Annotated in this window: 51 protein-coding genes, 3 tRNA genes, 2 pseudogenes and 1 riboswitch (1 of these 57 cut by a window edge); of the genes and pseudogenes, 19 read left to right on the top strand and 37 right to left on the bottom strand. The window is 72.6% G+C overall.

All coding sequences use genetic code 11. The features are described 5' to 3' along the window. The 7 genes from IE265_RS22650 to IE265_RS22620 all read right to left on the bottom strand — a co-directional run. Nucleotides 1-771 carry the 5' portion of an MFS transporter gene (locus IE265_RS22650; RefSeq protein ID WP_190037485.1) on the bottom strand. The gene continues 672 nt to the left of window position 1, outside the view, so only the first 771 of its 1443 coding nucleotides appear in the window; it begins with the start codon at nucleotides 769-771; its stop codon lies beyond the left edge, outside the window. A gap of 93 nt (nucleotides 772-864) precedes the next feature. Next, nucleotides 865-1434 (bottom strand): TetR/AcrR family transcriptional regulator, encoded by a 570-nt coding sequence (locus IE265_RS22645; protein ID WP_190037484.1) that lies wholly within the window; start codon nucleotides 1432-1434, stop codon nucleotides 865-867. 191 nt (nucleotides 1435-1625) lie between these two features. Continuing rightward, complete coding sequence (locus IE265_RS22640) at nucleotides 1626-2054, bottom strand: MaoC family dehydratase (RefSeq protein ID WP_190037483.1); 429 nt, start codon at nucleotides 2052-2054, stop codon at nucleotides 1626-1628. Between the two features lie 2 nt (nucleotides 2055-2056). Beyond that, nucleotides 2057-2509: a MaoC family dehydratase N-terminal domain-containing protein gene (locus IE265_RS22635; protein WP_190037482.1), complete on the bottom strand. Its 453-nt coding sequence runs from the start codon at nucleotides 2507-2509 to the stop codon at nucleotides 2057-2059. Between the two features lie 169 nt (nucleotides 2510-2678). After that, nucleotides 2679-2843: a 50S ribosomal protein L33 gene (gene rpmG, locus IE265_RS22630; protein ID WP_003948671.1), complete on the bottom strand. Its 165-nt coding sequence runs from the start codon at nucleotides 2841-2843 to the stop codon at nucleotides 2679-2681. An 88-nt stretch (nucleotides 2844-2931) separates the two neighbouring features. After that, nucleotides 2932-3004: transfer RNA gene (locus IE265_RS22625), tRNA-Met, on the bottom strand. 46 nt (nucleotides 3005-3050) lie between these two features. Then, nucleotides 3051-3123: transfer RNA gene (locus tag IE265_RS22620), tRNA-Thr, on the bottom strand. A gap of 238 nt (nucleotides 3124-3361) precedes the next feature. Between IE265_RS22620 and IE265_RS22615 the strand changes: the two genes are divergently transcribed. Continuing rightward, complete coding sequence (locus tag IE265_RS22615) at nucleotides 3362-4645, top strand: amidohydrolase family protein (protein WP_190037481.1); 1284 nt, start codon at nucleotides 3362-3364, stop codon at nucleotides 4643-4645. A 168-nt stretch (nucleotides 4646-4813) separates the two neighbouring features. Here the strand turns inward: IE265_RS22615 and IE265_RS22610 are convergent, their stop codons facing one another. Beyond that, complete coding sequence (locus tag IE265_RS22610; protein ID WP_229916401.1) at nucleotides 4814-5956, bottom strand: hypothetical protein; 1143 nt, start codon at nucleotides 5954-5956, stop codon at nucleotides 4814-4816. A gap of 69 nt (nucleotides 5957-6025) precedes the next feature. Here IE265_RS22610 and IE265_RS22605 point away from each other — a divergent pair, with 69 nt between their 5' ends. Next, complete coding sequence (locus tag IE265_RS22605; RefSeq protein WP_190037480.1) at nucleotides 6026-6682, top strand: NAD(P)H-binding protein; 657 nt, start codon at nucleotides 6026-6028, stop codon at nucleotides 6680-6682. Between the two features lie 37 nt (nucleotides 6683-6719). Here IE265_RS22605 and IE265_RS22600 read toward each other — a convergent pair whose 3' ends face one another. Next, on the bottom strand, nucleotides 6720-6932 hold the full coding sequence (locus IE265_RS22600) for a hypothetical protein (RefSeq protein WP_190037479.1): 213 nt from the start codon (nucleotides 6930-6932) through the stop codon (nucleotides 6720-6722). 24 nt (nucleotides 6933-6956) lie between these two features. Between IE265_RS22600 and IE265_RS39125 the strand changes: the two are divergent. Next, nucleotides 6957-7316 (top strand): annotated as a pseudogene (locus IE265_RS39125) (helix-turn-helix domain-containing protein); the annotation flags it as partial. A gap of 273 nt (nucleotides 7317-7589) precedes the next feature. After that, complete coding sequence (locus IE265_RS22595; protein WP_308434800.1) at nucleotides 7590-8672, top strand: transcriptional regulator; 1083 nt, start codon at nucleotides 7590-7592, stop codon at nucleotides 8670-8672. Between the two features lie 259 nt (nucleotides 8673-8931). Here the strand turns inward: IE265_RS22595 and IE265_RS22590 are convergent. After that, nucleotides 8932-9063, bottom strand: a tRNA-Cys gene (locus tag IE265_RS22590). Nucleotides 9064-9178: 115 nt separating this feature from the next. Here IE265_RS22590 and IE265_RS22585 point away from each other — a divergent pair. After that, nucleotides 9179-9667, top strand: a complete 489-nt coding sequence (locus IE265_RS22585; RefSeq protein ID WP_190037477.1) for a YajQ family cyclic di-GMP-binding protein — start codon at nucleotides 9179-9181, stop codon at nucleotides 9665-9667. A gap of 104 nt (nucleotides 9668-9771) precedes the next feature. On the opposite strand, the pseudogene IE265_RS22580 reads toward IE265_RS22585, so the two are convergent. The 15 genes and pseudogenes from IE265_RS22580 to IE265_RS22510 form a co-directional block, all read right to left on the bottom strand. Next, a pseudogene (locus IE265_RS22580) lies at nucleotides 9772-10035 on the bottom strand (GlsB/YeaQ/YmgE family stress response membrane protein); the annotation flags it as partial. 141 nt (nucleotides 10036-10176) lie between these two features. Then, nucleotides 10177-10743, bottom strand: coding sequence for an SMI1/KNR4 family protein (locus tag IE265_RS22575; RefSeq protein WP_190037476.1), 567 nt, complete (start codon nucleotides 10741-10743; stop codon nucleotides 10177-10179). A gap of 52 nt (nucleotides 10744-10795) precedes the next feature. Beyond that, on the bottom strand, nucleotides 10796-11464 hold the full coding sequence (locus IE265_RS22570) for a barstar family protein (protein WP_190037594.1): 669 nt from the start codon (nucleotides 11462-11464) through the stop codon (nucleotides 10796-10798). Beyond that, complete coding sequence (locus tag IE265_RS22565) at nucleotides 11458-11856, bottom strand: YccF domain-containing protein (RefSeq protein ID WP_190037475.1); 399 nt, start codon at nucleotides 11854-11856, stop codon at nucleotides 11458-11460. The genes IE265_RS22570 and IE265_RS22565 overlap by 7 nt, the downstream gene beginning before the upstream one ends. After that, nucleotides 11853-12716, bottom strand: a complete 864-nt coding sequence (gene htpX, locus IE265_RS22560) for a zinc metalloprotease HtpX (protein ID WP_190037474.1) — start codon at nucleotides 12714-12716, stop codon at nucleotides 11853-11855. Before htpX ends, IE265_RS22565 begins: the two co-directional genes overlap by 4 nt. Nucleotides 12717-12995: 279 nt before the next feature. Next, nucleotides 12996-14495 carry an NADH-quinone oxidoreductase subunit N gene (locus tag IE265_RS22555; RefSeq protein ID WP_190037473.1) on the bottom strand — a complete coding sequence of 500 codons (1500 nt, stop codon included), beginning with the start codon at nucleotides 14493-14495 and terminating at the stop codon, nucleotides 12996-12998. Continuing rightward, on the bottom strand, nucleotides 14492-16078 hold the full coding sequence (locus IE265_RS22550) for a complex I subunit 4 family protein (RefSeq protein ID WP_190037472.1): 1587 nt from the start codon (nucleotides 16076-16078) through the stop codon (nucleotides 14492-14494). The genes IE265_RS22555 and IE265_RS22550 overlap by 4 nt, the downstream gene beginning before the upstream one ends. Before the next feature lie 6 nt (nucleotides 16079-16084). Continuing rightward, on the bottom strand, nucleotides 16085-18079 hold the full coding sequence (locus IE265_RS22545) for an NADH-quinone oxidoreductase subunit 5 family protein (protein WP_190037471.1): 1995 nt from the start codon (nucleotides 18077-18079) through the stop codon (nucleotides 16085-16087). Beyond that, nucleotides 18076-18462, bottom strand: a complete 387-nt coding sequence (gene nuoK, locus IE265_RS22540) for an NADH-quinone oxidoreductase subunit NuoK (RefSeq protein WP_190037470.1) — start codon at nucleotides 18460-18462, stop codon at nucleotides 18076-18078. The genes IE265_RS22545 and nuoK overlap by 4 nt, the downstream gene beginning before the upstream one ends. Then, a complete protein-coding gene (locus IE265_RS22535) occupies nucleotides 18462-19271 on the bottom strand; it encodes an NADH-quinone oxidoreductase subunit J family protein (RefSeq protein WP_190037469.1) in 810 nt (269 codons plus the stop codon). Before IE265_RS22535 ends, nuoK begins: the two co-directional genes overlap by 1 nt. Further along, complete coding sequence (locus IE265_RS22530) at nucleotides 19268-20065, bottom strand: NuoI/complex I 23 kDa subunit family protein (RefSeq protein ID WP_190037468.1); 798 nt, start codon at nucleotides 20063-20065, stop codon at nucleotides 19268-19270. Before IE265_RS22530 ends, IE265_RS22535 begins: the two co-directional genes overlap by 4 nt. A gap of 2 nt (nucleotides 20066-20067) precedes the next feature. Further along, the gene (locus IE265_RS22525) at nucleotides 20068-21036 is read right to left on the bottom strand and encodes a complex I subunit 1/NuoH family protein (protein ID WP_190037467.1); all 969 of its coding nucleotides are present in this window, start codon (nucleotides 21034-21036) and stop codon (nucleotides 20068-20070) included. Then, nucleotides 21033-22838, bottom strand: coding sequence for an NADH-quinone oxidoreductase subunit C (locus IE265_RS22520; RefSeq protein WP_190037466.1), 1806 nt, complete (start codon nucleotides 22836-22838; stop codon nucleotides 21033-21035). The genes IE265_RS22525 and IE265_RS22520 overlap by 4 nt, the downstream gene beginning before the upstream one ends. Continuing rightward, nucleotides 22835-23467: an NADH-quinone oxidoreductase subunit B gene (locus IE265_RS38990; RefSeq protein WP_190037465.1), complete on the bottom strand. Its 633-nt coding sequence runs from the start codon at nucleotides 23465-23467 to the stop codon at nucleotides 22835-22837. The genes IE265_RS22520 and IE265_RS38990 overlap by 4 nt, the downstream gene beginning before the upstream one ends. After that, nucleotides 23458-23883 (bottom strand): NADH-quinone oxidoreductase subunit A, encoded by a 426-nt coding sequence (locus tag IE265_RS22510; RefSeq protein ID WP_190037582.1) that lies wholly within the window; start codon nucleotides 23881-23883, stop codon nucleotides 23458-23460. The genes IE265_RS38990 and IE265_RS22510 overlap by 10 nt, the downstream gene beginning before the upstream one ends. A gap of 335 nt (nucleotides 23884-24218) precedes the next feature. On the opposite strand from IE265_RS22510, the gene IE265_RS22505 reads away from it, so the two are divergent. From IE265_RS22505 to IE265_RS22485, 5 genes are all read left to right on the top strand, one after another. Then, nucleotides 24219-25403 (top strand): sensor histidine kinase, encoded by a 1185-nt coding sequence (locus IE265_RS22505; RefSeq protein WP_190037464.1) that lies wholly within the window; start codon nucleotides 24219-24221, stop codon nucleotides 25401-25403. A 222-nt stretch (nucleotides 25404-25625) separates the two neighbouring features. Next, nucleotides 25626-26981: a sensor histidine kinase gene (locus tag IE265_RS22500; protein WP_190037463.1), complete on the top strand. Its 1356-nt coding sequence runs from the start codon at nucleotides 25626-25628 to the stop codon at nucleotides 26979-26981. Nucleotides 26982-27367: 386 nt separating this feature from the next. After that, nucleotides 27368-28027 carry a response regulator transcription factor gene (locus IE265_RS22495; protein ID WP_308434798.1) on the top strand — a complete coding sequence of 220 codons (660 nt, stop codon included), beginning with the start codon at nucleotides 27368-27370 and terminating at the stop codon, nucleotides 28025-28027. A 249-nt stretch (nucleotides 28028-28276) separates the two neighbouring features. Further along, a complete protein-coding gene (locus IE265_RS22490; RefSeq protein ID WP_190037461.1) occupies nucleotides 28277-30208 on the top strand; it encodes a 2-oxoacid:acceptor oxidoreductase subunit alpha in 1932 nt (643 codons plus the stop codon). Then, on the top strand, nucleotides 30201-31280 hold the full coding sequence (locus IE265_RS22485) for a 2-oxoacid:ferredoxin oxidoreductase subunit beta (protein ID WP_190037460.1): 1080 nt from the start codon (nucleotides 30201-30203) through the stop codon (nucleotides 31278-31280). Before IE265_RS22490 ends, IE265_RS22485 begins: the two co-directional genes overlap by 8 nt. 80 nt (nucleotides 31281-31360) lie before the next feature. On the opposite strand, the gene IE265_RS22480 is transcribed toward IE265_RS22485, so the two are convergent. The 3 genes from IE265_RS22480 to IE265_RS22470 form a co-directional block, all read right to left on the bottom strand. Continuing rightward, nucleotides 31361-31600, bottom strand: a complete 240-nt coding sequence (locus IE265_RS22480; RefSeq protein ID WP_190037581.1) for a hypothetical protein — start codon at nucleotides 31598-31600, stop codon at nucleotides 31361-31363. A 113-nt stretch (nucleotides 31601-31713) separates the two neighbouring features. Continuing rightward, nucleotides 31714-32262, bottom strand: coding sequence for a DUF6082 family protein (locus tag IE265_RS22475; RefSeq protein WP_190037459.1), 549 nt, complete (start codon nucleotides 32260-32262; stop codon nucleotides 31714-31716). Nucleotides 32263-32500: 238 nt separating this feature from the next. Further along, complete coding sequence (locus IE265_RS22470) at nucleotides 32501-32902, bottom strand: winged helix-turn-helix transcriptional regulator (protein WP_190037458.1); 402 nt, start codon at nucleotides 32900-32902, stop codon at nucleotides 32501-32503. A gap of 112 nt (nucleotides 32903-33014) precedes the next feature. On the opposite strand from IE265_RS22470, the gene IE265_RS22465 reads away from it, so the two are divergent. Together IE265_RS22465 and rarD are read left to right on the top strand one after the other, a co-directional pair. Then, on the top strand, nucleotides 33015-33869 hold the full coding sequence (locus IE265_RS22465) for an NAD(P)H-binding protein (protein ID WP_190037457.1): 855 nt from the start codon (nucleotides 33015-33017) through the stop codon (nucleotides 33867-33869). Between the two features lie 172 nt (nucleotides 33870-34041). Beyond that, the gene (gene rarD / locus IE265_RS22460; protein ID WP_190037456.1) at nucleotides 34042-35229 is read left to right on the top strand and encodes an EamA family transporter RarD; all 1188 of its coding nucleotides are present in this window, start codon (nucleotides 34042-34044) and stop codon (nucleotides 35227-35229) included. On the opposite strand, the gene IE265_RS22455 is transcribed toward rarD, so the two are convergent. Continuing rightward, nucleotides 35230-36447 carry a 4-hydroxybenzoate 3-monooxygenase gene (locus tag IE265_RS22455; protein ID WP_190037455.1) on the bottom strand — a complete coding sequence of 406 codons (1218 nt, stop codon included), beginning with the start codon at nucleotides 36445-36447 and terminating at the stop codon, nucleotides 35230-35232. A gap of 20 nt (nucleotides 36448-36467) precedes the next feature. Beyond that, nucleotides 36468-38024, bottom strand: a complete 1557-nt coding sequence (locus IE265_RS22450; protein WP_190037454.1) for an MFS transporter — start codon at nucleotides 38022-38024, stop codon at nucleotides 36468-36470. A gap of 143 nt (nucleotides 38025-38167) precedes the next feature. On the opposite strand from IE265_RS22450, the gene IE265_RS22445 reads away from it, so the two are divergent. After that, nucleotides 38168-38620: a winged helix-turn-helix transcriptional regulator gene (locus IE265_RS22445; RefSeq protein ID WP_190037453.1), complete on the top strand. Its 453-nt coding sequence runs from the start codon at nucleotides 38168-38170 to the stop codon at nucleotides 38618-38620. 133 nt (nucleotides 38621-38753) lie between these two features. Here IE265_RS22445 and IE265_RS22440 read toward each other — a convergent pair whose 3' ends face one another. Then, nucleotides 38754-39389, bottom strand: a complete 636-nt coding sequence (locus tag IE265_RS22440; RefSeq protein ID WP_190037452.1) for a CGNR zinc finger domain-containing protein — start codon at nucleotides 39387-39389, stop codon at nucleotides 38754-38756. Between IE265_RS22440 and IE265_RS22435 the strand changes: the two genes are divergently transcribed. From IE265_RS22435 to IE265_RS22425, 3 genes are all read left to right on the top strand, one after another. After that, entirely contained in the window at nucleotides 39388-39864 is a 477-nt protein-coding gene (locus IE265_RS22435; protein ID WP_190037451.1) for a VOC family protein, read from the top strand. The two genes, IE265_RS22440 and IE265_RS22435, sit on opposite strands and share 2 nt — an antisense overlap. 266 nt (nucleotides 39865-40130) lie before the next feature. After that, nucleotides 40131-41072: a M28 family metallopeptidase gene (locus IE265_RS22430; RefSeq protein ID WP_190037450.1), complete on the top strand. Its 942-nt coding sequence runs from the start codon at nucleotides 40131-40133 to the stop codon at nucleotides 41070-41072. A gap of 249 nt (nucleotides 41073-41321) precedes the next feature. Next, nucleotides 41322-41903 (top strand): flavodoxin family protein, encoded by a 582-nt coding sequence (locus tag IE265_RS22425; protein WP_190037580.1) that lies wholly within the window; start codon nucleotides 41322-41324, stop codon nucleotides 41901-41903. Between the two features lie 84 nt (nucleotides 41904-41987). Here IE265_RS22425 and IE265_RS22420 read toward each other — a convergent pair whose 3' ends face one another. From IE265_RS22420 to IE265_RS22405, 4 genes are all read right to left on the bottom strand, one after another. Then, nucleotides 41988-42902 carry an ABC transporter permease gene (locus tag IE265_RS22420; RefSeq protein WP_190037449.1) on the bottom strand — a complete coding sequence of 305 codons (915 nt, stop codon included), beginning with the start codon at nucleotides 42900-42902 and terminating at the stop codon, nucleotides 41988-41990. Next, nucleotides 42889-43932 (bottom strand): ABC transporter ATP-binding protein, encoded by a 1044-nt coding sequence (locus tag IE265_RS22415; protein WP_373302998.1) that lies wholly within the window; start codon nucleotides 43930-43932, stop codon nucleotides 42889-42891. The genes IE265_RS22420 and IE265_RS22415 overlap by 14 nt, the downstream gene beginning before the upstream one ends. A 148-nt stretch (nucleotides 43933-44080) precedes the next feature. Continuing rightward, entirely contained in the window at nucleotides 44081-45322 is a 1242-nt protein-coding gene (locus tag IE265_RS22410; protein ID WP_190037448.1) for a LolA family protein, read from the bottom strand. A 663-nt stretch (nucleotides 45323-45985) separates the two neighbouring features. Beyond that, nucleotides 45986-46996: a polyprenyl synthetase family protein gene (locus IE265_RS22405; protein ID WP_190037578.1), complete on the bottom strand. Its 1011-nt coding sequence runs from the start codon at nucleotides 46994-46996 to the stop codon at nucleotides 45986-45988. 504 nt (nucleotides 46997-47500) lie between these two features. Here IE265_RS22405 and IE265_RS22400 point away from each other — a divergent pair. Together IE265_RS22400 and IE265_RS22395 are read left to right on the top strand one after the other, a co-directional pair. Further along, entirely contained in the window at nucleotides 47501-49687 is a 2187-nt protein-coding gene (locus IE265_RS22400) for a CocE/NonD family hydrolase (RefSeq protein WP_190037447.1), read from the top strand. A gap of 657 nt (nucleotides 49688-50344) precedes the next feature. Next, nucleotides 50345-50501: riboswitch (cyclic di-AMP (ydaO/yuaA leader) on the top strand. 3 nt (nucleotides 50502-50504) lie between these two features. Beyond that, nucleotides 50505-51218: a LysM peptidoglycan-binding domain-containing protein gene (locus IE265_RS22395; protein WP_190037446.1), complete on the top strand. Its 714-nt coding sequence runs from the start codon at nucleotides 50505-50507 to the stop codon at nucleotides 51216-51218. Here IE265_RS22395 and IE265_RS22390 read toward each other — a convergent pair. Then, nucleotides 51212-52024 carry an HAD family hydrolase gene (locus IE265_RS22390; RefSeq protein ID WP_190037445.1) on the bottom strand — a complete coding sequence of 271 codons (813 nt, stop codon included), beginning with the start codon at nucleotides 52022-52024 and terminating at the stop codon, nucleotides 51212-51214. The two genes, IE265_RS22395 and IE265_RS22390, sit on opposite strands and share 7 nt — an antisense overlap. 445 nt (nucleotides 52025-52469) lie before the next feature. Between IE265_RS22390 and fahA the strand changes: the two genes are divergently transcribed. Next, nucleotides 52470-53684, top strand: a complete 1215-nt coding sequence (fahA, locus tag IE265_RS22385) for a fumarylacetoacetase (protein WP_190037444.1) — start codon at nucleotides 52470-52472, stop codon at nucleotides 53682-53684. A 68-nt stretch (nucleotides 53685-53752) separates the two neighbouring features. On the opposite strand, the gene recQ is transcribed toward fahA, so the two are convergent. Beyond that, nucleotides 53753-55954 (bottom strand): DNA helicase RecQ, encoded by a 2202-nt coding sequence (gene recQ / locus IE265_RS22380; RefSeq protein ID WP_190037443.1) that lies wholly within the window; start codon nucleotides 55952-55954, stop codon nucleotides 53753-53755. Nucleotides 55955-56104: the final 150 nt, after the last annotated feature.

Here is a 56104-nt window from a genome sequence, read left to right as displayed (position 1 = left end):
CGGCAGCATCGGGTTCCTCGCGCGGACGCCGTGGACCACGAAGCCGGTCAGCAGGGCCGTTCCGGCGAACAGGCCGAGCAGCACCACCCCGTCGGTCCAGCCGACGACGGGGGCGCGGACCAGTCCGTACACGATTCCGAAGAGTCCCCCGCTGGCGAGCAGCGTGCCGCGGATGTCGAGCGGGGCACCGGAGCCGAAGGACTCGGCCAGGCGCAGCCGGGCGAGCGGCAGCAGGGCGAGCCCCAGCGGCACGTTCAGCCAGAAGATCCACTGCCAGGAGATGTGCTCGGTGAGGCTGCCGCCGATGAGCGGCCCCGAGGCGACCGCGAGACCGTTGACCGCCCCCCAGATCCCGTACGCCATTCCGCGCTTGGCGACCGGCACGGCGGCCGTGAGCAGGGTCAGCGTGAGCGGCATCATGACGGCCGCGCCGACGCCCTGCACCGCGCGGGCGGCGATCAGCGAGTCGATGCCCGGGGCCAGCGCCGCCGCGGCGGACGCGCCGGTGAAGACGGCGATTCCCGCGAGGAAGAGCCGGCGGCGGCCGAACCGGTCGCCCAGGGCCGCGCCGAACATCAGCAGCACGGCGAAGGTGAGCGTGTAGGCGCTCACGGTCCACTCAAGGTCGTCCAGTCCTCCGCCGAAGTCCTCGCGGATCGAGGGCAGGGCCGTGGTGACGACGAGGTTGTCGAGCGCCGCCATGAATCCGGCGACACTCGTGATCACAAGGGCCCAGACGGCCCCTCCACGACGTGCTGTCTGCTGTGACATCGCTCCCCCAGCGGTTGATCGCCATGTTTTATTAGTTATTGCTGACTAACTTTCCTGGACATGGAAGGGCACAGCCCCCCGGCCGCCCCCACCTCAGTGTTCGAGCCGGCCCTTGAGCCGCGCCGACGGGTAGAGCCCTTCCCAGACCCGGTGCTCGGGCGGGAACCCCATGGCCACCAGGCAGTTGATGAGCATCCCGTACGCCATGAAGGTCGTGGTCTCGTCCATGTCGGCCCCGAGGGGCAGATGGACGGTGTCCCACAGGCGCATCCAGCCGGCGCGCACCGCCTCGCCGAGCTCGTGGTCGCCCGCCTGCTCGGCGGCCGCCACCGCGACGTACATCTGCATCTGCATGAGCAGCTGCTCCGGCTCCTCGGCGATGACCCTGGTGTACGCGTCCGCCATGGCGTGCAGCGCCTCCTCGCCCTCCAGGCCCTCGGACGCCTCGGCGAAGACGCGCCGCGAGTTCTCCAGGCAGCGCTCGGCCGCCGCGAGGAAGATCGCCTTCTTGCCCGGGAAGAGCCGGAAGAGGTACGGCTGCGAGACACCCACCCGCTTGGCGATCGCCTCGGTCGAGGTGCCGTAGTAGCCACCTCGCGCGAACTCGCTCATCGCCGCGCGGACGACGCTCTCGCGCCTTTCCTCTGCGCTCATCCTGACCATGCCAGTAAGTTAGTACTCAATCACTAACTAAGTCAAGCGGGAACCGCATCCCGATCCGCGGGAGCGTGGGACGGACACCGTCCGGCGTACGCCCCACGCCGAACCGATACGCGCAGGGGGTGTCCGCCGTGGCGGACACCCCCTGCTCACGTGCCGGGCGAGGCCGCCGGGCCGGTGGTGGGACCCGGCCGTCAGGCCAGTCGCACGACCGCCCGGGACATGCCCAGGACCTTCTGCCCGCTGCTCGTCGCGACCAGGTCGACGCGCACGGTGCTGTCGTCGAGCTTGGCCGCGACCTTGCCGCTGACCTCGATCGTCGCGCCCTGCTCGTCGTTGGGCACCACCACGGGCCGGGTGAAGCGGACGCCGTACTCCACGACCGCGCCCGGGTCGCCGGCCCAGTCGGTGACGACCCGGATCGCCTCGGCCATGGTGAACATGCCGTGCGCGATGACGTCCGGCAGGCCCACCTCCTTGGCGAACTTCTCGTTCCAGTGGATCGGGTTGAAGTCCCCGGAGGCGCCCGCGTACTGGACGAGCGCGGCACGGGTCGCACGGAAGGACGCGGCGGGCAGCTCTGTGCCGACCTCGACGTCGTCGTAGGCGATCTTGGCGGTCATCGTCAGCCCTCCTCGGCCGCGCGGGCGACGAGCTTGGTCCAGGCGGTGACGACGTGCTCGCCCGCCTCGTCGTGGACCTCGCCGCGGATGTCCAGGATGTCGTTGCCCGCGAGCGACTTGATCGCCTCGATGGTGGAGGTGACCGTGAGCCGGTCCCCCGCGCGCACCGGGCGGCGGTAGGAGAACTTCTGGTCGCCGTGCACCACGCGGCTGTAGTCCAGACCCAGCTGGGGGTCCTGGACGACCTGTCCCGCCGCCTTGAACGTGATCGAGAAGACGAAGGTCGGCGGGGCGATCACGTCCGGGTGGCCGAGGGCCTTGGCGGCCTCCGGGTCCGTGTACGCGGGATTGGCGTCCCCCACCGCTTCCGAGAACTCGCGGATCTTCTCCCGGCCGACCTCGTACGGGTCGGTGGGCGGGTAGGACCGCCCCACGAAGGACTGGTCGAGCGCCATGGGCTCGGCACCTCCTGGTTGTCTCCGCTGGAGTCGTTGTCTCCGCCGGACCGATTGTCGTCGCCCGGGCACGTACGCCCGGTGGTCGTCGCCCCTCCGCACCGGACGGTCCGGGGAACGACACGAGGCCGCCCCCACTATGGGGGACGGCCTCGTGTACGAGCCTGATTTATCGCGTTTCGCGGTGCGCGGTGTGCGCGTTGCAACGCGGGCAGTGCTTCTTCATCTCCAGTCGGTCCGGGTTGTTACGCCGGTTCTTCTTGGTGATGTAGTTCCGCTCCTTGCACTCCACGCAGGCCAGCGTGATCTTCGGGCGGACGTCGGTGGCAGCCACAGGAGTGCTCCTTGACGAACGGATAGGACTATTAACGCATGAAAGAGTAGCCGATCGAAGGACCGACCCCGCAATCGGCTACTGTCAGTAGCGGTGACCGGACTTGAACCGGTGACACAGCGATTATGAGCCGCTTGCTCTACCGACTGAGCTACACCGCTGTGATGCGATCGGTCCCCGCCTTACGACGGGAACCTCTCACACCAGAGCCCCAATACGGAATCGAACCGTAGACCTTCTCCTTACCATGGAGACGCTCTACCGACTGAGCTATTGGGGCGAGCGATGAAGACATTACACGCTCGGCCGCCGATCGCCCAAATCCGTTTCGCGGCACCTGCCCGGGCCCGTTCCGGGGCCCTCCCGGAGCGCCCCACGAGCCCCTCGCGCACGGCTGACCACACCAGTACGACTATTCCGCTCCTCCTCGATGCGCGCCGATCACCGCCCTAGGCTCGACTCACGCTGCGTGATCTTGTGTCCCCCCGCCGCAGCCGCCGCCGAGCCTCAGGAGTGCGATGCCCGACAGCCAGCCGCAGCCGCCCCACTCCTCGTCGTCCTCGTCGTCCTCGTCGTCCTCGGGGACGCCCGGCCGCGGCAACGCCTCCGATCTGCTGCTCTGCGGCGCGCGGCTCACCGACGGCAGGACCGTCGACGTACGGCTGAGCGGCGGGTACATCGAGGCGGTCGGGACGGCCGGCAGTCTGACCGCGCCCACCGCGCGCGTCGACCTGGCGGGCTATCTGCTCGTACCGGCCCCCGCGGAGCCGCACGCGCACGCCGACACGGCCCTGTCCGCCGACGGCGACGGCCCGGTCTCGTACGAGGAGCAGGAGGTCCAGCGCCGCGCGACGGAGGCCGCGCTGCTCCAACTCGGGCACGGGGCCACCGCCTTGCGCGCACAGGTGCGCGTGGGCGACGTGCAGGGGCTGGCCTCCATGTCGGCGGCGCTCCAGGCTCGGCGCGCGCTGCGGGGGTTGGCCGAACTGTCCGTGGTGGCGATGCCCCGGGTCCTGACCGGACTCGCGGGCGCCGACGGCCTGTCCATGCTGCGCGACGCCGTGAAGATGGGCGCCTCCGTCATCGGCGGCTGCCCGGACCTGGACCCCGATCCGACGGGGTACGTGGAGGCCGTACTGGAAGTCGCCTCGGAGCACGGCTGTCCCGTCGACCTGCACACGGACGGCGAGGACCCCGCGCGGCTCGCGCGGCTGGCCGCGATGGCGGGCGGTCTGCGGCCGGGGGTGACGCTCGGCCCGTGCGGAGGACTCGGACGGCTGCCCTCGGAGGTGGCCACGCGCACGGCGGACCAACTCGCCGCGGCCGGGGTGGGCGTGGTGTGCCTGCCCCAGGGCGGATGTTCGGGCGTGGACCGGCGGGGCACGGCCCCGGTACGGCTCCTGCGGGCGGCCGGGGTGCGCGTGGCCGCCGGGAGCGGCGCCCTGCGGGACGTCTCCAACCCCGTGGGGCGCGGGGACCCGTTGGAGGCCGCGTATCTGCTCGCCTCGCGGTACGGGCTGCGCGCCGAGGACGCGTACGACGCCGTGAGCGCGTCGGCGCGGGCCGTGCTGGGTCTGCCCGAGGTGCGCATGGAGGCGGGCTTCCCCGCGGAACTGCTCGCGGTGCGCGGCGACCGGCTGGAGGGCGTGCTGTCCCTGGCGTACAGCCGGATCGTGGTGCACCGGGGGCGGGTGGTGGCGCGGACCAGCGCGGTGCGGGAGTACTGCAACACCGCGACCTCCGCGGCGTTGGACCTGCCGAGGCAGGGGCGGCAGGGGCGGGCGGCCGGAGAGCCGTCCTGACGGTCGGCCGCGTGCCCGGCCGACCGACCGCGCCCCTCGGGCACGTCGGGGCGCCCGAGGGGGCGTGAGGGGCCGCGTGGCCGCCGCGCAGCGGGACGGCGGCGGATGTCGCGCAGCGGCACGGCCGGCGGGCGGGGCGCGGCCCTCAGGAGTGGGCCCGAGGTGCTGTCAGAAGCCGCCCGGCAGCGCGCCGGCGAACGGGTTGCCCGGGCCGCCGAAACCGTCCGCCGGCAGCTCCTTGGCGCCGGACGGGGCCTTGACGGCCTTCGCCTCGCCGAACGTCATGACCAGCGGAAGCCTGACGCCCTTGGGCGCGTCCTCCGCGAGGGGCGCGAGGTCGATCGAGACGCGGCTCAAGTCGCCGTTCTTCAGGGAGAAGTCGACGGCGACCTTCTTGTCCGGGGCGTCCTTCAGGTCCGCGTCCGTGGGCAGTTCAGTGCCTGCCGGAAGCTCGTCGGCGAGCGGCCGGAGCCTGTCGAGGACACTGGTCAGCAGGTCGCGGAACGAGGCCTTGGCGACGATCCGTTCGACGCCGTCGCCGCCTCCCTCGTCACTGAAGGTGACCTCGCGCGCGACGGCCCCGCGCACGGCCTTCAGAATCTTCTGCTGGGTCCTGCCGTCGATCTCCTCGGACTTCCCTCCCTTGCCGGAATCGGGGCCGCCCTTGACCAGGTCCTCCAGCGAACCGGTCTCGACCTTGACCCACCTGCCTTCGAGGACGTCCTTGAACTCCTGCTCCGACTCGGGGAGTTCGTCGGCCGTCGGGAAGGGCATGCCCATCGCCTCGCCGACCGCCTGGAGGTCGGCGCGGTAGTACGTGTAGTCCCCGACCAGGCGGTACTCGACGAGGACGCCGTCGGGCCCGGAGACCGCCACCGCGGTGCCCACCAGGTCCTTCTCCCCGGAGTCGGCGAGCGGCTTGCGCGACTGGACGGAGACCTCGACCCGCAGCCCGGTGAAGAACTCCGCCATCTCGGGCGGCACACCCTCGCCGGGCCCGTCCGCCGGGGTCAGCTTCGCCAACGCGGACGGCTTGGCGTCGAGTCCCAGCTCGAAGGAGAGCGACTTCTTCTTCCCGAGTCCCTCGACGGCGCGGTCGACCTTCTGGCCGGCGGTGAGGTTCTCCACCGTGCCGCACGCGGCCACGCCGGTCAGCAGTACGGCGGTGCAGCCCGCCGCCGCGAAGGTCGTACGCAGGACCGGCCGCCCGCGCTTCGCGGGGCTCGTACGCGTGGCAGGGCTCGTGCTGGTGGCAGTGATGACGGTCTCCTTATGACGCCGTACGGCGTCCCCCTCGTACAAAGTGATCATTCATGAGACCCACGAGTCGTCCACAGGGTTGTGCGGCGAGTGGGACTCGGCGGGCGTACGGTCGGAAACATGCGCATTGTCATCGCTGGAGGTCATGGTCAGATCGCGCTGCGGCTTGAGCGGCTGCTCTCCGCGCGCGGAGACGAGGCGGCGGGGCTCATCCGCCGCCCCGAGCAGAGCGACGAGCTGCGGGAGGCGGGCGCCGAGCCGGTGCTCTGCGATCTGGAGTCGGCGTCGGTGGAGGAGGTCGCCGAGCACCTGCGGGGCGCGCACGCGGCCGTCTTCGCGGCCGGTGCCGGCCCGGGCAGTGGTACGGCCCGCAAGGAGACCGTCGACCGCGGCGCCGCGGTGCTCTTCGCGGACGCGGCGGCCCTCGCCGGGGTCCGGCGGCATGTCGTCGTGTCCTCGATGGGCGCGGACGCGGAGCACCCGGGGGACGACATCTTCGACGTCTACCTGCGGGCCAAGGGCGAGGCCGACGCGTATGTACGCGCCCACCAGGGCCTGGACTGGACGATCCTGCGCCCCGGACCGCTGACGGACGACGCCGGCACCGGCCTCGTACGCCTGGAGGCGGCCACCGGACGCGGCCCGATCCCGCGCGACGACGTCGCGGCGGTCCTCGCGGAGCTGGTGGACACCCCGGCGACGGTCGGACTGACGCTGGAACTGATCAGCGGTTCGACGCCGGTCTCGGTCGCGGTGAAGTCGGTCGCGGGCAACTGACCGACTCCCCCGCCCTCCGCCGCCCGGCTGGGGAAGGTCAGAAGAGCGGGAGCTGACCGGGGAACTCGGCGACTACGTACCCGTCCAACGACGGCTGCGCGGCGCCCAGTTCCGCCTGCCTGCGCGAGCCGGGGCACGACACGAGGTCCCGGCTCTCGCGAGCCCCGGGCGGATCGTGCCGGGCGAACCGCCCGGCGACGACGGCGATCTCTCGACGGCACTCGGGGCAGTTCCTGCGGCGTGAGGACATGATCCCAACCCTACGTACGTCGCCGTGCGCGGAGCGGCCCTCCCGACCTCCCCGTGTCGGTCGGGGCGGCACCGACGACACCGACGGCACCCGGAGCGTCCGTCGCGACCCGGCGCGGTCACGGCGGACGGCGGCCGACCCGCGTCGGTGGAACCGTCCCCGGCCATCCGAACTCCAAGTACAAGGAGTGCCTGGGATGCCGTCCTGGGACACGAGGCGGGAGGAACCGTGTCACCTCAGGACGACGTGGAGGAGTTCGCGGCGCTGCTGCGGCGCCTGAAGGCACGCACGGACCGCAGTTACGGCGTACTCGCGCGTCGGCTGAACATGAACGCCTCGACGCTGCACCGGTATTGCGCCGGGGACGCCGTGCCCCTCGACTTCGCGTCCGTGGAACGGTTCGCCGTGTTGTGCGGGGCCAGTCCGGCCGAACGCGTCGAGCTGCACCGGTGGTGGATCCTGGCCGTGGCGGCGCGGCGAAGGTCCCGGACCTCCACGGGCACGGCACCCGCTTCTGCTTCTGCTTCTGCTTCTGCTTCTGCTTCTGCGGCGGCCACCGAACCGGGCCCGGTTCCTGGTCCCATCCCTCCCGCTCCCCCTGGTCCTGCCCCTGCTCCTGGCCCGGGTCCTGTTGCCGACGACGCGGCAGCCGACCCGATGCCCACGAAGGCTTCCGGGCCGGGTCCGGGCACGCCCGCCGAGGCCACCCCGGCGCCGGCAGCCTCCACGCCCGCGGCGGCACCCGACCCCTCGTCCGGACCGGCCGCGGCCCCCGGGGGAGGCCCGACCGACCCGTCGCCCGAGCGGGCCGAAACGCCGTCCCCGGGGCCGCGGAAGCTCTGGTACGGACGCCGCGGCGCGCTCACCGCAGCCGTGGCGACCGCGCTGCTCGCGGCCCTCGGCGGTCTGTCCGCGCTGGCGTCCGGGAACTCCGCGGCCAGCGGCGACGACCGGGCGTCCGGCCGGCCGGCCGCGAAGACGGCGGGCGGCCCGCACGGCTCCCCCACGCCGTCCGCGTCTCCATCGGCCACGCACGGCAAGTCGTCCGGCAGGCCTTCGCCCAACGCGCCCGGCAACGGCGACGGCTCGGCGAAGCCGTCCACGAGCGCTTCCCCCGGCGTGTCCGGCACTCCCCTCGCCTGGACCATGAACTCCCAGCTCTGGGACTCCGGTTGCAACCACGACTACGTCATCGACAAGGCACCCGAGCAGGTGCCCCCGCCCCCGGCCCCGCAGGACGCCCTCGCGTGGGCCCGGTCGCAGGGCGCCGTGCACGGCGGGCAGACCCTCCTGGAGATCGCCGTACAGGGGAAGTCGGACACGGCCGTCGTCCTGCGGGCGTTGCGGGTCCGCGTGGTGGGCCGGGCCGACCCGGTGCAGGGCACCGTCTATGCCACGGGCCAGGGCTGCGGCAGCGATCTGGCGCCCCGGACCTTCGTGGTCGACCTGGACAAGGACCGGCCGATCGCCCGGCCCATGCCGGGCAACGACAGCGGCGTGGACACCCCGCCGATGCCGATGCCCTACCGGGTGTCCGCGAACGATCCCGAGGTGCTGCTGGTCGACGCCCGCACAGCGGGCTGCGACTGCCGCTGGTACCTGGAGCTCGACTGGTCCTCGCAGGGCCGCACCGGCACCGAACGCATCGACGACAACGGCCGCCCGTTCCGCACCAGCGGCACCGCGGGCCTGCCCCACTACTGGTACGCGCACCGCGGCTGGACCCGGCTCACGAGCTGACCCGGAGCACGGCCCGTGGGGCCGACCAGCCGTGTCCGGCCGGCTCGACGAGGCCGGACGCGGCAGCCCCGCGGACACCGGGCAGGGAGGACGGCCCGCCCCTGCTCCACGACCGGAAATGCGCCCGCGCCCCGTCCCGGGAGTCCCGGACAGGGCGTACGAGGCGCGGGAAAGCGCAGGGCGACGCAGCGGCCCCCAGGAAATGACCAAGGGCCCGTGACCTGCTGTCGAGGCAGGTCACGGGCCCTTGGTTCCCGTGTGGCGGCGCCAGGATTCGAACCTGGGAAGGCGAAGCCACACCGCCGGGTTTGCTGCCGTTCGAACCGCTTTCGGGCGGTGCTCTGTGGCAACGACGTAAACGATACCCGATGCCCGGGGGTGCTTCGCCACCCGATAGATCGGCCCCTGGAGGGTGGGGGGTGGCTAGGCTTATGCGGATGCGGCGCGGGACCGACGAGGGGCTCGGCAGCCGCCACTACGCACCCCGATACAAGGAGCCACAGGACATGGCCGACTCCAGTTTCGACATCGTCTCGAAGGTCGAGCGGCAGGAGGTCGACAACGCCCTCAACCAGGCCGCCAAGGAGATCTCGCAGCGCTACGACTTCAAGAACGTCGGCGCGTCGATCTCCTGGTCCGGCGAGAAGATCCTCATGGAGGCGAACTCCGAGGAACGCGTCAAGGCCATCCTCGACGTGTTCCAGTCCAAGCTGATCAAGCGGGGCATCTCGCTGAAGTCGCTGGACGCCGGTGAGCCGCAGCTCTCCGGCAAGGAGTACAAGCTCTTCGCCTCGATCGAGGAGGGCATCTCCCAGGAGAACGCGAAGAAGGTCGCGAAGATCATTCGCGATGAGGGTCCGAAGGGCGTGAAGGCCCAGGTGCAGGGCGACGAGCTGCGGGTCAGCTCCAAGAGCCGTGACGACCTGCAGGCCGTGATCTCCCTGCTCAAGGGCCAGGACTTCGAGTTCGCCGTGCAGTTCGTCAACTACCGGTGACATCACGGCCGTCGGCCGTGCGTGAGTCATGCGTGACAGGGGTGGGCACCGCCGGTGCCCGCCCCTTCCGTCTGCCGGGCGCCGTCCGGGGGCGCTCGCTCTCGGTCCCGTGAATGGCCGAACAGGATGCGGTAGGCGATCAGCAGGACCAGCGAACCGCCGATCGCCGCGACCCAGGTCGCCCCGTCGTAGAAGTCCTTGCTGATCGGGTGGTCGAGCCAGCGGGACGAAATCCAGCCGCCGATGAACGCCCCCGCGACGCCGATGAGGGTCGTGCCGACGAAGCCGCCCGGGTCGCGGCCCGGCAGCAGCACCTTGGCGATGGCGCCGGCCAACAGCCCCAGGATGATCCAGCTGAGAATGCCCATGCCGTGAGCCTGCCCCTCCGTGCTGTGCCCGCACTGTGCCGGTGTTGTGATCCTGCTCTCGCCCGACCCGTCAGTCGTGCCGCCCTCCGGGGACGGGAGTCCGCCGGAATCCGCGGCCACGGGAATCCGCGGTGGCCCTCGCTAGGAGGCCCGCGCAGCGCCCGTGCGTATCGCGAAGTCGTCCCAGGGCTGGAGGTCTCCGCCGTCGCCGGCGTCGCCGTACCAGCCGGTGCCGTCCAGCCAGGCCCGGAGCCAGTCCGCGAGGGAGCGCTCGTCCACGTACCAGGCGTGGTCGGGCTCGTCCGCGTTCGGCTCGAAGAGCAGCACCTCGGCGTCTGGGCTGCGGGAGTCCACGCACGCGTACATTCCGCAGCCCCAATGGGATATCGGCAGGACGCCCTCCGGCCAGGGCCAGTCCGGGTCCCGGCGGCCGCTCTCACGGTTGGCGAGGTACTGCGCGACGACGGCGGGCTCGCCGGAGGGCGCGCTGTCGAGCAGGGGCAGCAGGCCGTACTCGGGACCGAATCCGCCGTCACCGATCCGCAGGTAGAGCGCCGCGAGCAGCGGGGGGACGGCGAAGCCGAGGGCGGTCTCCGCGCGGGCGAGCGCGGCCCCGTCCACCGGGTCGGGGAGCGAGGGCCAGCCCCACGGCCGGGAGTTGCGGGCCTCGGTCGCCACTCGTGTCAGCAACTGCTCGATCTCGGTCATGCGTTCATCATGCGGCGTGCCACTGACAGCGGGAGCGGCCTGTGGAAAACCCTCAGGCGAGACGGACTTCGACGCCCTCGTCCAGCAGGAACCCGTACAGCTCCTCGAACGTCCACGGGCGTCGGCCGGTGAGTGGTGCCAGGCCGAGGCAGGTACGTGCGGTGTCCGCGTCGTGCCAGACGAAGGCGAAGGGAGGCCGGGCGCCCCATCGGCCGCGGAGGCAGTCCGTGAGCGCGTCGAGTCCCCGGCCGAAGTAGCCGCCCGGCCCGTTGACGGCCTCGCCGAGGGCGCAGAAGAAGCCCGGCACGTCGGTGATGTGCCGGCCGGCGAGGTGAAAGGTGCCGCCGGGCTCCGTGCCGGGCATGCCGTGCGGGTGGCGGTCGAGCGCCGTGGTCAGCCAGTGGCGGCGCCCCTCCTCGCCGCACCGGGCCCACAGCCCGGGCTCGGTCGGGCGGCCGTCGCCCCACAGGTCCCAGACCTCCTCGGCGGCGGTCGGAGGCCGCTCGGACCAGGGTTCCAGCGTGAGGTCGACCAGGCCGGGGCCGCACGCGGAGGGAATCCACGTTCCGCGCGCGGGCGGGGGCGGATCGGCCAAGAGGTCCTCCGCGTCGAGGCACAGGGCACAGATCCCGGCGCCTTCGGCGTCCCGGACGTCCCGGGCGTCGGCGTCGTACGCCGCGAGCGCGTACGACGGTCGCGGCAGCCCCGGGTGTCCTACCAACCCGACGACGTGAACGGCTGGTCGGTGCGCACGATCTCGCGTCCCAGGGGGAAGAGCGAGACGGGGATCAGCTTGAAGTTGGCGATGCCCAGGGGGATGCCGATGATCGTGACGCACTGGATGAACCCGGTGACGATGTGGGTCAGGGCGAGCCACCAGCCCGCGAGGACCAGCCACAGGACGTTGCCGATCAGGGACGGCGCTCCCGCGTCGTGGCGCTCGACCGTGGTGCGGCCGAACGGCCAGAGCGCGTACACGCCGATGCGGAACGCGGCGATGCCGAACGGGATGCCGATGATCGTGATGCAGAGCAGCAGGCCCGCGAGCACATAGCCGAGGAACAGCCAGAAGCCGCTCAGGACGAGCCAAATGACGTTCAGGATTGTCTTCATCGTTGGCGACCTGCCATCTGCTCTAGGCGGGCGATGCGCTCCGCCATCGGCGGATGCGTGGAGAACATCTTGGACAGTCCCTGACCCGGACGGAAGGGGTTCGCGATCATCATGTGGCTCGCGGTCTCGATGCGCGGCTCCGGGGGCAGGGGAAGCTGTTTCGTGCCCGCCTCCAGCTTGCGCAGGGCGCTCGCGAGGGCCAGCGGGTCGCCCGTGAGCTGGGCTCCGGACGCGTCGGCCTCGTACTCCCTGGAGCGACTGATCGCGAGCTGGATGACGGAGGCGGCGAGCGGGCCGAGGATGATCACCAGCAGCAGGCCGAGCAGGCCCGGGCCGTCGTCGTCGTTGGAACGGCCGATCGGGATCAGCCAGGCGAAATTGACCAGGAACATGATGACGGAGGCCAGCGCGCCGGCCACCGACGAGATCAGGATGTCGCGGTTGTAGACATGGCTCAACTCGTGGCCGATGACACCGCGCAGTTCCTTCTCGTTCAGGATGCGCAGGATGCCCTCGGTGCAGCACACCGCGGCGTTGCGCGGGTTGCGGCCCGTCGCGAAGGCGTTCGGCGCCTCCGTCGGAGAGATGTACAGGCGGGGCATGGGCTGGCGGGCCTGCGTGGAGAGCTCGCGGACCATTCTGTACAGGGCGGGGGCCTCGAACTCGCTCACCGGACGCGCGCGCATCGCGCGTAGAGCCAGCTTGTCGCTGTTCCAGTAGGCGTACGCGTTGGTGCCGACGGCGACGACCAGTGCGACGACGAGGCCCGCACGGCCGAAGAAGCTGCCGATGACGATGATGAGTGCGGACAGTCCCCCGAGGAGTACGGCGGTCCTGAGCCCGTTGTGCCGGCGGTGCACGGTACGCCCTCCAAGCGGTGCGGCAGGGGAACCCTTTGCTTGTCGATCTCTGTCGTCACTGGTTCCGTGGCGTCACGGTCCAGTGGACCCTCCCGTACTGGTCAACGCCAGGCGAGGAGCACTAGTTCCCTTGTGCGCGCGGTGCAGCGCGTGGGCCGTCCGGGTGAGAGTGCGGGGCAGCCGCACGCGCGCGTGCGGCCGATGACCCTCCACGCGCGCGTGCGACGGCTGCGTCCCCGCGGCACTCCGCGCGCGCGTGGAGGACGGCGACGCAGCCGCTCAGAACAGGCCGGTGCCGGAGAAGCGCAGCACCAGCTGCGGGGCTCCGGAGAGCGCGACGCCGAGCACCGCGGTCAGGGCGATCGCGACCGTGAGTGGGGCCGGGACACGGTGGGTCTCCGGCTCGCCCTCGGGGGCGCGGAACAGCAGCGTCGTCCACTGGAGGTAGTAGAAGAGCGCGATCACGACGTTCACGGCCATCACGACAGCGAGCCAGCCGAGGCCCGCGTCGACCGCCGCCGCGAAGACGGTGACCTTGGCGAAGAGGCCGATGATGCCGGGCGGCAGGCCCGCGAGGCAGAGCAGGAAGAACCCGAGGACCAGCGCCGCCAGGGGGCGCGAGGCGTACAGGCCCCGGTAGTCGCTGACGCGGTTCAGCGGCTTCGTACGGGCCACCAGGGCGGCCACCGCGAAGGCGCCGAGGTTCACGGCGGCGTACATCAGGGCGTACGAGACGGTGGAGCCGACCGCCTTCTCGGCGTCCTCGGAGTACGCGGCGGCGGCGATCGGCACGAGAAGGTAGCCGGCCTGCCCGACGGAGGACCAGGCCAGCAGCCGTACCGCGCTGTACGCGCGCGTGGACCGCTGCCGAAGGGCGCCGACGTTGCCGACGGTCATCGTGAGGGCGGCGAGCGCCGCGAGTGCCGGGCCCCAGACGTCCGCGTACGACGGCAGGGCGACGACCGTGATGAGGATCAGTCCGGAGAAGCCGACCGCCTTGCCGACGACCGACAGGTAGGCGGCGACCGGGAGGGGGGCTCCCACATAGGTGTCGGGCACCCAGAAGTGGAAGGGCACGGCGGCCGTCTTGAAGGCGAAGCCGATCAGGGTGAGGACGACTCCGGCCCGGGTGAGCGTCTGCAGTTGGCCGTCGACGTCCTCGATCCGGGCGGCGATCTCGGTGAGGTAAAGGGTGCCCGTCGACGCGTAGACGAAGCTGACGCCCATGAGGCTCACCGCGGTCGCCGTCACGGACGACAGGAAGAACTTGAGCGCCGCCTCGGACGACTTCCTGTCCCCGTGCCTGATGCCCACGAGGGCGAACGCGGGAAGGGAGGCGACCTCCAGGGCGACGATCAGGGTCGCGAGGTCGCGCGAGGCCGGAAGCAGCGCCGCACCCGCGGCCGAGGAGAGCAGCAGGAACCAGTACTCGCCGTCGGGGAGCCCCCGGTTCGCGTCCTTGAGGGCGGTGACCGACAGGAGTGCCGTCAGGAGCGCGCCGCCGAGGACGAGGAACTGGACGACCAGCGTGAACCGGTCCGCCGTGTAGCTGCACACGGCCGCGTCGCCCGTCAGGCAGAAGGTGGAGCGGTCGCCGTCCAGGAGGGGCAGCAGCATGAGCGCGGAGCCGGCCAGTCCGGCGACGGAGACCCAGCCCAGTACGGCCTTCCGGGCGTCGCCCACGAAGAGGTCGGCGACGAGCACCACGAGTCCGACGACCGCCGCGATGGTGGGCGGCGCGATGGCGAGCCAGTCGACGGACTGGACCAGGGAGCTCATCGGGTGCCTCCTGCGAGGAGCTGCTGCACGGCCGGGTCGGTCAGGCCGAGGAGGGCCTTGGGCCAGAGCCCGGCGATGACGGTGAGGACGACGAGCGGCGTCCAGGCGGCGAATTCGTACATCTGGACGTCAGCGAGCTTCGGGCTCCCCTCGCCCGGGGCGGCGCCCATGCAGACACGCCGTACGACGACGAGCATGTACGCGGCTGTGAGCAGGGTGCCGAACGCGGCGATCGCCATGAAGGTCAGGAACGCGGGGCGGCTGAGGCCCTCGGCGGGGTCGAACGCGCCGAACAGGGCCAGCATCTCGCCCCAGAATCCGGCGAGGCCCGGCAGTCCGAGGGAGGCGACCGCGGCGAAGGCGAGCAGGCCGCCGAGGCGCGGCGCCCTGCCGTAGAGCGCGCCTCCGGTCTTCTGCGCGAGGGTGTCGAGGTCGGTCGTGCCGGTGCGGTCCTTGAGCGCGCCCACCAGGAAGAAGAGCAGGCCGGTGATGAGGCCGTGGGCGATGTTGGCGAAGAGCGCGCCGTTCACGCCGGTCGGGGTCATGGAGGCGATGCCGAGCAGTACGAAGCCCATGTGGCCGACGGAGGAGTACGCGATGAGCCGCTTGAGGTCGCCCTTGGCGCCCTGTTTGGCGAGGGCCAGGCAGGCCAGCGAACCGTAGATGATCCCGACCACCGCGAACGCCGCGAGGTAGGGGGCGAACGTGCTCATGCCGTCCGGCGTGATGGGCAGCAGGATCCTCACGAACCCGTACGTGCCCATCTTGAGCAGCACCCCGGCCAGCAGGACCGAGCCGACGGTGGGCGCGGCGGTGTGGGCGTCCGGCAACCAGCTGTGGAGCGGCCACATCGGTGTCTTGACGGCGAGCCCGATCCCGATCGCCAGTACGGCCGTGACCTGCACGGATGTGCTCAGCGCGGGGCCGTTGTCAGTGGCGAGTGCCACCATGTCGAATGTGCCCGCCTTGAGACCGATCAGGAGCAGGCCCAGCAGCATGACGACCGAACCGAGCAGGGTGTAGAGGATGAACTTCCAGGCGGCGGCCTGCCGTTGCTCACCGCCCCAGCGGGCGATGAGGAAGTACATCGGGATGAGCACCATCTCGAACGCGAGGAAGAACAGCAGCAGGTCGAGGACGGCGAAGGTCGCGAGGGTGCCGGACTCAAGGACGAGCAGCAGGGCGACGAACGCCTTCGGGGTGGGGCCCGACGGCATTTTGAAGGAGGAGTACACCGCGCAGAGGAAGGTCAGCAGCGCGGTCAGCACGAGAAGGGGGAGCGAGATGCCGTCGATGCCCAGGTGGATCCGCACGTCGAGCGCGGGAATCCAGCTGATGTCGGTCGTGGCCTGCATCCGCTGGGCGTTGGCCGGGGTGTCGTGGTCGAAGCCCAGCGCGAGGACGATCGCCGCGACGAGCACGGCACCCGTGACGGTGACGCCGTGCCGCAGCACGGCCTGCTCGGGCGACTTGCCCTTCAGCCCGGGAGGGGCCGGCAGGAGAGCGGCGACGGCGCCGATGAGCGGGGCGACGACGATGAACGCGAGAAGGAACTGCATCACGGACTCGTTGATATCGATCACGCCTGCTCACGCTCCCGCGGTGGCTACGAGGAGGACGGCGACCGTCAGGACGACGGTGCCGGCGAGCAGCGCGCTCACATAGGTCTGCACATTGCCGGTCTGGGCCCGCCGGACGGCTTCGCCGAGCCAGCGGGGCAGGGTGGCCGCACCCCGCACGTAGGTGTCGACGACCTCGCGGTCGAGGAACCGGACGAGTGCGGCTCCGGCCTGGACCGGGCGGACGAAGAGCGCCGCGTAGACGGCGTCGAGATGGAAGCCGACCGCCGCGTGGCGGTGCAGCGGCCCGAGCAGGAGGCGGCCCGGGTCCGCCGGGTCGTGGGCGGACGCCACGTCTCCGTATGCGGGGGCATGGCTGGCGATGGCCTCCGCCTCGACCATGCCGCCGTCGGCGTCCGGGTACGCCGCGACCACGCCGATCGGGAAGTGGACCGCCATGGCGCTGGTGTGCCGCCAGGCGCCGTAGGTGGTGATGGCGCCCACCAGGGCGACGCCCGTGGCCAGGACGGAGGTGGTGAGAGTCGGCGTGAGGTCGTGCCCGTCGAACCAGTCGGGCAGCGGTCCGATGCCGAGTCCGAGGACGACCGACGGGACGGCGAGCACCCAGAGCACGGCGTTCATGGAGAGGGGCTGCCTGCCGTGGTCCGGTGCCTCGGCTCCGTGGCCCCGGAAGGTGAGCAGCCACAGGCGCATCGCGTAGGCCGCGGTGAGCAGCGCCGTGACCAGGCCCGAGACGAGGACGATCCAGCCGGCGGCACCGGGGACGCCCTCGGTGTGACCGGTGGCCACGTGCTCGGCGGCGCCGAGGACGGCCTCCTTGGAGAAGAAGCCGCTGAAGGGCGGGATCGCGGCGAGCGCGAGGAGCGCCACGGTCATCGTCCAGAAGGCGTCGGGGACGCGGGCCCGCAGGTTCCTCATGCGGGACATGGCGGCCAGCGAGTTGGTGCCGGCCGCGTGGATGATCACGCCTGCGCCGAGGAACAGCAGCGCCTTGAAGGCGCCGTGCGAGATGAGGTGGAAGACGGCGGCACCGCGGTCGCCGACGGCGAGGGCGCCGGTCATGTAGCCGAGTTGGCCGATCGTCGAGTACGCGAGGACCCGTTTGATGTCGTCCTGGGCCAGCGCGGCGAGGGCCGAGCCGGTCATCGTGACGGCGGCCATGACGGCGAGGACGACCAGGGCTGCGGCGGAGGCCGCGAAGACCGGGAGGAGGCGGGCGACGAAGTAGACACCGGCGGCGACCATCGTCGCGGCGTGGATCAGCGCGGAGACGGGTGTGGGGCCCGCCATCGCGTCGGGGAGCCAGGTGTGGAGCGGGAACTGCGCCGACTTGCCCGCAACTCCGGCGAGGAGCAGCAGGGCGATCAGGGTCGGGTGGTCGAGTCCGCCGCTCGCGACGGTGCCGAGGATCTTCGTGATGCGGAAGGAGCCGGCGTCGGTGGCGAGCGCGAACAGGCCGATGAGGAAGGGGACGTCTCCGAGCTTGGTGACCAGGAAGGCCTTGATGGAGGCGGCGCGGGCCTCCGGGGTCTCCCAGTAGTGGCCGACCAGGAAGTACGAGCAGATGCCCATGATCTCCCAGCCGACCAGCAGCACCATCAGGTCGCCCGAGTAGACGACGAGCAGCATCGCGGAGGTGAACAGGGAGACGAGAGCGGCGTACGAGGGGTAGCGCGGGTCGTCGCGGAGGTAGCCCGTGGAGTAGATCTGCACGCAGGTCGCGACCAGGCCGACCAGGACGGCGACCAGGGCGGCGAAGCCGTCGATGTAGAGGGCGAGTTCGATGGGGACCGAGCCCGTCGGTGTCAGCTCGGTCGCCGCGCTCACGGCCTGGCCGCTGCCCTGCCGTACGGCGACGGTCACGGCGAGCGCCAGCGCGCCCAGCGGGGGCAGCACGGCGAGGGGGCGTACAAAGCCGGGTGCGGTGCGTCCCAGGAGGAGGCCGGCGACCGCGCCCAGGAACGGGAGGAGGGGGACGAGGACGGCGAGGGTGGTCGTGGTCACGCGGTGGCCTCAGCCTTCTCGGCCGTCTCGGGTCGGGCGGACTCGGGGTCGTCGTCGGACGCGGCGCTCTCCGCGGTGTCGCGGAGCCTGTCGATGTCCGAGGTGCCGCGGTTGCGGTACACGGCCAGGACGATCGCCAGGCCGATGCCGATCTCCGCGGCGGCGATGGCGATGGTGAACAGGGTCAGGGCCTGGCCGGAGTGCAGGGTGTCCTGGGCGGTCCTGCTGAGCCAGATGTCGAAGGCGACCAGGTTGAGGTTGACGGCGTTGAGCATCAGCTCCACGGACATCAGGACCAGGATCGCGTTGCGGCGGGCCAGGACTCCGTAGAGGCCCGTGCAGAAGAGGAGGGCGGAGAGTACGGCCGGGTAGGCGAGGTGCATCAGCGGGCCCCTTCCTTGCGGTCGCCGCGGCTCTCGTCGTCCGCGCCGGGTGCGCTGCCGGCCGGGTCCGCTCGGGTGTCGTCGCCGGACGGGCGGGCGTCGTGCTCCGTACGGGCGCCGGAGGTGGGACGGGCGCCGGCGGAGGAGCGGTCCGCTCCCGTGGGCCGGCCGCCCGGTGCGGGCGTGCCCGCGGGGCGCTCACCGGCCGGCGTGGCGTCCGCGCCGCGCTGTTCGGCGGCCGTCCTCCGGGACAGGACGATCGCGCCGACCAGGGCGGCGAGCAGCAGGACCGAGAGTGCCTCGAAGGGGAGCACCCAGCTCTGGAAGAGGCTCGCGCCGGTCACCGCGGTGGATCCGGCGGCGGGGCCGTCGAGGTCGATCCAGGTCGTGCGGAACGCGTCGACGACGACCCAGACCAACGCGCAGGCGGCGGCGATCGCCACCGCGAGGGCGGCCCAGCGGTTGGCCGAGTCCGCGTCCGGGGAGCGGCCGATGGGCGCCCTGGTGAGCATCAGTCCGAAGAGGAGGAGCACGACGACGGAGCCGACGTAGATGAGGACCTGCACCCAGGCGATGAACTCCGCGGTGAGGAGGAGGTACTCGACGGCGAGGCCGCCGAGCGCGACGACCAGCCACAGGGCGGCGTGCACGAGTTGCTTCGTGGTGACCGTGACGATCGCGGCGCCGAAGGTCACCAGACCGACGAGGAGGAAGGCGATCTCGACGCCCGTCGGGGAGAGGAAGCCCTGCGGTCCTGCGGCGGTGGTCGTGGTCTGCGCCGCCGCGACGGTTGCTGCGGCGAGGGTCACGATGCGCCCTCCTGCGGGTCCGTGGGTCTGCTCGGTCGATGGTCGGGCTCGGTCCGCTGGTCCGCGGGCCCGCTCTGCGGGGCCGAGGGACCCGCCGGTGGGGCCGGGGGACCCGCCGGTGGGGCCGGGGGACCCGCCGGTGGGGCCGAGGGACCCGCCGGTGGGGCCGAGGGACCCGCCGGTGGGGCCGGGGGACCCGCCGGTGGGGTGGTGGCCGGTGGGGCGGGCTCGGGTGCCGGTTCCGCGCGGGCCGCCGCGAGCTTGTCCGCCGTCTTGCGGGCGGCGGCGATCTCCTTGGGTTCCTCGGCGCCGGCGTCGAGGGCCGGTGGGGCGGGGACGGTCCACATCCACTCGCGGAGCTTGTCGCGCTCGTGGGTGAGTTCCTGGATGTCGGTCTCGGCGTACTCGAACTCGGGCGACCAGAACAGGGCGTCGAAGGGGCAGACCTCGATGCAGATGCCGCAGTACATGCAGAGGGAGAAGTCGATGGCGAAGCGGTCGAGGACGTTGCGGCTCCGCTCACGGCCGCCGGGGGCCGCGGGCGGGACCGTCTCCTTGTGGGAGTCGATGTAGATGCACCAGTCCGGGCACTCGCGGGCGCACAGCATGCAGACCGTGCAGTTCTCCTCGAAGAGGCCGATGACACCGCGGGTACGGGGCGGGAGTTCGGGCTGGGCGTCCGGGTACTGCGCGGTGACGGTCCTCTTCGTCATCGTGCGGAGGGTGACGGCCAGGCCCTTGGCGAGGCCGGCGCCGGGGATGCGGGAGCGGGTGGGCGGGAGAGGCTCGGCCATGGTTACGCGATCACCACCTTGACGATGCCGGTGAGGGCGATCTGGGCGAGGGAGAGGGGGACGAGAACGGTCCAGGACAGCTTCTGGAGCTGGTCCTCGCGCATGCGGGGGTAGGTGACGCGCAGCCAGATGACGACGAACGCGAGGAGGGCGGCCTTCAGCAGGGTCCACACCCAGCCGACGCCGTCGGCACCCCACGGACCGTGCCAGCCGCCGAGGAAGAGCACGGTGGTCAGCCCGCACAGGACGACGATCCCGGCGTACTCGGCGAGGAGGAACAGTGCGAAGCGCAGGCCCGTGTACTCCGTGTACGCGCCGAAGATGATCTCCGAGTCGGCGACCGGCATGTCGAAGGGCGGGCGCTGGAGTTCGGCGAGCCCCGCCACGAAGAACACGACGGCGCCGACGATCTGCCAGGGCAGCCACCACCACTCGAAGGCGTCGAGGATGCCGGGCAGGGAGACCGTGCCGGCCGCCATCGCGACCGAGGCGGCGGTCAGGAGCATGGGGAGTTCGTACGCGAGGAGCTGGGCGGCGGTGCGGAGGCCGCCGAGGAGGGAGAACTTGTTCGCCGAGGCCCAGCCCGCCATCAGTGAGCCGAGGACACCCACGCCCATGACCGCGAGTACGAAGAAGATGCCCGCGTCGACGACCTCGCCGACGGCGCCCTCGCCGGGGCCGATCGGGATGGCGAGGAGTACGAGGAGGTAGGGCAGGAGGGCCACGGCGGGTGCGAGCTGGAAGATGCGGCGGTCGGCGCCGGCCGGGACGATGTCTTCCTTCTGCGCGAACTTCACACCGTCCGCGACGAGTTGGGCCCAGCCGTGGAATCCGCCCGCGTACATCGGGCCGAGGCGGCCCTGCATGTGGGCCATCACCTTGTGCTCCGCCTGACCGACGATCAGCGGGAAGGTGAGGAACACGACGAAGACGATCAGGAGTCGCAGGGCGACGTCGAGCGCGTCGTTCACTGCGGGCCTCCTGGGGTTTGTGACGGGTTCTCGTCCGTGGGGTCGTCCCGGCGGGTGCCGGTGCTCTCGGCTTCGGGAGCCTTGCCGTCGGTCACGGGGGGCTCCGGCGCCGACCCCGACTCGGGGGCCGAGTCCGGCGCCGACGCTGACTCCGGGGCCGGGTGCGGCGGGGACTCGGGCTCCGGGGCCGGGTGCGGCTCCCGCGACTCCGGTTCCGGTGCCGACTCCGGGGCCGACGACTCGGGCTGCGGGTCCGGGGCGGACCCTGAATCCGGGGCCGGGGCCGGGGGCGACGCGGGCTCCGGGTGCGGCTCCGGCGACTCCGGTTCCGGTTCCGGTGCCGACTCCGAGGCCGACGACTCGGGCTGCGGGTCCGGGGCGGACCCTGAATCCGGGGCCGGGGCCGGGGGCGACGCGGGCTCCGGGTGCGGCTCCGGCGACTCCGGTTCCGGCGGCTCGGGCTCGGCCGCCGCGCCCTCGAAGGCGGGGCGTGCGTGGTGCCAGGGCGCGTCCGCGCTGCGGGCGCGTGCCGGACGCGACGGCCGGGCGTCGCCGGGCCAGCCGGCGGAAGCCGCGGCGTCGGCAGGCGCCGTGGGGTCGGCCGCAGCCGTCGGGGTCGCAAGAGCCGCCGGGTCGGCGGAATCCGCGGCGTCGGCAGGAGCCGTGGGGTCGGCGGCAGCCGTCGGGGTCGCAGGAGCCGTCGGGGCGGCGGGGGCGGCGGGTTCCCGGCGTTGCGACGCCGAGCCCTCCCCCGCCGTGCGTGCCCGGCGGGCGGGTGCGGCCCCCGTGCCGGGCGGCGCCGCCTCGGGGCGTGGTGCCTGCGCGCCCTCGCCACCGGGTGCCGTACCGGCGCTCGGGGTCGCCGCCGTGGACGGCCCGGTCCGCTGCGTCGCGGAACCCTCGCTCACGCTGCGCGCCCGCCGCTCGGGCCGAGCACCGGCCGCACCCCCCTCGGTACCGGATCCGACCGACCCACCTGATCCACCCACGCCACCGGACGCACCGGACCCACCGGTGGCCACACCGGACGCACCGGGCACACCCGCTGTACCGGAACCCGACGCACCCCCGTCACCGACCCCGGCGGCACCGGCAGCCCCAGCGCCGGCCCCGGCCCCGGTCCCAGGCGCCGTCTGGCTCGCCGAGCCCTCTCCCGCCGTGCGGGCGCGCCGGACCGGGCGGTCGCCTGCCGCGCGGGCCGCGCCTCTCGCGGGGCGGGCCGGGGCGGGCGGGAGCTGGCCCTTGAGGGGGCCCCATTCGTTGGGGTCGGGCACTCCGGGCGGAAGCATCTGGCGGCGCTTGGGGCCGCCGTGTTCCGACTCCCCCGGTTCCTTGGCGCCGGGCCAGGCCTTCGCGACCCGGGCCGCGAGGACGAAGTCCTTGCGCAGGGGGTGCCCCTCGAAGCCCTCGGGGAGGAGGAGCGGGTCGAGGCCGGGGTGGCCGTCGAAGCCGACTCCGAACATCTCGTGGGTCTCGCGCTCGTGCCAGGCGGCGCCCGCGTACACGTCGACGGCGGTGGGCAGGGCGGGGGCGTTGTGCGGGACGGTCGTACGGACGAGGAGGCGGCGTACCGGGGCGAGGGCCACGACGTGGGCCGAGACGCGGAATCCCGCGCCCGGTTCGTCGACGGCGCTCAGCCAGTCGAAGTAGGTGCAGCCGAGGGTGTCGCGCGCGGTCTCCAGCGAGGAGAGCCAGGCCGCGGGGGGCACGTCGACGGTCAGGACGTCGTACGACTCCTCGGCCGTGGCGTCCGGGCCGAAGAGTTCCTCGACGGGGGCGGGGAGCCAGCCGGTGCCGGTCATGTGGCGTCCTCCCCGGGGGCCGCGGCGGCCGGTCCGCCGGGCGTGCCCGGCGCGGGCGGCGTGACGAGCCCGCTCCGCAGCGCGGCGGCGGAGGGGCGGGCGGGGCCGTAGCGTTCCCCGAGCGACTCCCGAGCGATCTTCTCCTGAAGCTTGAGGATGCCCTGGAGCAGTGCCTCCGGGCGCGGCGGGCAGCCGGGTACGTACACGTCGACCGGGATGATCTGGTCGACGCCCTTCGTCACGGAGTACGAGTCCCAGTACGGGCCGCCGCAGTTGGAGCAGGCGCCGAAGGAGATGACGTACTTCGGCTCGGGCATCTGCTCGTACAGGCGCTTCACGGCCGGGGCCATCTTGTCCGTCACGGTGCCGGACACGACCATCAGGTCGGCCTGGCGCGGACCCGGGGCGAACGGGATGACGCCGAGGCGGATGAAGTCGTGGCGGGCCATCGACGCCGCGATGAACTCGATCGCGCAGCAGGCGAGGCCGAAGTTGAAGACCCAGAGCGAGTAGCGGCGGCCCCAGTTCAGGACCACCTTCATCGGTTCGGGGGCGAGCCGGGAGAGCACGCCCAGCCGCTTCGGCTCCGGCAGGAGCACGGGTTCGGGGGTCGTGGGGGTCACGTCCATGTCAGGACGCCCTTCTTGTATGCGTACAGCAGGCCCACGGCCAGGAAGCCGAGGAAGATGAACATCTCCACGAGCGTCGCCGCGCCGTAGCCGGGCGCGGCGAAGACGGTCGCCCAGGGGAAGAGGAAGATCGAGTCGACCGCGAAGATCACGTACAGGAACGCGTAGACGTAGTAGCGGACCTGGGTGTGCGCCCAGCCGTCGCCGACGGGGTCCACCCCGCACTCGTACGTCATGAGCTTCTCGGGGGTCGGCACGACGGGGCGCAGCAGTCGTCCCGCTCCGAAGGCGACGGCGACGAACAGCACGCCCACGACGGCGAGCAGTCCGACGACCGAGTAGGACTCGAAGTAGTCCGCCGCGACGGCGGTCCCGGCCGCCTCGCCGGCTCCGGTGATCCCGGGTCCCGCGACCATGGTCGGTTCCGCCACGTCCGCCCCTCGCTCCCTGACCTCGTGTGACCTCGTATGACCCCGTATGCCGTCGTACGAGCCCCGTGGAACGGCGCCGTACGGCCGCGTACGGCACCGTCCGCGCCCCGAGGTGCGCGGGGCGAGGTGCCGCGTTCGACGATCTGTACGCACCGGAGTCTAGGGCCTGCTAAAGAGACCGTAAGCAGCCCGTCACGGGTAGGCATGGTGCGGGAGTGCCGCCGCCCGCGGGCGGAACGCGCCGGGGTGGGGTTTTCCCCAGGGTGTACGGGCGGTCCGCCTCATGGCGCGCGGGCCCGCGGTTCGGCAGGCTGGCGGCCATGACCGAACGCATCCCCGCCGTCGTCCGCCCGGAGGGCGGCTCCGACCGCCCGCCGCCCGCGCGCTTCGCCTACGACCGGCACACCTGGAAGGAGATCGCGCACCTCCTGGCCAACCTGCCGGTGTCGCTCGTCGGGTTCACCTATGTGGTGACGGTGCTCTTCACGGGCGCCGCCCTGACGGTCACGGTGATCGGGCTGCCTCTGCTGGCCGCCGGGCTGATGGGCGCGCGGCAGCTCGGCAAGCTGGAGCGGGGCCGCGCGAGGGGGCTGCTCGGTGTGCGGGTGGACGAGCCGAGCCGGCTGCCGATGCGGGGCGCGGGCGGCTTCCTCCCCCATCTGTGGCTGTCGCTGAAGGATCCGGTCGGCTGGCGGACGGTGCTGTACGAGTTCATGCGGCTGCCGTGGGGGGTGGTCACCTTCACCGTGACGCTGACCTCGCTGTTCGTGCTGTGGCCGGTGCTTCCGTTCATCGCGCGCGGGCTGGCCAACGTGGACCGGGCGATGGTGCGGGCGCTGCTGTCGCCCTCGGACGAGCTGGAGCGGCGGATCGCCGAACTGGAGTCCGACCGCGGGGTGGTCGTCGACACCGCGGCGGCGGACCTGCGGCGCATCGAGCGGGATCTGCACGACGGGGCGCAGGCCCGGCTGGTGGCGCTGGCCATGGGTCTCGGTCTGGCGAAGGAGAAGCTCCTCGAGGACCCGGACGCGGCGGCCGCGATGGTCGACGAGGCGCACGGCGAGGTGAAGCTGGCGCTGCAGGAACTGCGGGACCTGGCGCGCGGCATCCATCCGGCGGTGCTGACGGACCGGGGCCTGGATGCCGCGCTGTCCTCTGTGTCCTCCCGCTGCACGGTGCCGGTGAAGGTGACGGCCGACCTGCCGACGCGGCCGGCCGCCGCCATCGAGGGCATCGCGTACTTCACCGTGTCCGAGCTGCTGCAGAACGTCAGCAAGCACAGCGGCGCCCGGTCGGCCTCGGTCGACGTGTGGCGTTCCGACGACCGCCTGCTCATACAGGTGTGGGACGACGGCCGCGGCGGGGCGTCCCTCGACGGCGGCACCGGGATGGCTGGGCTCGCCGACCGGCTGGGCGCGGTCGACGGGCTGTTCGTCGTCGACTCCCCCGAGGGCGGCCCCACGACGATCACGGCGGAGCTGCCGTGGCGGGACCGCGCCGAGTAGCGGGACCGCGCTGAATGGCGGGGCGGGCTGAATGGCGGGGCGGGCTGAGCAGCGGGGCGGGGCCGGGCACCCACCCCGCGGGCGGGGGTCCGCCCGCCCGCGGGGTGGGGAAAACCCCCGCTCCAAGAGGCCGACCCGCCGCATGTCCCGCAGGGGCCGGGCCGAGCACAGTGGAGTGACACAAGCCGACGAGTGGACGACGAGTAGAAACGGACGGCGGCCATGGCCACGGAGTACGGACAGGGATACGGGTGGGACGGCGGGCCCGCGTTCCGCGGGGACGGCACCGCGGAGCGCCGGCACCGGCTCCCGGCCGCGCTGCGGGCACCGGTGGAGGGGCGGAGCTGGCGCGAGTTCGGCTACCTGATGCTGAACCTGCCGGTCGGCATCCTGATGTTCACCTTCGCCGTGACCATGGTGTCGCTCGGCGCGGGCCTGCTGATCACGTTCCTCGGCGTCCCGGTGCTGGCCGCGGCGCTGGCGGGCTGCCGCGGGCTCGGCGCGATGGAGCGGGCCCGGGCGCGTGTACTGCTGGGGCTCGACGTCGCGGCGCCGGAGCCGCTGCGGGTCCGCAAGCGCGGTGCCATGGCGTGGATGGGCGCGGTCCTCAAGAGCGGGGTGTCCTGGCGCCACCTGCTGTACTCGGTGCTGCACTTCCCCTGGGCGGTGTTCTCCTTCTCGGTGGCCATCAGCTTCTGGTCGTACGGCTGGGCGCTGCTGACGTATCCGCTGTGGTTCTGGCTCTTCCCGATGTACGGCGGCCAGGGCGGGCTCCAGCTCTACGGGGACGAGGCGCACCGGATCTACCTGGACAACCCCTTCGAGATCACGGTGACCGCCCTGGTGGGGCTGCTGCTGACGCTGGCGACGCCGTGGATCGTGCGGGCGCTGACGCTGGTGGACCGGCAGCTCGTGCACGGTCTGCTCGGGCCGTCGCGGCTGGCGACCCGGGTCGTGGAGCTGGAGTCGGACCGGGGGGTCGTGATCGACACCGCGGCGGCGGACCTTCGGCGCATCGAGCGGGATCTGCACGACGGGGCGCAGGCCCGGCTGGTGGCGCTGGCCATGGACCTGGGGCTGGCGAAGGAGAAGCTCACGGAGGACCCGCAGGCCGCGGCCCGGATGGTGGACGAGGCGCACGGCGAGGTGAAGACGGCTCTCCAGGAGCTGCGGGACCTGGCGCGCGGCATCCATCCGGCGGTGCTGACGGACCGGGGCCTGGACGCGGCGCTGTCCTCGGTGGCCTCGCGTTGCACGGTCCCGGTGCAGGTCGAGGTCGATCTTCCGGCCCGTCCCGCGCCCGCCATCGAGGGGATCGCGTACTTCACCGTCTCCGAACTCCTGCAGAACGTCAGCAAGCACTCGCGGGCGACTCGGGCCACGGTCGACGTCTGGCGGGTGGACCGGCGCCTCATGATCCAGGTCGTCGACAACGGTGTGGGGGGCGCCGACGCCACCTCGGGCTCGGGTCTGGCCGGTCTCGCCGAGCGTCTCGACGCGGTCGACGGCATCCTCGTCGTCGACTCGCCGGCGGCGGGACCGACCCGGATCACGGCGGAGCTGCCCTGGCGGCGCTGACCGGCGCGTCGTGGACCCCGGCGCCGATCCGCCGCCGTACGCCCCGCATGGACCTGTCACCGGTCCTCGCGGGGCGTACGCGGGTGTGCGGCCGCGGTTCCGGTGCGCGGGCGGCCCCCCGTACGGGGTCGCCCGCGCCCGGCGTCGGCTCAGGGCCCGTGCCGGTGGGGCGGCCTCTCCCGTACGTGCGGATGCGGTGTCCTTCCTCGCAACGATCGGTCCGGTCGGGGGCACCCGGTCGGGATTGCTGGAATGCTGGGGCCTGCGGGCGGCGGCCGACGGCCGACGTCCGGCGGGGACACAGAATCCGATGAGGGACCGGCCGGACCGGTGGAACCGGGGCGGGCCGGGATGGGCTGGGGGGCCGAGGGATCGTGGAGGACAGGGTGCGCGTGGTCATCGCCGAGGATTCAGTGCTGCTGCGGGAGGGCCTGACCCGGTTGCTGACCGACCGCGGGCACGACGTGGTCGCCGGTGTCGGTGACGGGGAAGCGCTGATCAAGACCATCACGGAACTGGCCGCCCAGGACGAGCTGCCGGACGTGGTGGTCGCCGACGTCCGGATGCCGCCGACGCACACCGACGAGGGCGTCAGGGCGGCCGTGCACCTGCGCAAGCGGCACCCGGGACTCGGCGTGCTGGTGCTCTCGCAGTACGTGGAGGAGCAGTACGCCACCGAGTTGCTCGCCGGCTCCAGCCGCGGTGTGGGCTATCTGCTGAAGGACCGTGTGGCCGAGGTCAGGGAGTTCGTCGACGCGGTGGTCCGCGTCGCCGGCGGCGGCACCGCCCTGGACCCCGAGGTCGTCGCCCAGTTGCTCGGCCGCAGCCGCAAGCAGGACGTCCTCGCGGGCCTCACTCCGCGTGAGCGCGAGGTTCTCGGGCTGATGGCCGAGGGGCGCACGAACTCGGCGATCGCCCGGCAGCTCGTGGTCAGCGACGGCGCGGTCGAGAAGCACGTCAGCAACATCTTCATGAAGCTGGGACTGTCCCCGAGCGACGGCGATCACCGGCGTGTTCTGGCCGTTCTCACCTATCTGAAGACGTGACGGTCTGACACTGGGTCAGGGCTGCACCGGAAATCGAGCGCGAGAACCGGAGAATGGGAACAGCGCGTCTTCACAGGTAATGCCGGGGGGCGGATGAATCGTGGCACATCAAGGTGTTCGGCGGTCTCAAAACGGTGTCCGTCATGCGAGCGTCCCAGGGAAGGCGACCCTTACCGACGTAGGGTTGGACCTGGGAAGGCCTGCGGGAGGGCCGCGCCCAGACAGCCGCCTCGAAGGAGGTTCAGTTCAGTGACCAGTCAGGTCAGCAGTCCAGCGGAGCAGGCCGACGAAACCGTCGTGGGAGAACAGCGCAAACCGGCGGGCGCGAAGGACGTACGCCGGATCGACCGGGTGATCATCCGGTTCGCGGGGGACTCCGGTGACGGCATGCAACTCACCGGAGACCGGTTCACCTCCGAAACGGCGTCCTTCGGGAACGACCTCTCCACACTGCCGAACTTCCCCGCCGAGATCCGCGCGCCCGCAGGTACCCTGCCGGGCGTTTCGTCTTTTCAGCTGCATTTCGCGGACCACGACATCCTCACTCCGGGGGACGCTCCGAACGTTCTTGTGGCGATGAATCCGGCCGCTCTGAAGGCGAACATCGCCGACGTGCCGCGCGGCGCGGACATCATCGTCAACACGGACGAGTTCACCAAACGGGCGATGTCCAAGGTGGGTTATCCGGCGTCTCCGCTGGAGGACGGCTCCCTCGACGGCTACAGCGTCCACCCCGTGCCCCTCACGACGCTGACCGTCGAGGCGCTGAAGTCGTTCGACCTGTCGCGCAAGGAGGCGGAGCGCAGCAAGAACATGTTCGCGCTGGGCCTGCTGTCGTGGATGTACCACCGGCCGACCGAGGGTACGGAACGCTTCCTGGCGTCGAAGTTCGCGAAGAAGCCGGAGATCGCGGCGGCGAACATCGCGGCGTTCCGGGCGGGTTGGAACTTCGGCGAGACGACCGAGGACTTCGCGGTGTCCTACGAGGTGGCGCCGGCGGTGTCGGCGTTCCCGCCCGGGGTGTACCGCAACATCTCCGGGAACGTGGCCCTGTCGTACGGGCTCGTGGCGGCGTCGCGGCAGGCGGACCTGCCGTTGTACCTGGGCTCGTACCCGATCACGCCGGCGTCGGACATCCTGCACGAGCTGTCGCGGCACAAGAACTTCGGCGTGCGCACCTTCCAGGCGGAGGACGAGATCGCGGGCATCGGCGCGGCGCTGGGCGCGGCGTTCGGCGGGTCGCTGGCGGTGACGACGACATCGGGTCCGGGAGTCGCGCTGAAGAGCGAGACGATCGGGCTGGCGGTGTCGATGGAACTGCCGCTGCTGGTGATCGACATCCAACGCGGCGGCCCCAGCACGGGATTGCCGACGAAGACCGAGCAGGCGGACCTGCTGCAGGCGATGTTCGGGCGCAACGGCGAGGCGCCGGTGCCCGTGATCGCGCCCAGCACACCGGCGGACTGCTTCGACACGGCCATGGAGGCGGCCCGGATCGCGCTGGTCTACCGCACGCCGGTCTTCGTCCTGTCCGACGGGTACCTGGCCAGCGGTTCGGAGCCGTGGCGGATTCCCGAGGTGGACGAACTCCCCGACCTTCGGGTGCAGTTCGCCCAGGGACCCAACCACACGCTGGAGGACGGCAGCGAGGTGTTCTGGCCCTACAAGCGCGATCCGCGCACGCTCGCCCGGCCGTGGGCGGTGCCGGGCACGCCGGGGCTGGAGCACCGGATCGGCGGCATCGAGAAGCAGGACGGCACGGGCAACATCTCCTACGACCCGGCCAACCACGACTTCATGGTCCGCACCCGCCAGGCGAAGATCGACAACATCGACGTCCCCGACCTGGCCGTGGACGACCCGACCGGCTCGGCCGACACCCTCGTGCTGGGCTGGGGCTCCACCTACGGCCCGATCACCGCGGCGGTGCGCCGGCTGCGCACCGCGGGCGAACACATCGCGCAGGCCCATCTGCGCCACCTGAACCCCTTCCCGCACAACCTCGGCGCGGTGCTGGGGCGTTACGAGAAGGTGGTCGTCCCCGAGATGAACCTGGGCCAGCTCGCCACGCTGGTCCGCGCCAAGTACCTGGTCGACGCTCGCTCCTTCACCCAGGTCAACGGCATGCCCTTCAAGGCGGAGCAGCTCGCCACAGCTCTCAAGGAGGCCATCGATGGCTGAGACGACCACGGAAGGCGCGGGCACGATCGAGGCGCTCACTCTGGTGCCCAGGGCCGAGGCCGCGCAGTCCATGAAGGACTTCAAGTCCGACCAGGAGGTGCGCTGGTGCCCGGGCTGCGGGGACTACGCGATCCTCGCCGCCGTGCAGGGCTTCCTGCCCGAACTCGGCCTGGCGAAGGAGAACATCGTCTTCGTCTCGGGCATCGGCTGCTCCTCCCGCTTCCCGTACTACATGAACACGTACGGCATGCACTCCATCCACGGTCGGGCACCCGCCATCGCGACCGGGCTGGCCTCCTCGCGCCGCGACCTGTCGGTGTGGGTGGTCACCGGTGACGGCGACGCGCTGTCCATCGGCGGCAACCACCTCATCCACGCCCTGCGCCGCAACGTGAACCTGAAGATCCTGCTGTTCAACAACAGGATCTACGGCCTCACCAAGGGCCAGTACTCCCCGACCTCCGAGGTCGGCAAGATCACCAAGTCGACTCCGATGGGCTCCCTGGACGCCCCGTTCAACCCCATCTCCCTTGCCATCGGGGCCGAGGCCTCGTTCGTCGCCCGGACCGTGGACTCCGACCGCAAGCACCTCACCGAGATCCTGCGCCAGGCCGCCGCCCACCCCGGCACGGCCCTGGTGGAGATCTACCAGAACTGCAACATCTTCAACGACGGGGCGTTCGAGGCCCTCAAGGACAAGCAGCAGGCCGAGGAAGCGGTCATCCGCCTCGAACACGGGCAGCAGATCCGCTTCGGCGCCGACGGGTCCAAGGGGGTCGTGCGCGACCCGGACACCGGCGACCTGGGGGTCGTCGCGGTCACCGAGGAGAACCAGGCGCGGATCCTGGTCCACGACGCCCACGCCGCGTCCCCGACCACGGCCTTCGCCCTGTCCCGGCTCGCCGACCCCGACACCCTCCACCACACGCCGATCGGTGTCCTGCGCTCCGTACGGCGCCCGGTCTACGACACGCAGATGGCCGACCAGCTCGACACGGCCGTCGAACAGAACGGCAAGGGCGACCTGTCGGCGCTGTTCGCCGGCGGCGACACGTGGACGGTCGTCGGCTGACCGGTCCACCGACACGGGAGGGCCCGGGCGCCTGTTCGGCACCCGGGCCCTCCGTCACGCCTCGCACGTCCGTGGCGCGGTCACTCGTCGGGGATGTCCTTCTTGGCCCGCAGGAGGGTGTCACGGCTGATCACGACAATGCGCTCGTAGTCCGCCCGGGCGGCGTCCGGGGGGAGCAGGCCGTCCAGCTCCGCGGTCCGGTCGGTACCGATCACCGCAAAGCTTCCGTCACTCAGTTCGAAGAGGTCCGGACAGGTCTCCCCTGTCGCGCACCCCCGTTGGCGAGGAGAGTCCCCGAGACGACGGGCGATGCGAACCATAGAAGTGCTCAACGAGCTACCACCTCCCGGGGTCACGGTGACCCCCGGGATATAACTCTTCCGTGGGAGGTGCGCTGAAACGCGATCACGGATCAGTAGCCCGGAAGAAGGCATCATTCGTCAGTCGTCCCCGGGGCCGGCCCCACGACCCACCACTCCTCGGGATCGTCCGCGAGTTCGTCGAAAATGACGTCGAGCGCCTTGCCGACCCGGGCGTCCAGGGATTCCACCGCCAGGCTCCGCCGGTGCTCCACCGTGCGCTCCCAGTACTCCGCGAACACCTGGTTGCGGCACAGCACCCGCAGATGGCCGATCAGTTCGTCCCAGTCGAACACCCCGACGCGGTGCGCCAGCAGGATCGCCGCGTACTCCCGGTTGGCGAACAGCATCTGACGGCGTTTCGCGTCGGTGAGGCCGTGCAGCGTACTCAACGCGGCCGCCAGTGAGGCGTCGTCGATCGCGCGGTCCTGGTACTCGGACATGAAGCGATGCGACTGGATGACGTTCGCACGATGGAGCTCCACCCCCACGCGCGTGACCTGGCGAATGAGGTCGAGCAGGAGTTCCTCCTGACGCCGACGGCGGCTGTCGCGTGCGAACGGCCTCCGCATCAGGCCCAGCCCCGCCAGTGCAGACCCGGTCCTTCGTGCACTCGGAGCCATGTCAAGGCAACCCCCAAGGTCCGGTGGCCGTACGCCGGCCGCTGAAGGGCCGGCTCGGCACACGGTCGGCGACACCACCCCGCCCTCAGCCTGCCCGGCGGCTCAGCGGGGCGTGAGAGGCGGAGGAGGGGCGCATGGAAGGACAGGCGCCGCGCGTCCGCCGACCCCCTGCCCCATGTGTGCCCCGCGGGCGCCGTCGCCATTCGTCCGGTCGGGACGGGCCGGGGCCCCGACCCGCTCAGCTCCCCGCCCTCGCCGCGTCGTACCCCTCCCGCGCCTCCTGCACCGCGGCCATGCGCCGCTCGGTCCAGGCCGCGAGGTCGCGCACCTGCTCCGCGGCCTCGCGACCCAGGTCCGTCAGCGAGTAGTCCACCCGCGGGGGGATGACGGGCCGGGCCTCGCGGTGGACCATGCCGTCGCGCTCCAGGGTCTGGAGGGTCTGCGTGAGCATCTTCTCGCTCACCCGGCCGATGGCCCGGCGCAGCTCGCTGAAGCGGTGCGAGCGCTCCAGGAGCAGGATCAGGACGAGCACGCCCCAACGGCTGGTGACGTGCTCCAGGACCAGGCGGTAGGGGCACATCACCTCACCCTCGGCGCTCCACCTGCCCGCCCTGCCGGCTTGCGAAGTACTTACGTCCATGCCGGTACCTTACTTCAAAGTGGGTACTTTCGAAGAGTTAGTGCCACCCCTATGGTGAGTGGAGAAGGCCCGCCCCACGGACGGGCCCACCCCACGAGGAGTTGTTTCAGACATGAGCATCGTCGTCACCGGAGCCACCGGACACCTCGGCCGCCTCGTCGTCGAGGGGCTGCTGGAGAAGGTCCCGGCCGACCGGATCACGGCCGTCGTCCGCAGCGAGGAGAAGGCCGCGGACCTCGCGGCCCGGGGCGTACGGATCGCGGTCGCCGACTACAACGCCCCCGAGACCTTCGACGGCGTCTTCTCGGCCGGCGACAGGGTGCTGCTGATCTCCGGGAACGAGTTCGACAAGGGCCGCGTGGGCCAGCACAAGGTCGTGCTCGACGCCGCCGGCGCCGCCGGGGTCGCCCTCCTCGCCTACACCAGCGCGCCCGGGAGCCTGAGCGCGGCGCTGGCCGACGACCACCGGGGCACCGAGGCCGCGATCCTGGAGTCCGGCATCACCCACACCCTGCTGCGCAACGGCTGGTACAACGAGAACTACACCGAGAACCTGGCCCCGGTCCTGGAGCACGGGGCCGTCGTGCAGGCCGCCGGGGACGGCAGGATCGCCTCGGCCGCCCGCGCGGACTACGCCGCCGCCGCGGTGGCCGTACTGACGGGCGAGGGCCACGAGAACGCGACGTACGAACTGGGCGGCGACACCGCCTGGGGCTTCGACGAGTACGCCGCCGCGGTGGCCGGGCAGTCGGGCCGGGAGATCGTCTACAGCCCCGTCTCCACCGAGGTCTACGCGGGCATCCTGACCGGCGCCGGGCTGCCCGGTCCGCTCGCCGGCATCCTGGCCGGCGTGGACGCCTCCATCGAGAAGGGCGAGCTGGCCGGCGTCACCGGCGACCTCTCGCGGCTCACCGGCCGCCCGACCACGCCGATCACCGAGTCCATCGCCGCGGCGCTCAAGAACTGACGCCGGGGCCCGCCCCCACCTCCCCGGGCTCCCCGGCTCCCCGCCACCCTCCGCGCGGCGTCCGCCCCCTCTGCCCGTCATGACCGTATGGCGATACGGACATGACGCGCGGGGGGTCGCGGCGCTACCTTCTTGGAGGCTGCGGTGGGCAGCCGGGCAAGAGGGAGGGGCCGTGCCGGTGGAGTCCAAGAGCGAGCAGCGGACAGGCCTGCTGAACGGCTTCGCGGCGTACGGCATGTGGGGGCTCGTCCCCCTCTTCTGGCCGCTGCTGCAACCCGCGGGGGCGACCGAGATCCTGGCCCACCGCATGGTGTGGTCGCTCGGCTTCGTGGTGGTCGCGCTCGCGGTGACGCGGCGCTGGGCCTGGGCCGGCGAGCTGCTTCGGCAGCCGCGCAGACTGGGACTGATCACCGTCGCCGCGGCCGTCATCACGGTCAACTGGGGCGTCTACATCTGGGCCGTGAACAGCGGCCATGTGGTGGAGGCGTCCCTCGGTTACTTCATCAACCCGCTCGTCACCATCGCGATGGGCGTGCTGCTCCTGAAGGAGCGGCTGCGTCCCGCGCAGTGGGCGGCGGTCGGTGTCGGCCTCGCCGCGGTCCTCGTCCTGACCATCGGCTACGGGCGCCCGCCCTGGATCTCGCTGTGCCTGGCCTTCTCCTTCGCGACGTACGGACTGGTGAAGAAGAAGGTCAATCTGGGCGGTGTGGAGTCGCTGGCCGCGGAGACCGCGATCCAGTTCCTGCCCGCGCTCGGGTACCTGCTGTGGCTGTCGGCCCGCGGCGGCGCGACCTTCGGCGGCGAGGGCGTCGGGCACGCGGTGCTGCTCGCGGCGACCGGTGTGGTGACGGCCGCGCCGCTGGTCTGCTTCGGGGCGGCGGCGATCCGGGTGCCGCTGTCGACGCTGGGGCTGCTCCAGTACCTCGCGCCCGTCCTGCAGTTCCTGCTCGGCATCCTGTACTTCCACGAGGCGATGCCCGCCGAGCGGTGGGCCGGGTTCGCCCTCGTGTGGGCCGCGCTGTCGCTGCTCACCTGGGACGCCCTGCGGACGGCCCGGCGGTCCCGGGTGGCGCTGCGGAGGGCCGCTGCGGCCGCGCCCGCGACCGCGCCCCCGGGCTCGGCTCCCCTGGAGGCCGCGCCCCGGAACACGGAGGCCCGCGACTCCTCCGCCCCCGCCTCGGCGGCCCCGGAGTCTGCACCCCTCGAAGCCGTGTCGGTGGAGTCCGTGGCGGTCGAGGCCGTACGCGGGCCGTCCGCCCCGCGGGACTCGGCGGCCGTGCAGTCCGCACCGGCCGCACCCGGCGGGCCCGGCGGGAGCGCGGGCCGGAGTTCCGGTGGCGCCCCCGGACCGCGTCCCTAGTCAGAAGTCGGTGTCCTTGCCGAGGAACAGTTCGGCGAAGCCGGCCGCGGCGGCGGGCGAGGCCAGCGTCCGACGCAGCCTGGCCAGCGCGACGCCCGCGCGGAACGGGTCGCCCGACGACGTCCCGTGGTACACCTCGGCGAGCCACTGCGAGAACTCCTGGTACTGCCACACCCGCCGCAGGCAGGCCTCCGAGTAGCCGGCCAGGCCGCTGCCGTCGCCCTTCCCCGCGTGCGCGACGAGCGCGTCCGCGAGCAGCAGGGCGTCGTGGATCGCGAGGTTCATGCCCTTCGCGCCGATCGGCGCGAGGAGGTGGGCCGCGTCGCCCGCCAGATGGAGCCGCCCGTACGACATCGGCTCGACCACGTAGTTGTGCATGTTCAGGACGCGCTTCTCGATCAGCGGGCCCTCGGTGAGCGGTCGCGCGCCGTCGGCCGAGAGCCGTGTCCGCAGTTCGGACCAGACGCGCCCGTCCGGCCAGTTCCCGGGATCGTCGTCGGGCGGGCACTCCAGGTAGTAGCGGGTGACCTGCGGGCTGCGGGCCATGTGGCCGGCGAACCCGCGCGGATGGATGCCGAAGACGACGCAGTCGCTGGACGGCGGGGCCTCGGCGAGCAGGGCGAGCCAGCCGACCCCGAAGTCGTGCCGGGCGACGGTGGTGTGCGCGGCCGGCATCCAGCCCTGGCTGACGCCCCGCGCGCCGTCGCAGCCCGCCACGAAGTCGCACGCGACCCGGACACGCCCACCGGTCGACGGATCGGTGTACGTCACGGAGGGCCGGTCCGTGTCGATCCCCTCGGCATCGACGTCGCGGACCCCGAAGCGGATCTCGCCGCCCCTGACATCCGCGTACTCGCGCACCAGGTCCGTGACCAGGACGGGCTGCGGGTAGACGTAGTGGCGCTGCCCGGACACCTCCGTGTACGGGAACCGGTGGCGCTCGCCCGCGACGCGGAACTCGCACTCGGTGTGCACCCCGGCGTGCTCCAGCAGACGGTCGGCGAGGCCCCGCTCCTCCAGCGCGCGGACCGCCCACTCCTCCAGGAAGCCCGCGCGCGGGCGCTGCTCGACGAACCGTCTGCTCTCCGTTTCGAGCACCAGGCAGTCGACCGACGCGGCCCGCAGGACGTTGGCGAGGGTCAGCCCGGCCGGACCGGCGCCCACCACGACGACCCGGGTGCGCCGGACGGACACGGACGGGACGGCGTCTGCGGTCATGCGAACAGTATGACGAAGCGTCAATTGGCTTTGTACTGCGCCGTTCCAGCGCTCGAACCCCCCTCACGGTCCCCCCGTCCGCCGCGCCCGCGCAGGCCGAGGCAGGAGACGAGCGCGCCCAGGGCCACCATCGCCACGGGGACGACCAGCGCCGCGCGGAAGGCCGACAGGACGGCGTCCGGGTCCGAGTCCGCCGACGCCCCCGACGCGGCGAGGCCGTACACGGCCGTCACCGCGGAGATGCCGATCGCCGAACCGAACTGCGTGAACGTGGTCAGCAGGCCGCTCGCGAGGCCCTGTTCGGACTCGGCCACCCCGTCGGTCGCCGCGATCGTGAGCGGCCCGTAGGCCAGGGCGAACGCGATCCCCGCGATGATCAGGGTCGGGAACATCGCGGCGTACGACCAGTCCGCGCCGACGGGCAGGAAGAGCCCGTACGCGGCGACCGCCAGGACGAAGCCCGCGAGGATCACCCGGGCGTGGCCGAAGCGGGCCACCAGGCGGGGGGTGAGCGTGGGGGCGAGGACCGCGTCGCAGCCCAGCACCAGCAGGGCGACCGCGGTCCGCAGCGGCGACCAGTCGCGCAGTTCCTGGAGGTAGAGCGTGAGCACGAACTGGAAGCCGAAGAAGGCGCCCACGAAGAGGAGCGCACCGAGATCGGCCCGTACGACCGAACCCGTGCGGAGGATGCCGAGGCGGACGAGGGGCGCGGGCGCGCGCCGCTCGACGACCACGAAGGCGACCGCGAGGAGCACGGCCGCGCCCGCGACGACCACGGTCGCGCGCCGGCCGTCCAGCCCGTGTTCGAGCCGGATCACGGCATAGGCGGCGAGCAGCATGGCGCCCGCGGCGGTGACGGCGCCCAGGACGTCGAAGCCCTCGGCACGCGACCGGAGGGTGGCCGCGAGCCCCTTGGGGATCGCGGCCGGTAGCGGGGTCGGTGTGCCGGCCCGGCCCGGGGCGCCGGCCGCGGCCCCGGCGGGGGTGCCGGTCGCGGCCCCGGCGGGGGTGCCGGTCGGCCCGGGCGCCGGGATCAGGCGGATCGCCGCGACGAGGAGCGCGCCCGCCAGCAGGACGGGGGCGAAGAACACCCAGCGCCAGCCCAACTGCGTGAGCAGGCCGCCGACGACGAGACCGAGCGAGAAGCCGCCGGCCGCCGTGCCCGCGAAGACGAGCAGCGCCTTGTCGCGCGACGGGCCCTCCTCGTACGACGTGGTGATGAGGGAGAGCGCGGCCGGAGTCATGAAGGCGGCCGAGACCCCGGTGACGAAACGGGCGACGATCAGCGTCCAGCCCTCGGAGGCGAAGCCGCCCAGTCCCGAGAAGGCGAGGAAGACGGTGAGCCAGACGAGGAGCATCCGGCGGCGGCCCAGCAGGTCGGCCGCACGGCCGCCGAGCAGGGTGAACCCGGCGTAGCCGAGCACGTACGCGCTCATCACCCAGGCCGCGGCATCGGTGGTCAGCCCGAGATCGGACCTGATGGACGGAATCGCCACCGCCAGCATGGCGACGTCGATGCCCTCCAGGAAGATCGTTCCGCAGAGCACGAGCAGCAGGGCCCAGGCACGGGTGCCCATCGGGACTCCTCGGTGGGGAGAAAGGGAGGGAAAGGGGTGAGGCAGTGTCAGGAGGCGGCAGGAAGGCAGGACAACAGCGGTTACCCGATGGAGGGTCGGTTCCCTCTTGTAACCGCAGCCAGCCTGCGGCACCATCGGCAGGCATGGAAGAAGGCACTTCGAAGTCACCGAGTAACTGCGCGGGCACCGTGGACCACGGTGCCGCGGACCCCTTCCAGTGGGACACGCGCGAGGACTGCCAGGTGCGGCAGATCCTCGACCGGGTGGCCGACAAGTGGTCGCTGCTCGTGATCGCCCTGCTGGATTCGCGGCGCCTCCGGTTCACGGAGCTGCGCCGGGAGATCGACGGCGTCAGCCAGCGCATGCTGACGGTGACCCTGCGCCAACTGGAGCGGGACGGGCTGGTGAAGCGGACCGTGCACGCGGTGGTGCCGCCCCGCGTGGAGTACGAACTCACGCCGCTCGGCGGGACGCTGCACGCGACCATCCAGTCCCTGGTGACCTGGACGGAGGACCACCAGGGGGAGATCGCCGCGGCCCGCGCGGCCTACGACGAGCGGGAGAGCGTGGCGGTCCCGGCTCGGACCGGGAGCTGACGGGGAGCTGACGGGGGTCCTGGCGCGGACCGGGACCCGAAGGGGCGGTGTCCCTACGGGCGGTGTCCGTACGGGCCGCGTCCGGACCGGAGCCGCTCCGGGGCGGGCCCACCGCGACTTCAGCCGTCAGTCGTCAGTCGTCGGCCTCGGCCCGGCGGGCGCGATGCGCCCGGACCTTGTGCCGGTTGCCGCAGTGCTCCATGGCGCACCAGCGCCGCCGTCCGGGCCGCGAGGTGTCGACGAACAGCAGCCGGCAGTTGTGCGCGCCGCACTCGCGGATGCGGTCGGCATACGGCCCGGTGAGCAGTTCCACCGCGTCCCGCGCGACCGTGGCCAGCAACCCCGCGCCCGTCGCGCCCGGCACCCAGCCGCGCGATCCGTCCGCCTCGACCCGCGCGGCGAGCGGGGCCCCCGCCGCCGCCGCGTTGACGACCGCGAGGTGTCCCGCGTTCGGGGCGCGGCCGGCCACACGGTCGGCGGCGAGCTGGAAGAGGGCGTCCCGGAAGGCTCGCGTTTGCGCCAACTCCCCTTCCGTGACGGCCACTTCGAGCCCGGCGGGCAGACGGCTGCGGTCCGCCCAGCGCGCCAGGTCGGCGGGTTCGCGCAGCACCTCGTAGCGCGCGAACTCCCCGGGCCCGCCCGTCGTCAGGAGCTCCATGCACAGCGCCCCCGCGTCGAACCGGTACGCCCTGCCGTCGCGCGACACGAGGGTCAGCCCCGGCGATTTCGTTGCACTCCCGCTCACGTAACCAGTATAAGTGGTTGGCATGACTGAGACCCGGACACGGCCGCCCACCCCTGTGCACTGGAAGCTCGCCGTCGACGCCGCCGACCCCCACGCCCAGGCCGACTTCTGGGGTGCCGCCCTCAACTACCCGGTGGAGGACCACAGCGTCCTGGTCGAGCGCCTGCTGGGCGCCGGCGTCGTACCCCCCGAGGTGACCACCGAGTCGCACGGCCGTCCCGCCTGGCGGGACGCCGCGGCCGTACGGCACCCGCAGGACCCGTACGACAAGGAGAGCGGGGCCGGGCTCGGACGGCGGCTGCTGTTCCAGCGCGTACCGGAGCCGAAGACCGTGAAGAACCGGCTGCACCTCGACCTGCACCCGGGACAGGGCACCCGCGAGGGGGAGGTCGCGCGGCTGACCGCGCTGGGCGCGACCGTCCTGCGCGAGGTGAAGGAGCCGCAGGGCGAGTGGGTCGTCATGGCGGACCCGGAGGGCAACGAGTTCTGCGTGAGCTAGCCGCGCCCGCACCCGCCCGCACGTCTGCACACCTGCGCCCGGCGCCCCGCCGACCCGGCCGGGCCCACCGGGTCCACCGGGCCCACCGGGTCCGCCGGGGCCGCCGGGGCCGCCGGGGCCGCCCGGGCTCGTGGCAGCGGACCCCGCACCCACTTCCGGGGCGTCCGCTATGCGAACACCCGTGACCAGATTGCGCTCTTGACGGAACGTCAGACTCAGCTTCACCATCAGGCACCCATTCCCGCAAGGAATTCGGAGCCCCCCACATGAAGCTCTCCGTTCCCGGGCGCGCGACGGGCATCGCGGCGATATCCATCGCCGCGCTGCTCACCACGAGCGCGATAGCCGACGCCGCGCCCGCGCGCGTGGCCGCCGCCCCCGACATCCCCGTGGCCAACGTCAAGGCGCATCTCACCCAACTCCAGTCCATAGCCACCGCCAACGGCGGCAACCGGGCCCACGGCCGGGCCGGCTACAAGGCCTCCCTCGACTACGTGAAGGCCAGACTCGACGCGGCCGGATTCACCACGGCCATACAGCAGTTCACCTCGTCCGGCCGGGTCGGCTACAACCTGATCGCCGACTGGCCCGGCGGCGACGCCAACCAGGTCGTCATGGCCGGCTCGCACCTCGACAGCGTCTCGTCGGGAGCCGGGATCAACGACAACGGCTCCGGCTCGGCGGCCGTCCTGGAGGCCGCGCTCACCGTCTCCCGTACGCAGTACCGGCCCACCAAGCACCTGCGGTTCGCGTGGTGGGGGGCGGAGGAGCTGGGCATGGTCGGCTCGCGCTACTACGTCAACAGCCTCTCCACCGCCAACAGGGCCAGGATCAGCGGCTATCTGAACTTCGACATGATCGGGTCGCCGAACCCGGGCTACTTCGTCTACGACGACAACCCGGCGATCGAGAAGACCTTCAAGGACTACTTCACCGGCATCGGCGTCCCCACCGAGATCGAGACCGAGGGAGACGGCCGCTCCGACCACGCGCCCTTCAAGAGCGCGGGCGTCCCCGTCGGCGGCCTGTTCACCGGTGCCAGCAACAGCAAGACGGCGGCGCAGGCCGCCAAGTGGGGCGGCACGGCGGGTACGGCCTTCGACCGCTGCTACCACTCCTCGTGCGACACGACGTCGAACATCAACGACACCGCCCTGAACCGCAACAGCGACGCGCTCGCGTACGCGGTCTGGGAGCTGTCGGAGTAGAGCGGAGCAGGGTCGGTCCAGGTCCGAGTCCGGGTCCGGGTCCGGGTCCGGGTCCGGGGCGACCGGAGCAGGTCGGTCCGGGCCCGGGCCGACCGAAGGGGCACCGGACGTCGGGGCCGACGACCCGGCGGCACCTTCACCCGGCGGCACCTTCCCGCCCGGCACCCTCGGAGCCTGGCGACGACTGCATGCATGTGCATATACTGCATGCGCATGCAGTCGTCGTACGCCTTGCTTCCTGGAGTCCTCATGACCCGCAACTTCCTCTTCCTGCTGGGCAGCAGCCGCGGCGACGGCAACACCGAGCTGCTGGCCCGCCGGGCCGCGGAGCAACTGCCGCCCGGCACGACCCGGCGCTGGCTGAGCCTCGCCGAGCATCCGCTGCCCGACTTCGAGGACCTGCGCCACGACAGCGACCACGTCCGCCCCTCCGAGGGCCCCGCGGCGCTGCTGCTGGACGCCACCCTGGCGGCCACCGACCTCATCATCGCCTCCCCGCTGTACTGGTACTCCGTGTCCGCGCACACCAAGCGCTACCTCGACCACTGGTCGGGCTGGCTGCGCACACCCGGCGCGGACTTCAGGAGGACGATGGCCGGCCGCACGCTGTGGGGCGTCACGGCTCTCGCGCACGCGGAGGAGGAGGTCGCCGAACCGCTCGTCGGCACGCTCAACCACACGGCCGCGTACATGGGGATGCGCTTCGGCGGGGTACTGCTCGGCAACGGCAGCAGGCCCGGGGACATCCTGGCCGACTCCGCCGCCATGGCACGCGCCAAGGCCTTCTTCGCCCAGGAGCCCCCGCTCGCCCGCTTCCCGTACGAGGACTGAGCGACGCGGGGTCGGGCCGGCGCGGGCCGGACCGGCGGCCCGAGGGAGCCCGGCCCCTCCGGCCCGGCCCCTCCGGCCCGGCGCCTACGCCGTGATGTCCTTCGTCGTGAACCGCGCCCACGCCGCCGTGCCGAACACCGCCGCGTACAGCGCCTGGAGTTCGAGGTTGGCGACGAGGTCGTCCCAGTAGACGGGGTCGCGCATGAGGTCGGCGAAGGACAGCCAGTAGTGCGAGAAGAAGTAGGGCTGCACCGCGTGGAGCTGCGGGATCTGGTCGAGGATCTGCACGGTGATCAGCAGCCCCACGGTCGTCGCCATCGCGGCGATCCCGCTGTTGGTCAGGGTGGAGACGAACAGGCCCAGGGCCGCGAACCCGACCAGTGAGGCGGCGACGGCCAGCGCGATGAGCAGCGCCCGTCCCAGCCCCTCGCCGAAGCTGATCCGCGTGCCGGAGATCGTCGTGAGCTCGCCGAGCGGGAACAGGAGCGCGCCCACGATGAGCGCCGAGGCCGCCACGACCAGCGTCGCGACGAGGCAGAAGGCCAGCGTGGTCGCGTACTTGGTGACCAGCAGGCGCGTACGCCCCGCCGGCGCGACCAGCAGATAGCGCAGGGTGCCCGCGTTGGCCTCGCCCGCCACCGAGTCGCCCGCGACGACGCCCACCGCCATCGGCAGGAAGAACGGCAGGGTGGCCGCCAGCGCGGTGAACACCAGGAACAGTCCGTTGTTGGTGATCTGCGCGATGAACGCGGGCCCCTCTCCGCCGCCTCCGGCGGACGACCCGTCGCCCGTCTCGATCCGGATCGCGACGCCGATCAGTACCGGTACCGCCGCGAGCACTCCGAGCAGCGCGATCGTGCGCCAGCGGCGGAGTGTGGTGGTGAGTTCGTTGCGGAGCAGGCCGAGGGTCCACAGGGGGCCCGGTGCCCTTGCCGCGGCGGCCCGTCCCCCGGCGGCGCCGTCCCCGGCCGACGCCTCGGCGGTCTCAGCCCGCGACATCGAATCCCTCCCCCGTGAGCGCCACGAACGCGTCCTCCAGCGAGGCCCGCTCGACCCCGAAGCCCCGGACGCGGACACCCGCCGTCACCAGCGCCGCGTTCACCTCGGCGAGGTCGCGGTCCGGCGGCTCGGCGGTCACCCGGTCCCCGGCGACCACGACGTCGGCGGCGCCCTGCTCCTTCAGCACCCGGCCGGCGTCGGCCGGGTCGGGTGTCGTCACGACGAGTCGCCCCCGCGCGCCCGCCGCCAGCTCGGCCACCGGGCCCTGCGTGATCAGCCTGCCCCGTGCCATCACCGCGGCGTGCGTGCACACCTGCTCGATCTCGTCGAGCAGGTGCGAGGAGAGGAACACGGTGGTGCCGTCCGAGGCCAGCTCCCGCACCAGGGAACGGATTTCACGCATGCCCTGCGGGTCGAGCCCGTTGGTCGGCTCGTCCAGGACCAGCAGCCGCCGCGGCCGGAGCAGCGCGGCGGCGAGCCCGAGGCGCTGTTTCATGCCCAGCGAGTACGCCTTCGCCTTCTTCGCCCCGGCGGCCGTCAGGCCCACCCGGTCGAGTGCCGCCGCGACCCGTGCGCGCCGGGTGCGCGGGTCGGCGGCCGGGTCGGCGGAGTCGTACCGCAGGAGGTTGTCCCGGCCGGACAGGAAGCCGTAGAGGGCGGGGCCCTCGATCAGCGCGCCCACGTGCGGCAGCACCGTGCCCGCGGCGCGCGGCATGGGCCGCCCCAGCACCCGTGCCGTGCCGGACGTCGGCTCGATCAGGCCCATGAGCATGCGGATGGTGGTCGTCTTGCCGGAGCCGTTCGGGCCGAGGAATCCGAACACGCTGCCCGCCGGGACGGCGAGGTCGAGGCCGTCGACGGCGAGCTGTCCTCCGCGGTAGCGCTTGGTGAGCCCGCGGGTGGCGATCACGGTGTCGCCCGCGTCCGCGGTGTCCTCCGTGGGCGTGCTCTCCCCCGTCGCCGCCGGGGCGCCGGCGTCCGCGGGGCCGACCGCTCCGGCCGCTCCGGCCGTGCCCCGCGCGTCCGCCATGTCACCGTCCGCGGTGGACAGTTCCGCCATCGACTCCCTCGATTCGCCGTGCCGCCCGGGACCCCGGACGCTCCCGGGGCCGCGGCTGACGGTCCGCGGCCCCCCGCGGGGCCGCGCGTCCGGTCGGCGGCCACCGGGGACCGCTCCGCTACTCCGCCGCGTCGGCCGCCTTGACCAGGGCCTCCTTGGTGACGGCGCCCGCGTAGACCGTTCCGTCGTCCGTGATGAGCGCGTTGACCAGGCGGGTCGAGAAGACCGTGCCCGAGCCGAACTTGCCGCTCACGTGGTCGCCCAGCGAGTCGAGGAAGCGGCCCGCGTCACCGCCGCCGGACTTCTCCGAGGGCAGGCCCTCGCCGCCCTCGCCCTCGATCCGGGCGATCGAGGTCCAGCCCTTGCCGATGACCTTCAGGCCCTCGAACTCCTCGCCCGGGTGCGCGCCGGCGTCCGGCAGCGCACGCTCCGCCCTGTCCTTGCCGCCCGGCCCGCCGGTCCGGCCCTCGGAGGCGGGCTCGTCGCCCTGCGTGACCTTCGCACCCTTGGGCGGGGTGAAGTCGAAGGTCGACGCGGCCGGCCTGGTGAAGTCGACCTTCGTGAAGCCCGCGTCCACGACGGCCGCGCCGCCGCTCGCGGGGGTCAGCGTGAACTTCAGCGGCAGGCCGGTCCTCGAGTCCACCGCGACCGAGATCGTGCCGACCGTCGAGCCTGAGCCCTTCGGCTCGATCAGCAGCTTGTAGGCGTCGCGCCCCGCGACCCGCATGGTGCCGTCCACGGTCACGGACGTCGTGTCGTCGACCGCCTTCAGCGCCTCCTCGGCCAGGTCCTGCGGCGTGGCCGGGACGTCCTCGGGCTTCTCCTCCGGCGCCTTTCGGCCGGAGCCGGCCGCGGAGTCCTTCACGTGGTACGCCTCGTTCGACGCGCTGTCGTACGCCCACACCTCGTCGCCGTTGCGGATCACGCTGTACTCGGCGGCGTCGTCGAGCAGCGACAGCTTCTGCCGCTCCTCGCCGTCGGCCGCGACGCGCAACGTGTGCGTGCCGGACGCCAGTTCCATCAGCTTGGACGAGGGGTCCGCGGACGAGCCGGAGCCGGCCCCGCCCGCCGCGCCGCCGAGGGCGCCGCCCAGGCCGCCGAGGTCCGGCAGTCCCAGGTCCGTGCTGATCTTCACCGTGCCGGACAGGCGCTCCACGTCCGAGGCGGCGATCTTCTCGATGAGCTGCTGGGCCGTGATGTCCGGCAGGTCGGGGTCGCCGGAACCCGCGAACGCGGGTACCAGTCCGATGGTCGCCGCCGCCACCCCCAGCACTGCGACGGGGACGACGTAGCGCGCGGCCCTGCGCCTGCCGTCGCGCATGCCCTCGTTCGTGTCGTCGTCGGCTTCGTACGGTGCCATGTGTGCCCTACCTCCGTTGTCGGCGGCGGCTGAAACGTCCAGCACTCGTCCACTCCCCGGCCGCCATTGTCACCCGAACTCCTGTGAAGTGGTGTGTCCCATCTGACCAAATCGGCCCGGACAATGCGTCAGACCTCGGAGCCAACTCCGCGTACACCTGGGGTATGACTCGGGTGCACGGCGCCTCCTCCGACCCGTAGGGGTCGCGCCCCGGGACACGTCCGGGCGGCCCGTCGGGGCCTCCACCCGCCGACTCCGTCCCCGCCCGAGCCCGCCGGCTCCGTCCCGCCCGAGCCCGCCGGCTCCCTCCCCGCCCGAGCCCGCCGGCTCCGTCCCCGCCCGAGCCCGCCGGCTCCGTCCCCGCCCGAGCCCGCCGGCTCCGTCCCCGCCCGAGCCCGCCCCGCGTCCTCGCACCCCGCACCTCACGCGGCGCGGCACCGGCCGGTCCTCCCGGAGGAAGGGGCCCGTCGGGCAGGAGCCACCGGCCCCGCCCACGGCGAACACCGGCCCGGTGGGCCGGTTGAGGGACGGCGTGGCCGCCCGGACAGGTGCCACGCAGGGGGAGGCACGGCCCGGTGGGCCGGTTGAGGGACGGCGTGGCCGCCCGGACAGGTGCCACGTACGGGGAGAACCCCGGCCCGGTGGGCCGGCGGCGGGGCGGGGTCAGCCGGCCCGGTGCACCACCGCGTCGCACAGCTCGACCAGCGCCGCCTTGGCGTCGCACTCCGGGAGCGGGGCCAGCGCGGCGCGCGCGTCCTCCGCGTACCGGACGGTGTCCCGGCGGGCCTGTTCGAGGGCCGGGTGCTCGCGCAGCCGGTCCAGCGCCTCCGCGTGCCGCGCGTCGTCCGTCAGGTCCGAGTCGAGCAGCTCCGACAGCGCGATGTCCTCGGCGAGCCCGAGCCGCTCCACCCGCTCGCGCAGGCGCAGCACGGGCATCGTCGCGATGCCCTCGCGCAGGTCCGTGCCCGGGGTCTTGCCGGACTCCCGGGACTCGCTGGCGATGTCCAGCACGTCGTCGGCGAGCTGGAAGGCGACGCCGAGGCGCTCGCCGTACTGCGTCAGCACGTCGACCACCGTCTCGTCGGCGCCCGACATCATGGCGCCGAAACGACCCGCGACCGCGATCAGCGAACCGGTCTTGCCGCCGAGCACGTCCATGTAGTGGTCGATCGGGTCGCGGCCGTCGCGCGGCCCCGCGGTCTCCAGGATCTGGCCGGTGACCAGCCGCTCGAACGCCTCAGCCTGGACCCGTACGGCCTCGGGGCCGAGGTCGGCCAGGATGTGCGAGGCGCGCGCGAACAGGAAGTCGCCGGTGAGGACCGCCACCGAGTTGCCCCACCGGGCGTTCGCGCTGGACACCCCGCGGCGCACGTCCGCCTCGTCCATCACGTCGTCGTGGTACAGCGTGGCGAGGTGGGTCAGCTCCACGACGACGGCGGAGGGCACGACACCGGGCGCGTACGGGTCGCCGAACTGCGCGGCGAGCATCACGAGCAGCGGCCGGAACCGCTTGCCGCCCGCGCGCACGAGGTGCTGCGCGGCCTCCGTGATGAACGGGACCTCGCTCTTGGTGGCCTCGAGCAGTCCCGCCTCGACGGCCGCCAATCCGGCCTGGACATCGGCTTCGAGCGCCTGGTCCCGCACGCTCAGCCCGAACGGCCCGACGACGGTCACGAGGGTCTCCTGTCTGCTGACGCTCTCAACGGCGGTCACTGGATGCTCTGGGGAGCTGGGTGCTGTGGGTGTTTGTCGATGTGTCGCTGCCGGCACTCAAGTCAGCGTATCCGGTCGCCTTTCGATCACAGTGAGCGCCCGCCCGTCACCGGCCATCCCCCTGCCGGACACGCTCCACCTGGCCCTTTTTGCCCCATCGCGCCGGGCCGGGCGCCACTGGATCAAGAAAGGTATCTTCTTGACCTGCCCATATGACACGAAAGACGCCTTTGCGACCGGAGTGGTCACTTTGTCCCGCAGCGAGCACGGCCGGTCCGCGGCCCGCGGACCCGCCGCCGCGCCCCGCGGCGGACCCCTCCGCCGCCCGGCGGACCGGGGCGGCCCCACCGGCACGGGGCACGTGCGTCACGGTCCGCCGTCACCCGGCCGGACCCGCGCACGCCGCCCTCCGTGCGCCGCCCAGGACGCGCCGCACGACGTACCCGCCGCTCCGAGGTGACACCCATGCGCATCCGTACGTCCTTCCCCCACGACACGGCCCACGAGGACCTCCGGGTGCCCCTGTCGGACGGAACCAAGCTGCACGCGCGTGTATGGCGCCCGCTCACCGGCGAACCCGTACCGGCCCTGCTGGAGTACGACCTGTACCGGCTCAGCGACTGGACCGCCCCGCGGGACGCGCAGCGCCACCCCTGGTACGCCGGGCACGGCTACGCGTCCGTGCGCGTGGACATGCGCGGGCACGGCAACTCCGAGGGGGTGCCGGACGGCGCCCACCACGCGGAGGCCGCCGACGGGGCCGAGGTGGTGGACTGGCTCGCCGCGCAGCCCTGGTGCACCGGCGCGGTGGGCATGTTCGGGATCGCCCGGGGCGCTCTCGCCGCCCTCCGGGTCGCGGCGCTGGCGCCCGGGCCGCTGAAGGCCGTCGTCGCCGTCTGCGCGACGGACGGCACGCACGGCGACCCCGGCCACCGGGAAGGATCCGCCCCGGACGCCGGCCCGCTCGCCGGGACCGCGACGGCGCTCGCGTACGCCGCGCGCCCCCCGGACCCGGCGTACACGGGCGAGGACGGGAACACCCTCTGGGTCCGGCGGCTGCGGGCCGTGGTCCCGCCCTCGCACGAGTGGGCGGCGGACCAGGCGCACGGCCACCACCGGCGGCACGGCGCGGTGCCGGAGGACTGCGCGGCGGTGCGGGCCGCCGTCCTCGCGGTCGGCGGCGGGCACGACCCGTACCGCGACACCGTGCTGCGGCTCGTGGAGCACCTGCCACCCGACCGCGTACGGGGCCTGATCGGGCCCTGGGCCCACCAGTACCCTGACCGGGGGCGGTCGCCCGGGCCGGCGATCGGCTTCCTCCAGGAGACGCTGCGCTGGTGGGACCACTGGCTGAGGGGCACCCCGGGCACCGCGCCCGGCGGCACGCCCCGCGGAGCGGGCGGCGGAGCCGACAGCGGCAGCCGCGCCGGGACGGAAGGCGGGTCGGAAGGCGGGTCGGACGACGTGGCCCGCGGGGCCGACCGGGCCGACTCGGGCGAGGCCGAGTCGGCCTCGGCCGACTGGGCCGACTGGGCCGACGACCGCATCGGCGCGCACGGCACCGGCGGAGTGATGTCCACCCCCCTGCTGCGCTCGTACATCGCCGACTCGCACCCGCCTGCGACGCCGATGCCGACGCCGACCGGCCGCTGGGTCGGCGACCCGTCCTGGCCCTCCCCTCTGGTCGCCCCGGTGGCGTACGTGCTCCGGGGCAGGCCCGTGGCCGTGCGGTCCTCCCAGCACACGGGGATCGACGCGGGTGCCTTCCCGCCCGTCGGCGGCGACGCGGACCTGCCGCCCGACCAGCGGGAGGAGGACGCCAGGTCGGCGTGCTTCGAGTTCGAGGTACCGGAGGAGATCTGGGTGCTGGGCCGCCCCCGGGTACGCCTGCGCCTCACCGCGCGGGCGGCGCGCGGACAGGTCGCGGCCCGGCTGTGCGACGTGGCACCCGACGGCGCCTCGACCCTCGTCACCCGGGGCGTCCTCGACCTGCCGGCCCGTCGCGGAGCCGACCGGGACGACGCCCTGGACCCGGACGACACGGAGGACGTGGTCCTCGACCTGCACGCCGTCGGCCACGCCTTCCCGCCGGGGCACCGCATCCGGCTCGCCGTGTCGTCCGCGTACTGGCCGCGCATCTGGCCCCAGCCCGGATCCGGCGCCGGGTTCACCCTCACGCCGACGGGCAGCCTGCTCGAACTCCCGCTGCGCGCCCAGGAGTCGGACCCCTCGATCACGTTCGGGGAACCGGAGCAGGCGGAGCCGATGGGGGTGAACACCCCCGCCACCCTGGACGAGCCGCGCCCCGAGCGGCTCGTGGTCCACGACGTCGCCAAGGGCGAGTGGCGCCTGGAGACCGACCCCTGCCCCGGCGGGACCCGGGTGTACCCCGACGGCCTCGAAGTCACCGAGGACGCAGGGGAGGCGTACACGATCGGCTCCGCCGACCCCCTGTCGGCGTGCGTGCGGTCCCACTCGTCGATCCGCCTGCACCGGCCGGACCTGCCGTGGGACGCGAGGATCGAGGCCCGCTCCCAAATCACCTGCGACGAGGCGGACTTCATCACGTTCGACGAGCTGGTCTGCAAAAGCGGCGACGAGGTCGTGTTCCACCGCACGTGGGAGAAGCGGATTCCGCGCGCCTCGGGCTGAACCCGGGCGACGGACGCCCGCGGCGCGGCGGCGGGCGGGCAGCGGCGCAGCGGCGGGCGGGGCGGGCAGCGGCGCAGCGGGCGAGCGTCGGGGACGGCCGACCGCGGGCCGCGGGCCGCGGGTGCGCTGGAAGGCGGGTGCGGCGGGTGCGGCGGGCGGCGGGTGCGGTGGGTGCGGTGGGTGCGGTGGGCAAGCGCACCACCCCTGCGCCCACCTTGTCCCTATTGGGCAATCATCAGCACATCTGCGCTCTATCGAACCATTCATGACTGTTCGCGCAGACCCTTCGGCGCACCTGACGCGCGCCCGCACACCCCAGGAGCACACTCACCCAATTCGGTCATTACATCCCATTCACTCCTCGTCGAATCGCGCCCGACTTGCCCGTTTTAGCGATGACTCGCACCTAATAACCCACCCACGCCCGTGAATTGGGTCACCCCCCTGCCCGCCGCCGATCCGGCCGCGACCGCGCGATTTCCCTTTGCCGAAAGCAAGTTGAACTTTGCCTTCCGGATGGATCAAGAGGTACGAAACGCCCTCACCAGGCAAATGACCTTGCTCTGTGATTTCAGGGCTTGTTCACGACATGTGCTCTCGCATACCTTCACGTCACTCCGGACGGAACGCCTCATCCTGCCGCCGCCCGGAACTCCCAGTCATCCATCACTCGCACACGGCAGGAGCGGGGGACCCAGGTAAGTCGCCGGTCCGGTCCCCGGAACGGCTAGGGGTGAAGTCGCGTACAGCACGCGGCCGGGCATCTCCCGCCCGAACCCGACAGCTCACCTCGCAGGCGCCGGAGAGGAAAAGCACCATGCCCGCACGCGGCAACCAGCGTCGTCACCGCTTCACCCCCCTCACCCGCGGCATCGTGGCCGTGACCACCGGCGGAGCCGCGCTCGCGCTTCCGCTCATGGGGGCCACCGGCGCCCACGCGGCCCAGCCGACCCGGGCCGTGCAGGCCGCCGCACCGCAGGTCTCGCTGATCACGTACAAGGTCGTCGAGGGCGACACCCTGGCCACGATCGCGAAGAAGCACCCCACCAGCGGCGGCTGGAAGGACCTGTACAAGGCCAACCGCGCGGTCATAGGCAACGACCCGGCGCACATCCGCCCGGGCCTCGTGATCACCGTGGGCACGAAGAACGCCAAGGGCACCGCGAAGGCCCCGGCGACGGCCGCGCCCGTCGCCGCGAAGACCTCGTACGCGAACAACCTCGACGGCTGGATCCGGGAGTCGCTGGACATCATGGCCAAGAAGGGCATCCCCGGCAGCTACGACGGCATCCACCGCAACATCCTGCGCGAGTCGTCCGGCAACCCGCAGGCCATGAACAACTGGGACTCCAACGCCGTGGCCGGCACGCCGTCGAAGGGCCTCCTCCAGGTCATCGACCCGACCTTCGCCGCCTACCACGTGTCCGGCACCCCGATGGACCCGTTCGACCCGGTCGCCAACATCACCGCCGCGTGCAACTACGCCGCCGCGAAGTACGGCTCGATCGACAACGTCTTCGGGGCCTACTGACCGGAGAGCATCCGTTCGAGGACGACGGCGATGCCGTCGTCCTCGTTCGACAGGGTGATCTCGTCGGCCACGGCCCTGAGTTCGGCGTGGGCGTTGGCCATGGCGACCCCGTGGGCGGCCCAGTCGAACATGGGGATGTCGTTGGGCATGTCCCCGAAGGCGATGGTCTCGGCCGAGGTCAGGCCCAGCCGCCCCGCCGCCAGCGCGAGTCCGGTGGCCTTCGTGATGCCGCATGGCTGGAGTTCGACGGTGCCGGGGCCGGACATCGTCACGCTGGCGAGGGAACCCACCGCTCCGCGGGCGGCCGACGCCAACTCGTCGTCGGACAGCCTCGGGTGGCGCAGCAGGACCTTGCTGATCGGGGCCGTCCACAGGGCGGCACGGCGCGGCACGCGCACCGCGGGCAGGGTCGGGTGGGGCATCTCGTAGCCCGGCTCGATGAGCGTGAGCCCGTCGACCCCGTCCTGGTCGACGGCCGCGTACACCTCGCCGACCTCCGCCTCGATCTTGCCGAGCGCCGTCTCGGCCAACTCCCGGTCCAGGGTGACCGACCACAGCATGCGGTTCTCGGCGGCGTCGTAGAGCTGAGCCCCCTGACCGCACACCGCGAGCCCCCGGCTGCCCAGTTCGTCGAGCAGGGGCCGTACGCGCGGGACCGGGCGCCCCGTCACCACGAGATGCCGCGCGCCCCCCTCGACCGCCTTCGCCAGCGCGGCCCGCGACCGGTCGGAGACGGTGTCGTCGCCGCGAAGCAACGTTCCGTCCAGGTCAGTGGCGATAAGTGCATATGCAGTCGGTGGGGCCATGATCAGAGAATACGGACCCGTCGGCCCACCGACCCGACGGGAACCGGACGTCGTCCGGCACCTCGACCGTCCCACTCCTCCCGGCACCCTCCCGGCGGCACCCGTGCCCGGGAAATCGGCCACCGCCCCTTCCCCGTCCGGCGGTTGGGACCGTCGCCGCCGAACCCTCGATCGCCGCGCCCGCCGCGCCGTTGCGTCCGACCCGTCAACTCCCCCTCCGCGCAAGCCAGGTCGAGGGAGCCGGCGCCCTCGAAGAGGGAGCGCCGCCACCACCGGGACGGGCGGGCCGTACGCGGCACCGCACACGGCACGGCACCGGGGAGCACCGCAGGGCAGGACCCGACACGGCGACCAATCGGACATTCCCAACTCTTCAGACACTGCCCAAGAGCGTCGCCTGCACGTAACGTGTGCCTCACCCACCCGGAAAGTGAGGCAGCACCCGATGCCCCCCTTCGATGTCCCCGAGGGCGATCCCTTCGGCCCGCACAATCTTCCGTACGGCGTCTTCTCGCTTCCCGGCTCCGACCGGCGCAGCGTGGGCGTCCGGCTGGGCGACCACGTCCTGGACGCGGGTGCCGCCGCGGTGGAGCTGGGCTCCCCGTACGCCGCGCTGCTCGCCCGGCCCTCGCTGAACCCGCTGCTCGCGGCCGGCCGCACGGCGTGGTCGGACGTGCGTCGCGCGCTCACCGCCTGGGTGACGGTGCCGGCCCACCGGGAGGCCGTCGCGCCCCTGTTGCACCCGCTCTCCGAGGTGACGCTCCACCTGCCCTTCGAGGTGGCCGACTACGTCGACTTCTACGCCTCCGAGAACCACGCCCGCAACGTCGGCCGGATCTTCCGCCCCGACGCCGAGGACTCCCTCACGCCCAACTGGAAGCACCTGCCGATCGGCTACCACGGCCGCTCGGGCACCGTCGTGGTCTCCGGGACCGACGTCGTGCGCCCCTCCGGCCAGCGCAAGGCCCCCGCGGACCCGGCACCGGTCTTCGGCCCGTCCGTACGCCTGGACATCGAGGCCGAGGTCGGCTTCGTCGTCGGCGCCCCCTCGACGATGGGCACTCCGGTGCCGCTCGGCGGGTTCCGCGACCACGTCTTCGGCCTCTGCCTCCTCAACGACTGGTCCGCCCGCGACCTCCAGGCCTGGGAGTACGTGCCCCTCGGCCCCTTCCTCGGCAAGTCCTTCGCCACCTCGGTGTCCGCATGGATCACCCCGCTCGACGCCCTGGACGACGCCCTGGTCGCGCCTCCCGGGCGGACGCACCCGCTGCTGCCCTACCTGGACGACGCGTCGGAGGAGCCCGGCGGCTACGACCTGCGCATCTCCGTCGCCGTCAACGGCCATGTGATCTCCGAGCCGCCCTTCTCGACCATGTACTGGACGGCGGCGCAGCAGCTCGCCCACATGACGGTGAACGGCGCCTCCCTGCGCACCGGCGACCTGTACGGCTCGGGCACGGTGAGCGGGGCGTCCGAGAACCAGCGGGGCTCGCTCCTGGAACTGACCTGGAACGGCCGCGACACCCTCGAACTGCCCGACGGCAAGAGGACGTTCCTCGAGGACGGGGACGTCGTGACCCTGACGGCCTGGGCTCCGGGACCGGACGGCACACGCGTGGGTCTGGGCGAGGTGACGGGCCGGGTCGTGGCGGGCGCGTAGCCCCCGCCACGACCCGGCCCGGTGACCGTCACGGCCGGGCGGGGCGGCGGCCCACCCGGCCGTGACGGCTACATCCAGTCGTCAGGCTCCGGTTCCGGCTCCTCGTCGAACCCGGACCAGTCCAGCGCGGACTCCGCGCCCCCGTCGGCCGACGCCCCCGCGACCGGTCCTCCGGTGCTCCTGGGCGACGCGCTCCGGGGGACCGCACCACGCGGCGCCGCCTCCTTCCGGGGCGGACCGCCGGGTACGGCTCCCTTCGGCGCCGCGCCTCCCGGCACGGCCGAACCGGACGCGTCCCCGTCCGGCGTCCCGCTTCCCGCGGCGGGGCGCTCCAGGGAGGCGAGCACACCGATCACTCCCTCCCCGTACGTCATGAGCTTCTTCTCGCCGACTCCGCCCACTCCGCCGAGTTCGGCCACGGACGCGGGCCACACCGTGGCGATCTCCCGCAGCGTCGCGTCGTGGAAGATGACGTAGGCCGGGACGCCCTGCTCCTTGGCCTGGGCCCCGCGCCACGCGCGCAGTGCCTCGAAGGCGGGCTGCAGGCCCTCCGGCAGCTCGGCAGCCGCGGTCTTCGCCCTGCGCTCCCCCCGGCCACCGGAGGACCGCGCGGTCGCGGGCCTGGCCTGCTCCTTGCGCAGCGGCACCTCCCGCTCGCGCCGCAGCACGGTCCCGCTCGCCTCGGTCAGCACCAGCGTCCCGTAGTCGCCCTCGACCGCGAGGAGTCCCTGCGCCAGCAACTGGCGGACGACTCCCCTCCACTCGCCCTCGGTCAGGTCCTCGCCGATGCCGAACACGGACAGCTGGTCGTGGTCGAACTGGATGACCTTCGCCGACCTGCGCCCGAGCAGGATGTCGACGATCTGCACCGCCCCGAACTTCTGCCCCCGCTCACGCTGGAGCCGCACCACCGTGGACAGCACCTTCTGCGCCGCGACCGTGCCGTCCCAGGTCTCGGGAGGGGTGAGGCAGGTGTCGCAGTTCCCGCAGGCCGGGGCCGCGGAGTCCTGGCCGAAGTAGGCGAGCAACTGGCCGCGCCGGCAGCCCGCCGTCTCGCACAGCGCGAGCATCGCCTCCAGGTGGGCGGCCGCCCGGCGCCGGAACGCCTCGTCGCCCTCGCTCGACTGGATCATCTTGCGCTGCTGGATGACGTCGTTCAGCCCGTACGCCATCCACGCCGTGGACGGCAGGCCGTCCCGGCCCGCGCGGCCCGTCTCCTGGTAGTAGCCCTCGACGGACTTCGGCAGGTCGAGGTGGGCGACGAACCGCACGTCGGGCTTGTCGATGCCCATGCCGAAGGCGATGGTGGCGCACACCACCAGACCGTCCTCGCGCAGGAAGCGCGACTGGTGCGCGGCGCGCGTGCCCGCGTCCAGGCCCGCGTGGTACGGCACCGCGGCGATGCCGTTGCGGGCGAGGAACTCCGCCGTCCTCTCCACCGAGTTGCGCGAGAGGCAGTACACGATGCCCGCGTCGCCCGGGTGCTCCTGCTGCAGGAAGGCCAGGAGCTGCTTCTTCGGGTCGGCCTTGGGCACGATCCGGTACTGGATGTTGGGCCGGTCGAAGCTCGCCACGAAGTGACGGGCGTCCGGCATCCCCAGACGCTGGGTGATCTCCTGGTGGGTGGCGTGCGTGGCGGTCGCGGTCAGCGCGATGCGCGGCACGTCCGGCCACCGCTCGCCCAGCAGGGACAGCGCGAGGTAGTCGGGGCGGAAGTCGTGGCCCCACTGGGACACGCAGTGGGCCTCGTCGATGGCGAAGACGGAGATCTTGCCGCGCGAGAGGAGGTCGAGGGTGGACTCCAGGCGCAGCCGCTCGGGCGCGAGGTAGATCACGTCGAGCTCGCCCGCGAGGAACTCGGCCTCGACCACGCGCCGCTCGTCGAAGTCCTGCGTGGAGTTCATGAACCCGGCGCGCACGCCGAGCGCCCGCAGGGCGTCCACCTGGTCCTGCATCAGCGCGATGAGGGGCGAGACCACCACGCCGGTGCCCGGTCTGACCATGGCCGGGATCTGGTAGCAGAGCGACTTGCCGCCGCCGGTCGGCATGAGGACCACGGCGTCCCCGCCCGCCACCACGTGATCGATGACGGCTTCCTGCTCGCCGCGGAACGATTCGTACCCGAAGACCCGGTGGAGGGTGGCCAGCGCCTCGCTGCCCGAGAACCCGTCGGGCCCGCCCCCGGCCGGTCCCGGTCCCGCTGTCCGCCCGCCGGTGTCCGCGGCCCTGTCGTCGTCCGTCATCTCGTCCGTCCCGCCCGTCCCGCTCATCGCCCTGTCCCCCGCACGTCCTGCTCGACCACTGCCTCCACGATAGGGGTCCGCACCGACAGCCCCGGGGTTGTCCACAGACCGCACCGCACGGCTTTCACGTTCGAGCCGGGGCGCGGGACGGGAAACGGGCGACGGCCCGGCCCCCTC

It is taken from the genome of Streptomyces fructofermentans (genome assembly GCF_014651055.1).
Taxonomy (GTDB): domain Bacteria; phylum Actinomycetota; class Actinomycetes; order Streptomycetales; family Streptomycetaceae; genus Streptomyces; species Streptomyces fructofermentans.
Note: the sequence above shows the minus strand (reverse complement) of the source record. Positions and strands in the feature narration are given on the sequence as shown.

Coding starts and splice junctions, on each gene's coding strand:
- IE265_RS22645 (WP_190037484.1), bottom strand. CDS start 1,434: ATGGTCAGGATGAGCGCAGAGGAAAGGCGCGAGAGCGTCGTCCGCGCG.
- IE265_RS22640 (WP_190037483.1), bottom strand. CDS start 2,054: ATGACCGCCAAGATCGCCTACGACGACGTCGAGGTCGGCACAGAGCTG.
- IE265_RS22635 (WP_190037482.1), bottom strand. CDS start 2,509: ATGGCGCTCGACCAGTCCTTCGTGGGGCGGTCCTACCCGCCCACCGAC.
- IE265_RS22615 (WP_190037481.1), top strand. CDS start 3,362: ATGCCCGACAGCCAGCCGCAGCCGCCCCACTCCTCGTCGTCCTCGTCG.
- IE265_RS22610 (WP_229916401.1), bottom strand. CDS start 5,956: ATGATCACTTTGTACGAGGGGGACGCCGTACGGCGTCATAAGGAGACC.
- IE265_RS22605 (WP_190037480.1), top strand. CDS start 6,026: ATGCGCATTGTCATCGCTGGAGGTCATGGTCAGATCGCGCTGCGGCTT.
- IE265_RS22600 (WP_190037479.1), bottom strand. CDS start 6,932: ATGTCCTCACGCCGCAGGAACTGCCCCGAGTGCCGTCGAGAGATCGCC.
- IE265_RS22595 (WP_308434800.1), top strand. CDS start 7,590: ATGCCCACGAAGGCTTCCGGGCCGGGTCCGGGCACGCCCGCCGAGGCC.
- IE265_RS22585 (WP_190037477.1), top strand. CDS start 9,179: ATGGCCGACTCCAGTTTCGACATCGTCTCGAAGGTCGAGCGGCAGGAG.
- IE265_RS22575 (WP_190037476.1), bottom strand. CDS start 10,743: ATGACCGAGATCGAGCAGTTGCTGACACGAGTGGCGACCGAGGCCCGC.
- IE265_RS22565 (WP_190037475.1), bottom strand. CDS start 11,856: ATGAAGACAATCCTGAACGTCATTTGGCTCGTCCTGAGCGGCTTCTGG.
- IE265_RS22555 (WP_190037473.1), bottom strand. CDS start 14,495: ATGAGCTCCCTGGTCCAGTCCGTCGACTGGCTCGCCATCGCGCCGCCC.
- nuoK (WP_190037470.1), bottom strand. CDS start 18,462: ATGCACCTCGCCTACCCGGCCGTACTCTCCGCCCTCCTCTTCTGCACG.
- IE265_RS22530 (WP_190037468.1), bottom strand. CDS start 20,065: ATGGCCGAGCCTCTCCCGCCCACCCGCTCCCGCATCCCCGGCGCCGGC.
- IE265_RS22520 (WP_190037466.1), bottom strand. CDS start 22,838: ATGACCGGCACCGGCTGGCTCCCCGCCCCCGTCGAGGAACTCTTCGGC.
- IE265_RS38990 (WP_190037465.1), bottom strand. CDS start 23,467: ATGGACGTGACCCCCACGACCCCCGAACCCGTGCTCCTGCCGGAGCCG.
- IE265_RS22510 (WP_190037582.1), bottom strand. CDS start 23,883: ATGGTCGCGGGACCCGGGATCACCGGAGCCGGCGAGGCGGCCGGGACC.
- IE265_RS22505 (WP_190037464.1), top strand. CDS start 24,219: ATGACCGAACGCATCCCCGCCGTCGTCCGCCCGGAGGGCGGCTCCGAC.
- IE265_RS22500 (WP_190037463.1), top strand. CDS start 25,626: ATGGCCACGGAGTACGGACAGGGATACGGGTGGGACGGCGGGCCCGCG.
- IE265_RS22485 (WP_190037460.1), top strand. CDS start 30,201: ATGGCTGAGACGACCACGGAAGGCGCGGGCACGATCGAGGCGCTCACT.
- IE265_RS22480 (WP_190037581.1), bottom strand. CDS start 31,600: ATGGTTCGCATCGCCCGTCGTCTCGGGGACTCTCCTCGCCAACGGGGG.
- IE265_RS22475 (WP_190037459.1), bottom strand. CDS start 32,262: ATGGCTCCGAGTGCACGAAGGACCGGGTCTGCACTGGCGGGGCTGGGC.
- IE265_RS22470 (WP_190037458.1), bottom strand. CDS start 32,902: ATGGACGTAAGTACTTCGCAAGCCGGCAGGGCGGGCAGGTGGAGCGCC.
- IE265_RS22465 (WP_190037457.1), top strand. CDS start 33,015: ATGAGCATCGTCGTCACCGGAGCCACCGGACACCTCGGCCGCCTCGTC.
- IE265_RS22455 (WP_190037455.1), bottom strand. CDS start 36,447: ATGACCGCAGACGCCGTCCCGTCCGTGTCCGTCCGGCGCACCCGGGTC.
- IE265_RS22450 (WP_190037454.1), bottom strand. CDS start 38,024: ATGGGCACCCGTGCCTGGGCCCTGCTGCTCGTGCTCTGCGGAACGATC.
- IE265_RS22445 (WP_190037453.1), top strand. CDS start 38,168: ATGGAAGAAGGCACTTCGAAGTCACCGAGTAACTGCGCGGGCACCGTG.
- IE265_RS22435 (WP_190037451.1), top strand. CDS start 39,388: ATGACTGAGACCCGGACACGGCCGCCCACCCCTGTGCACTGGAAGCTC.
- IE265_RS22440 (WP_190037452.1), bottom strand. CDS start 39,389: ATGCCAACCACTTATACTGGTTACGTGAGCGGGAGTGCAACGAAATCG.
- IE265_RS22430 (WP_190037450.1), top strand. CDS start 40,131: ATGAAGCTCTCCGTTCCCGGGCGCGCGACGGGCATCGCGGCGATATCC.
- IE265_RS22425 (WP_190037580.1), top strand. CDS start 41,322: ATGACCCGCAACTTCCTCTTCCTGCTGGGCAGCAGCCGCGGCGACGGC.
- IE265_RS22420 (WP_190037449.1), bottom strand. CDS start 42,902: ATGTCGCGGGCTGAGACCGCCGAGGCGTCGGCCGGGGACGGCGCCGCC.
- IE265_RS22415 (WP_373302998.1), bottom strand. CDS start 43,932: ATGGCGGACGCGCGGGGCACGGCCGGAGCGGCCGGAGCGGTCGGCCCC.
- IE265_RS22410 (WP_190037448.1), bottom strand. CDS start 45,322: ATGGCACCGTACGAAGCCGACGACGACACGAACGAGGGCATGCGCGAC.
- IE265_RS22400 (WP_190037447.1), top strand. CDS start 47,501: ATGCGCATCCGTACGTCCTTCCCCCACGACACGGCCCACGAGGACCTC.
- IE265_RS22395 (WP_190037446.1), top strand. CDS start 50,505: ATGCCCGCACGCGGCAACCAGCGTCGTCACCGCTTCACCCCCCTCACC.
- IE265_RS22390 (WP_190037445.1), bottom strand. CDS start 52,024: ATGGCCCCACCGACTGCATATGCACTTATCGCCACTGACCTGGACGGA.
- fahA (WP_190037444.1), top strand. CDS start 52,470: ATGCCCCCCTTCGATGTCCCCGAGGGCGATCCCTTCGGCCCGCACAAT.
- recQ (WP_190037443.1), bottom strand. CDS start 55,954: ATGAGCGGGACGGGCGGGACGGACGAGATGACGGACGACGACAGGGCC.